The organism is Halobellus litoreus (assembly GCF_024464595.1).
Classification (GTDB): Archaea; Halobacteriota; Halobacteria; order Halobacteriales; family Haloferacaceae; genus Haloquadratum; species Haloquadratum litoreum.
In genome coordinates this window covers 617,421-675,091 of sequence record NZ_JANHAW010000001.1, presented here as the reverse complement: position 1 = coordinate 675,091, position 57,671 = coordinate 617,421, and the positions used below count along the sequence as shown (strand labels likewise).

The window sequence follows — 57,671 nt, the reverse complement described above, 5'->3', positions numbered from 1 at the left end:
CGACGTCAGGCGCGCGGCCAGCGCGCCGCTCGTCACGATCGGACCGTCGGCCTCTATTCGGCGAGCGGCCCGACAGATGCGCGAGAACGACGTCCACCGCCTCGTCGTCGTCGACGGCATCGACGTCGTCGGCGTCGTCTCGACGACTGATCTGATCGCCAACTACACCGGCATCCGCGAAGCGGAACGAAAGCACGCCGACGCGGAGTACGAGTGGCTCACGCGCGAAGACGTTCGGTGAGGGGCTCGACGCGACCGCCCGCTCGCTCGGCCTTCGGAACCGTCATCACCGTCGAGTCGCAAGTTCGAGAGAGACGATGGCACCTTCACCCCCGACACGCTCGCAGTCGAGCAGGACCCGGCGCGCGTTCCTCGGGAGCGTCGCGGCCGGCGGCCTGCTCGGGACCGCCGGCTGTCTCCAGACGCTCGGCTTCCAGCGGCAGTCCGCCTGGCGCGACCCGCCTCTGGCCCCCGACCGACCCGACGCCGTCTACGTCCCGGCGGTCACCGAGGGGATGGGGATGTACGGGCGCGCGACCGCCGGCCGGTACGGCGTCGCGCTCACCTACTCCTATCCGCACCGCTTCTGGACGCTCACGGGCGCGGAGAAATCGAAGACGGTCGTCGAGGCCGACGACGATCTCCACCTGATGGCGTCGCTGTGGGACACCGAGACCGGGATGGCGCTTCCGATCGATTCGGGGCTGGCGGTCGAGATCCGAAACGAGGACGGCCTCGTCTCCCAGGAGGTGGCCTATCCGATGCTCTCCCAGCAGATGGGGATGCACTACGGCGACAACTACCCGCTCGACGGCGCGGGTGCCTACGAGGCGCGGATACGGATCGGCGGCGTTTCACCCCGCCGCACGGGCGGTTTCGAAGGGGCGTTCGAGTCGACGGAGACGGCGACGATCGACTTCGAGTTCGATCCGAATCAGCTCTCGGAGATCTCGATCTCCGAACCCGAGAACGGCGGCGAGCGCGGCGCGATCGCCCCGATGAAGATGGACGGCGTGCCCGTCGGTCGCGCGCCCGACGCCGACTCTCTCCCCGGACGACACCTCGGACGCGGGAGCGTCGGCGACGTCGTCTTCGAGGCCTTCGCGGTCGAAGGAGGGGACCTGGACGGCCGGTTCGACGCCGACCCGTACCTGTACGTCTCCGCGCGGACGCGGCACAACGAGATCGTCCTCCCGATGATGGGTCTCGAAGCGGCGGTGACCCAGGACGGTGAGACGGTCTCGGAGGCCCGGCTGGCGTCGACGCTGGACCCCGATCTCGGCTACCACTACGGCGCCGCCGACGGCGACGCCACTGCAATCCGCGCGGGCGACGAGCTGCAGATCTCGATCACGACCCCGCCGCAGATCGCCCGCCACGACGGCTACGAGACGGCGTTTCTGGAGTCAGGCGAGGTTTCGATGACGATCGAGTAAACATCGACTTCGGCTTTCTGCGAGGATTCGACGGTCGCTACTGACGGCGCTGACGACTCGCTTCCGGCGCTCTCTACGCGTGAAGACTACGAAAACGCGTCCGAGCGGCGTTAGCTCGCCCGCGCGACGCCGGTCTCGACTGTCGGCGCGTGCAGGCTCGATTGGGTGTCGGACGAGGAGTCACCGGACGTGCCGTCGGTGCTTCCGGAGCCGTCGGTCGTACCATCGGTCGACGTCGAGGCGGACGCCGAGTCGCCGTCGGAGCCGCCGCCGATCTGTAACTGCTGCTCGTTGCGTTCGAGTTCCACGCTCACGGCCCCGTCCTCGTCGCCGTTGACGTCGCCTTCAGCGACCGAGAGGTTCGCCTGGTAGTTGACGATCGACCCGTTCTGGAACGACGCGGGCGAGGAGATCGTGTACGGGCCCGTCGAGCGCACGCTGACGTTCGTGTAGCCGTTCTCCGGGCCGTACTCGTCGTAGCCGGTCGTCGAGTACGGCAGCGTCATCTCGAAGTTACCGTTCTCGTCCGTCTCCGCGCGCTGCGTGTAGGTGAACGTCGAGTTCGTGTTCGGGATCCGGAGCTCGGTCTGCGCCGTCACGTTGGTGTTCGCGGGCGCACCGCTGCCCTCGACCGTCGCACCGGGGACGCGCTCGAAGGTCTTGACCCACGCGGGGTTACTCGGGACGGCCGCCTGCGGGCTGACGCCGAGGATCTGCGAATTGCGGCCGGTGGTCCGGAGGATCGAGTTCGACGCGGAGGTGTTGCTGACGTGCGCGAGACGGTAGTGCTCCAGCGCCTCGACGCGTTCGGACGGGTACTGCCCGATCCCGCCGATCTGGGCGGTGCCGTCCTCTTCGACGTACGCCTCGGCGGCGCTTATGTTCTCGAAGGTCCGAACGAAGGTCTGTTCGCCCTGCGGGTTCGCCGGCACCGTCACCGAGTCGCCGCCGGCGGCCTGTACCTGGCGGGGATCCCAGTCGACGACGACCGGCGAGGGCTGTTGGGCGCTCCCGTGGTAGTAGTACAGCCGCGTCATCGTGCTGTCGTAGAAGCGGTCCGTCCGAACCGTGGTGGTCCCGACGAACTGCCCCTCGTTCTCGTCGTCGAAGCGGTACAGGGGCTGGAGGAAGTCTTCGCGGGAGACGTTCTCCTCCGCGTTGTAGAACACGGTCGGCGCGCTGAACTTCGAGCCCGGGGTCGCCATCTGCCAGTCGACCATCACGTAGCGGGTCTGATCGCCCTCGGTGCTCTGCGAGGTGAGGACCGCTTCCGATTGGGTCTCGTTCGGCGCGAGCAGGAAGTTCGCGGCGCTCGTCGCGCCCTGCTGGAACGGGTTCGCGTTCGGGACGCGCTCGCCCTCGACGGTGATCCAGTGGCCGTAGTCCCACCAGGACATCACCCCGTAGGCCCCCTTCGGGTACTCGAAGTCGTCGGTCCGTTCGTAGGTGCCGTAGTACTCCATCTGATCGGCGTTACCCGCGCCGCCGAGATTACCCTCTTCGGGGGTGTTTCCTTGCATCCACGAGAGCGACTCGTCCCAGACGGTGACCGCGCCGGGATTGTGGTTCTGCGCGGACTGCCACGCGGGCGACGTCTGCGTGTTGCCGACGGTGATCGGGACGGCGAGCGCGGGCCCGAGGATCAGGAGGAGCGAGGCGACGATCGCCAGTACCTGATAGCCGTGGATGTCGTCGACGGCCTCGCGTGCGGACACGTCGAGGTTGACCCACCCGAGGACCTGCCCGAAGAGGTAGGCGTTGAACACGGCGACGACGAGCGCGAGATAGTAGTTGAAGCGGACCTGCGTGAACGCCATCGACGTGATGAACACGGCCCAGACGACGATGAACAGTTTGTCGGCGTCGTATTCTGTGAGATATGTTGCACCGACGATGAGCGCCGAGACGATCAGCAGTCCGGCGACCTGTTCGTCGATGCCAGTAACGCTCTCGACGCCTCCGAGAACGGCCGGGACGAGGAAGATGAGCGCGATGATCGCCAGCGCGCCGGCGACGTACCCGTACGCTCGGTTGGACCCTTTCTTGACGAGCGGGCGCGTATACAGCCAAACCGCGGCCGCCAGCCCCGTGAAGAACGTCAGGCCGTACTCGATCGAGATCCGACCGGCGGCCTCGACGCCGTACCGCTGGAGGGACGACGGCGCGATGAAGGGCTGAGCCTCGCCGATGGTTCGAGCTGTCGCGCCCGCAGAGAAGCCCACGATGCGGAGGAGGTTGTTCACGACGAGGTCGATGACGCCGATCGGGAGCACGGCGAGGACGCCGATCCCGACAACTGCGAGGCCGGCGACCGCGGCCGGATAGAGACTCGTGTCGAGGTCGGCCGATTCCCACGTGCGGGCGAGCCACGCGAGGACGACGGCGGCGGCGGCGACGCTCGCCGCGGCCAGCGGCTGGAGCAGCGATGGATCGTTCGTCGAGAACGACAGCAGTTCGAGGTCGAGAAGCGCCATCACGGCCACGACGAGCATACTCGTCGCGACGACGAACGCGGTCGGTTCCGGGGTCTGCTCGTTGACGACGTCGCTCGTGATCTTGACCAGCGTGAAGACGCCGACGATGCCCACGAGGACGACGCCCGGCGGCCACGTCCAGATGTAGACCCCAGTGAGGAAGCCCGCCAGGAGGCTCCACTTCAGTGGCTCCTCGATCGTGTCGATCTCACGGCGTTCGACGACCTCCTCGCGAACGACCTCCCAGACCGGCATGGTGGACGCGGCCTTTTGCAGGGCGATCACGAGGCCCGCGACAGCGAGGCCCATCGCGAGCGGTTCGACCGCGTTGTGGTCGGCCGTGCCGACGAGCGTCCGGCTGAGGAAGGAGCCGGGCAGAAGCAGCAGGACGGCCGCACCGAAGAGACCGGCGAGCCGGCCGGCGAGACGCTTGCCGATAACGTAGACCGGAATCGCCGCGAGCGCGCCGGCGACCGCTGGCGCGAGGAGGAGGGCCTTCGCGACGAGTTCGGGGCTCGGTGAGCCGAGACCGACCACCAGCGCGATCGTGGCAACGATCTGATCGTACAGCGTGCCGAACTGCCCGGCGAACGCGCCGTAGGGGAAGCCCGTCCAGGGATCGAACGGCATCGTGGACGGCCAGTTCTGCACTGTGTACATCACTTCCCGATAATGATACCACCCGTCGTTGCCGGAGAAGAATACCTCGCCGTCTCGGATGAAGTTTGAATACGATTGTATCCGTATCGCGAACATTGCAACTACCACGAGGAGGAGCGCGGGGACCTGATACCAGTCCTCTACGATGCCGAGGACCGACTTGCCTCCTCCGTCGTCAGCTTCACTACGCGAACCCATTATGGAGAGATTGTTTCGGAAAGCGCGAATAAGCCTTTTGTTAAGCGGACGAGAGCGGCGGCAGAATCGGTCGTTTTCTCCGGAACAGCGCCACCGTCGAGCGGGTTACTCGGCAGTTGCGGTCGGGTCCTCGGATTCGACCTCGAACCCGTCTTCTAATCTCTCTTCGGCCTCGTCGCGATCCTCGGGGTAGCCGACGTCGATGCGCCAGCCGTCCATCCGGATCGCGTCGATCGTCCGACCGGACTGGATGAGCAGATCGATCGCCTCCGAGAGTTCGTACTCCTCGCGATCGGAGGGCTGGACGAGGTGACAGGCGTGGAAGATCGCCGGCGTGAACGTGTAGAACCCGGTCATCACGAGGTTCGTCGGCGGCTCGTCGGGTTTCTCGATTACTTCGACGATTTCCCCGTAGTCGTTGGTGTCACAGACGCCGTATCGAGAGGCCTCCTCGTATGGCACTTCCTCGACGAGGAAGGCGGCGTCGGCGCGGTCCTCTCGCTGTCGGTTGACGACGTCTGCGAGGTTCGCATCGAAGATGTTGTCGCCGAGCATCAGGACGAAATCGTCGTCGACGTGGTCTTCGACAGTCAGAAGCGCGTGCGCCAGTCCGTTTGGCTCACGCTGGTGGGCGTATGTGATCGGGACGCCGTCGTAGGTGTCGCCGTAGTACTCGATGAGCTTCTCTTTCTTGTAGCCGACGACGACGAGCAGTTCGTCGACATCGAGTTCCAGGAGCCGATCGAAGCAGTGACTGAGAATGGGCCGGCCGTCGACCTCGACGAGGGCTTTCGGCTTGTCCTCGGTGAGCGGCCGGAGTCGCGTTCCCTGTCCCGCCGCGAGAACGACAGCTTTCATACGATCACCGAGATGGCTCTCCGAGAAATGTCTTTCCGTTCTGTACGTTTTGCGTCGGACTTGTGCGATCTGGATTTCGTACTCTCCGCGGTCCCCACCGGCCGGGGCGCGGAACCACTCCCGCTCCGACGTGTTCCCAAGCGGGGTATTCCCGGAACGGACAACCCCACGTCGACGATGTCTGCCGGCTCACGTCGAGTCCGTATCCGAACGGAAACGTGCATAAAAATCCAATTTAATCATTATTCTAATATCCTCACACGACATCGTCCACAGCCGAATCGATCGTATACACAACCCTTACGGTACCGTGTCGGAATCACTCAGCCGATGAAAGTCTCCGTCGTCATCTGTTCGTACACGCTCGACAGCTACGAACACTTCGAGGAGGCCGTCGAGAGCGTGTTGAATCAGACGTACGACGATGTCGAACTCGTGTTGGTCTCCGACGGCAACGAGGCGGTCTACGAGCGTCTACGCGAGGACTACGGAGACCGCGATGACGTGGTCGTGACGATGACAGACGAGAACGTCGGCATCTCGGCGGCGCGCAATCACGGAATCGAGCACGCATCCGGTGACGTCGTCGCGCAAATCGACGACGATGCGATCGCCGATCCCGAGTGGGTCGAAGAACTCGTTGGTGTGTACGAAGAGACCGATGCCGTCGCTGTGGGCGGGAAGATGACAGCCGCGTGGGTCGCCGGGAAGCCCTCGTTTCTCCCCGAAGAGTTTTACTGGCTGATCGGCGTCACGCATCGCGGATTCGCCGATCCCGGCGAGGAAGTCCGCAACACCTTCGGATCGAACATCTCGTTTCGGCGCGAGGTGATCGAGGAACTCGGCGGGTTTGACCCGCACGTCGGCAGGAAGGGCGACGCGGAGATCCAGGCGCACGAGTCCGAACTCGGTACGCGGTTGCGACGCGAGTTCGGTCGGGGCGTCATCTACAACCCCGACGCCAAGGTCGCACACAAGGTGTTCGACTACCGGACCGACCCGTGGTGGCTGGCGAAGCGCGCCTTCTGGCAGGGGTACTCGAAACGCGCGCTCGAAACGCTGATCCCCGACGCCGAAGGCGGTGAGGAATCTGAATTTCTCAAATTTCTGCTGCTCGAATCCGTGCCGGATCGACTTCGGGGGTTGTTGCGAAACCCCTCCGGGGCGCGCGCGAGCCAACTCGTCTGGCTCCTGCTCCTGACCGGGCTCGTCGGCTTCGGCTACCTGTACGGAATCACCAAGTGGCGGTAAGGCGGTCCGGGGGCTTTCCGCTCGGAATAACAAGCCTAACAAACCGCGGTAGCGCAGGGAGCCACAATGAGTACGCACACTGCCGAGACAGTCGGCGTCGTCGGACTGGGATACGTCGGGCTGCCGCTGGCGCTCGCGTTCGCGCGCTCCGGCTACGATGTCGTCGGCGTCGACGTCGACGACGAGCGCGTCGATGCGTTAGCTGAGGGGAAATCCTACGTGACGGACGTGAGCGACGCCGAGGTACAGGAGGCCCTCGAAGGAGGCTTCCGTCCGACAACGTCCTACGAGGCGCTTGACGACGTTACCGGTGTATCGGTCTGTGTGCCAACGCCCCTCCGGAAGACCGGCCAGCCGAACCTCTCGTTCGTCGCTGAGGCGACAGAGTCACTGGCCGGGGTGATCCCAGACGGCTGTACGGTCGTCCTCGAGAGCACCGTCTACCCCGGGGCGACCGAGGAACTCGTCGCACCGACGCTCTCGGAGAACGGCCGGAGCGTCGGCGAGGACGTCTTCGTCGCGTTCTCACCCGAACGGATCGACCCCGGCCGGGAGGACTATCCCATCACAGCGATTCCAAAGGTTCTCGGCGGGGTTACTCCGGCCTGCGGCGATCGCGCGGCCGCGTTGTACGAACCAGTCTTCGAGGATGTCGTCCGCGTCGAGTCGGCGACGGAGGCCGAACTCGTGAAACTGCTCGAGAACACCTTCCGGGCGGTCAACATCGGGCTGATAAATGAAATCGCACAGATCGCCTACGAACTCGACGTGAACGTCTGGGACGTCGTCGACGCCGCGGCGACGAAGCCGTTCGGATTTATGCCCTTCTACCCCGGCCCGGGGCTGGGCGGACACTGCATCCCCGTCGACCCCCTGTATCTCTCTTGGAAGGCGGGCCAACAGGACATTCAGACGCGCTTTATCGACCTCGCGGACCAGGTGAACCGCGAGATGCCCAAACACGTGGTCCAGCGCGTGATGGAACTGCTGAACGAGGAGGGACTCGCCGTGTCGCGGTCGTCGGTCCTGATCGTCGGCGTCGCGTACAAGCCGAACGTCTCCGACGTCCGCGAGTCGCCCGCCTACGACGTGATCGGACTCTTGGAGGACCGCGGTGCCGATATCGAGTATCACGACCCGCACGTCCCCGAGTTCGAAGTGGAGGGGCACGCGTACGAGTCTATTGAACTGAGCGAGGAGCGGTTGCAGGCGGCCGACTGTGTATTGGTGCTGACCGACCACTCGGCAATTGACTTCGAGCGAGTGGTTGAGCAGTCGTCGCTGGTGTTCGATACACGGAACGCGACTTCGAGGTTTGACTTCGGGTCAGTCGTCCAGTTGTAACTGCCACGTCGAATTCATACACACCTGCGTCGGCTGGAAACTGAACGGCGATCGCTTCAGTGCTTCCGCACGACAGCGTCGTTCAGTACCAATACGTCCAGACCCATCCCGTAGAAATCTTTGATCGCTTCAGTCGGCGTTCGAACGACCGGCTCGCCGTGATCGTTGAACGAGGTGTTCAGTACCACTGGGACGCCGGTACGTTGTTCGAACTCCTCGATGAGACGGTAGTATCGCGGGTTTTGATCCTCGTTGACCGTTTGCGGACGGGTCGTGTCGTCTCCGGGGTGGAGCACGGCCGTGATCTCGTCGGTCCTTTCGGATCGTACCTCGAAGGTCTTGATCATAAACGGGGACGGCTCACCGTTATGGAGGTATTCCTCGGCTGCCTCTTCGAGCATCGATGGGGCGAAGGGCCGCCACTCCTCGCGGTGCTTTACGTACCGGTTCACCCGGTCGCGAGAGGCTTCGGTCCGGGGATCAGCGAGGATGCTTCGATTCCCAAGTGCCCGCGGTCCCATCTCCATCCGGCCTTGGTACCAGCCGATGAGCTGGCCGTCTGCAATGTCCTCCGCGATGGTTGCTTCGAGGTTTTCGGGCACCTCATAATCGATCTTGTTCTTTTCGAGGACACGCGTTATCTCGTCCATCTCGAAAGACGATCCCCAGTAGACGTCCGACATCGCTTCGACATCGTCGGGCTGCTGACCGATCATTCCGGCACCAACTGCGAGTCCGCCGTCGTGGGCGACAGGCTGGATGAAAAGTTCCTCAACGGAGTCCAGTTCCATTACCCGCTTGTTCATCTTGCAGTTCAGAGCGACGCCGCCAGAGAGCCCGACGTTTCCGGAGCCGATCGAGGCGTATCGACGGACGATTCCGACGACGATCTCCTCGAGTAGCTTCTGTGTAATGAACGCTAGGTCCTTCTGCCACTGGTCGAAGGACCCCTTCGTCTCGTTCCGAGGTCTGTTGAACAGGCGTTCGAGGCGCTGGACACCGGCTTCGATACCACCTGTTGTTAAATCGGTCACGTCGTACTCGGACGTTACCTCGATCACATCTCGGAGCTTTGATTCGATCTCTTCGTTATTGCTTCCATAGGGGGCAAGTCCCATAATTTTCCCCTCACCGTTGAACGCTCGATACCCGAGATATTCGGTGACGATCCCATAGAAGTGACCGAGACTGTTCGGATGTGCGTAGGTTTTGATCCGTTCGAGCCCGGATTTGTCGCCCCGCCAGACGACGGTCGAGTCGTACTCGCCGCGCCCGTCAATCGTCAGTACGAGCGCTTCTGTGAAATCAGCCGGATGGAACGCACTCGCGGCGTGGCATCGGTGGTGTTCGACGGTTTCGATTGGGGGGCATTCGTCATCGAATTCTCGTTCTAGTCGGTGCCGAACGATTTCATTTAGTGCTCCTCGTTTCGCGAGTCGATACGTATTGAGGTTCTTCGCAAGCAGATATGGTCCGCTTTCGCTTTCAGGATCATCTCCTTGGGATTCGCCGAGTAAAGCAGGATTCCGGAGGATTTCGGAAACGTTGTTGTAGAGAAGTTTCGTCACAAGTTCGGGTCGATACGGAAGGCGGACTTGGTCAATGTCGGAAAGCGTGATATTCGCATACGAAAGGCATTCCCGGATAGCGCGTAGCGGAAACTCGTTGACGGCATGTTTGTTCCGGGAGAGACGCTCTTCTTCGATTCCAAAGACCAGCTTACCGTCTTTGAAGAGTACAGCACTGGGATCGTGCTCCCCAAACCCGCGAGTGGTCGGCTTGAAGGAGAGGAGGTACTCAGACATACGTCTCCGTTCAGCCATATTTGATAAATACATTTTGATAGCTTCTGAGTGGTAACGAAAGAGAATTCAGCCCGGCGAAAATAGGACAAATATGCTTATCCACGCAGTGATCAATTCTGGTGCGATAATCATTTCCTCATTCAATCCACTTTACACTTATATGAGACGATGACTGGGTGGATAACACAACACCGAACGGAGACGATCTATGAGTGATAAAGAAATAACAGTACTCTGGCTTCGGCCGTCTACCGGCGAGAATGTGAGTGTTCGGCGTGAACGTATCGCCGAACATCTCGAAAAGAAAAACGTTCAGGTTACAATATGCGATACGAGTGGATTGGACGCTTTTGGGGCGATTTCCGAAGTGTTATCGACTGAGTATGATGTTATTATTGGGAATGTGCGTATTGGTCTCTATCTCGGATATGCCCTCTCCATCGCCCTACGAAAACCTCTAATAGGTGATGTGAGCGACTCTATCGAGGATTTGAATCATCTCCCAGCCCCAGTCTACGGGAGTATTCGAGCGTTTGAGTGGTGGGTCTTGGCACGATCTCAGACGTGTTTCTTCGTCGAGGCGGACTCGTACGAAACCGCCAAAGATCGAGGACTCCATCCGATTCTTGCGAGGAACGCTGTGGATTACGACCGATTCCGCTACCCGTCCTCGAAATCGAAAGACCAGGCACACAAAGCCCTCAAGGAAGGAGGTGTCGCTCTCGACAACCCGATCGCGATCTATATTGGGAGTATGGTTCCCCATTATTATCTTTCCGAGATCGGTGATGCTGCTGAGCGAACCCCGGGGTGGGAATTCGTCTTTATCGGTAAAGACCGAGGTGCAGGAATCCAAGAAATTGTCTCTGAGCGCGAAAACGCACACTTTCTTGGGTCCTTCGAGTATGACCTCATCCCTGGGTTTCTGTATCACGGTTCCGCTGGGTTATGCTTAGCAGACAGGGAACAACCGCTCAAAATTATGGAGTACGGTGCTGCAGGGCTTCCGACGCTTGGATACAATGGCAAACTTCGAAAGAACTTCTCCGATGATGAACTCGTTTTCGTGGATGCAGATCCAGCGGAAATTTCCGATGTGCTTCGGAGGCTTTCATCAGACAATAAACTAGCCAGTATGTACGGTGAGAATCTTCAACAAAAAGCGAAAGAACACAGTTGGAAAGCAGTGGCTGAGCAGTACTACGAACAGATCGTCAAAGCAACAGAACATTAATTACGGCTGTGGTCATCTTGTCTCCGTGTCAGATTTTACAATCGTCGAAAATACGGCGGTGGGAAGCGGTACTGAAATAGGCCACTTTACAGTTATTCACGACTCTGTGATCGGTGAGAACTGCAGGATATGGCGGTTTGACAACCTCTATGGCGTCAGTATAGGGGATGACTGTATGATTGGATCATTAGTCGAGATACAGGAAGACGTGCAAATTGGAGATCGTTGTCGGGTCCAATCACATTCCTTCGTATGCTCATTTGTGACATTAGCAGATGACGTGTTTGTGAGTCACGGGGCAAAATTCGTTAACGACCTCTACCCCCCGAGTGGGAACAAGGATGAGTGGGAAGAAACGAGAGTTCAAAACGGTGCAGCTATCGGAACTAACGCGACTATTCTCCCCGTAGAGATCGGAGAGAACGCCCTTGTCGGAGCAGGCGCAGTAGTGACCGAAGATGTGCCAGAGAATGCTATTGTCGCGGGCAATCCAGCCGAGATTGTCGGCTACGTCGACGAAGAGTAGTTAATCCAGTGAAACCACTCGATCGTCTGCTGAAGACGCTTCACAATATTCGAGAAGTTCTACCGTCTCTGCACCCACTTCCCCGGGTGCTCGAAGCTGATCTTCAGTCCGGCACGCTTCGATAAACTCAGAAACTTCCACTTTTAACGGCTCTCTGTTATTTGTTTCATAGACTTGATGACCTTCACTCGTCGCTCGCAGATTTCCGCCTTCTCGTCTTATTCGGCTATCGTACAGTTCGACGACGGTATCCTCGAGATAATCGATATACGCCGTCTTTTCGGAGCCGACGACAGTGAGGTCCCGTCGCTTGCCGTGGACAGGAATCTGCCAGGACTCGTTGATTACGCTCGTCGCGTTGCCGTATTCCAAAACGATTGTCGCTGTTTCGTCGACGTCATCGCGAACGAAACTATCGAGATTGCAGTACAGCGATTGGGGAGTCTCCTCTAAGAGATAGTTTGAGATATCGACATCGTGGACCCCAAGCGAGTACAGCGCGCCTGCAGTCGCACGCGGGACGCGGAACGAGAAGCGGTTCGTGTTGAGATATTTTATCCTACCGAGTTCGCCCCGTTCGATCCGTCGTTTCAGGTCACTCAACGCGGGGTGATATCTGAAGATGTGTCCGACTCCTAGTACCTGACCGGTCTTGTCCGCTGTTTCGACCATATCCCAGGCATCGTTGCTGTCGAGTGTCAAGGGCTTCTCCACGAGGCAGTTGACGCCGTGTTCGAGAAGATAAGTCGAGATCTCGTGGTGGGTCGGAGACGGAGTCGCGACCGTGGTCGCGTCGACGCCGAGCGAAGGGAGATCGGTGTAATCCGTCGTGTACTCGACATCGTACGAAGCGGCGAGTTCCTCTACGCGGTCTCGGTCCACGTCACAGAGAACGACGTCGTTTATTTTGTCTTCCTCGGCGAGTTCGGCCGCGACGCGAGCGTGATTCGATCCCCAGTATCCTGTTCCGATGACACCGTACTTCATTCGTAGTACTCCGCGATCAGGTCACACACGTACTCGACCTCTTCTTCGGACAGACGCGGGTGCATCGGAAGCGAAACGATACTATCACAGAGTTCCTCAGCACGTTCCACTGTCGTCTCCCCCACGCGATCGACCACTGCGGGGTGCTCGTGCGCTGGCGTTGGATAATGAATCCCAGTGTCTACGTCGTTGTCGGCGAGGTACTCCCGAAAACCGTCTCGGTCAGGGACCTGCACGACGTAGAGGTGATAGACGTGGCTGTTTTCGTCATCGACTTCCGGAGTCCTCACTGTATCGATATTTCCGAGCCGCTCGTCGTAGTGTCGTGCCGCACGACGCCGTCCCTCGTTCCACTCTTCGATGTGCTGTAACTGTTCTTTCCCTACTGCTGCGAGCATCTCACTCATACGATGGTTCAGGCCGAGATGCCGGTGTACACCGTCGTCGTCGCGCCCGTGATTACGTAACGCCCGAGCGCGCTCGGCGAGCTCGGCGTCGTCAGTCACGAGCATCCCGCCGTCCCCCGCGACGGTCATATTCTTCGAGGGGTAGAAGCTGAACGCCCCGACATCGGCGATACTTCCCGCAGACCGTCCGTTCCGTTCCGCGAAGTGAGCCTGACACGCGTCCGCGACGATACCCAGGTCGTACTCGTCGGCGATTTCGGTCACGCGATCCATCTCGACCATCTGCCCGTAGAGATGGACCGGAATCACCGCTGTCGGATTCTCGGCGGTGTCTACCTTCGCTTCGAGATCGTCTGTATCCATCGTGTACGTATCCCGGAGAACATCGACGAAGATGGGATTCGCGCCCAGTTCCAGCACCGGGCTAACCGACGCGAAGTAGGTGTGTCCGGGGACGAAGACGTCGTCGCCCTCGCCGATCCCGAGTGACTGTAGACCGAGCAGAATCGCAGACGTCCCGCTGTTGACACCGACGGCATAGTCGGTTCCGCACTGTTCGGCGAACGACGTCTCAAACGATTCGACTACCGGGCCTTTGACGTATCGTCCGCTTTCCAAGACGGCTTCGACCTCTTGGATCATCTCGTCGTCCATATAGATGTCCGTGAACGGGACCTCCTCTACCATATGCTCGGCTTCTGATCCTCTGTGTAAGTAGATTGCGATGGAACGACAGGCAGCTTATCTCCCTCAGCGGGAGGAGAACACAGTAATACCCAAGTATCCTATTTGGAATCACTTAGACTCTCTAATCAAATCAAGTGAGATCCCTATACAACTCCAAGAGCTGTTCCGCTTCGACTTCCCAACAGTACTCATTTCTCACTTTTTGTGCCCCCCGTTTACCCATCTTGTTTTGAAGTTCCGGGTTAGTGAGGATTTCTTCAGCGGCGTCGGCCTGATCGTCTCGATCATTGGCCACTGTTCGCCCACAATCATCTGGCAGATACTTTTGGGTCCCAGTTGTCCTTGTAGCCAAAACGGGAATCTCTGCGAGCATATATTCAAACATTTTCGTTGGGATGATGTATTCTGCACGCCCACTGTAAAGCAAGCAGAGACCGAGATCAGCAGCTCTGAGATACCGGAATATCTCATCCGGATCAACGTACCCAAACGTTTTCACGTGGTCTTTGATTCTCTTTTCTGTCGTGATTCGCTCGATTTCTTCGCGGGCTTTTATGTCTATTCTTCCGAGAAGCCACAAGTCGACATCGATGTTCCTCCGCCGAAGTTCTGCAGTTAGATATAGCATATCCTCTAGTCCTCTCTCTGTAGAGAGTCCGCCGACGTACACCATCGAATACTCGTGATCGTGGTCGATTGTGGCGGTTTCATCACCCACCATCGAGACCCGTGGGAAGTTTCTCACGAGTGCTACGTTCTCGTGGCCTCGCGCTCGAAAGTCGTCTGCGATCCAGTCAGTCGCAGCTATAACGCCATCTAGTCGTTTTGCTATTGTGGACTGAATAGGGGGATAAACTCTGCTGATTACTGGATTAAATGGTACAGAGTCGTAATATTTGAATGCACGTCCGTAATCCTCGTGGCAATCATATATCACTTTTTTGTCCTCTAGTGAGAGCAGTAGCCCCGCCGGGAGGAGTCCCGGATCGTGGAGATGATAGATATCTGCGTCCGTCCGTTTTGCTTCAGCATATATTTTCAAAATGTGCTTAACATCGGCGCTGTTGACGTCGCTTTCGTCGACAGCTTTAATGGTTACACCAGACCGCTCCTGATCTGAACTATGAGGAGTAATGAGAGTAACATCATAGCCCCCATCTATGAGACTCCGTGCTTGTTTGTGGAATATTCTGGTGTCGAATGTAGAGTGTGAAGACGTTAGAATCGCTACTTGAGTCATACTCGTTTATTGATTGACGGTCCCTTGAATTGATAACCCCCGAGTAACTGACTAAGACTGGATCCTGTCATTGGATTCGTTCATAGAGAGAAACTAACTGTTCTCCTTCGTGCTGGAAATTATATTTGTCTTCTACTGCTTGTCGTCCATTTTCCCCCAATTCTCGGCACCGTTCAGGATCCCGATACAATTCGACGAGTGCATTGGCAAGCTCAGAAACACTCTCTGAGTCAACAACCACGCCACTCTCGGTCTCTTCAACAACTGTTCTCATTGATTTAAGATCACTAACGATAACAGGAACCCCCATATACATACTCTGGAAGAGTTTATTCGGAAGCGTACACTCCGAATCAATATTATCACCGATCCACGGACAGAGCGAGACATCACTTTCATTTAAATAAGAAAATACTTGATCAAATTCGACCCATCCGGTGAACTCCACATTATCACTGATTCCGAGGTCAGCACAGCGGTTTTTCAGTTGTGAGACGTACGTGTCACTCCCATCACCGACCATCAATAACGCCGCATCAGTTACAATCTCCAAAAGCTCCGAGAACGCCTCAACAACCGTCATTAGGCCACGCTGAGGACTGAATCCGCCGACATAACTCACGACGAATTCATCTCTGGTACGTTCATCGATTACAATATCGTTAAGCCGATCGAGATCCGGGACATTGCGGACTACAGAGGTATCGATATCGCTTATACGATTGTGCTCACGATAGTATGATTGTTGTTCGGGGGACTCGTGCAGAAGTGCATCGACATTTTCAACACAGCGGCGTTCGTATCGGTGCAGTCGCCAAACCGGCTTAAATAGTCGATAGGGCCGAATTCGTTGCAACCACGTATCCGACTGCCTCCAGGCTGCTACTGAATCTGGATAAATCTCGTGGAAATCAACCACCACTGGGACATCTATATTTCGTGCAGTGAGGAGACCCGTCCGCGTCATCGGCAGGTCATGGATGTGAAGCACGTCAAACTCTGAAATGTATTTACGCACTAATTGACACCAGTGTGGTGCAACGAAACTCGCGTGATACGTGAGCTCACCGATCTCGGCGAGGGGGCTTTGAGGAGTCGGAACCCGAATTACGTTGATCCCGTCAATCGTCTCTGTGCTAGTTCTATTTGGCTCGTCAGTACAAAAAAGGGTTAGTTTATGCCCGTGGTTGACGAGAAATTTTGCCTCCCGACGGACACGGATATCCGGCGGAAACGTTGATCGAAGAATCATCCCAATATGCATTTGTGTTCTTGGTCAATTGGATAGTTAATACGCTCTTCGGAGTGTCTTCAGGATTTGACTTATCCGGTGGTTCAAAAATAGATTTTGTCAACTTGTGAGTACAGAAAGATTGGGTTAATTTCCTTTCTCTGTGATTGTTTACCTACTTACGCCCGCTATTGAGACCACAGTCTACTATCAGATAGCAACTTTGAATTAGACCCATATAGTAAGACAACTAAGGCTACTTTTGAAAAGAGATATTTATGATGGATTATGAAGAGATTCACGGTGAATTTCTACAGTTAGAAGACGAATTAGACTTATTTTCAGTAAATATAAACGATGTATATATATGGGAGCGGATAAGAATTATAGTATATAAAGAATTTCTGAGAGAGAAAGGAATAATTGAAGATACACGATCACAAACTTTTTTCCTGTCTGAATATAAAACATCATATAAATATGCTAGGTTTTTATATGAGTTTGTATCTGATTTGCTTATTAAAAATCCATATCTAACCACATCTTCTTATGAACTCTGCTTTTTTGGTCACTCAAGACGAAAGAAAAGAGAAGACAACTACTGGTGGGACATCTATTCGGATCCGATCATTGAAGATCTTGAAAGAGATTATATTTATTTCGAGAAGCCGTATCAAGGGGTACATAGAACACCTACTCGAACGAATAATATTAAATATCTAGATCTGATTAGGGATATCGGAATAATTAGTTCTAAAATTAGCTCTGGAGTATCTTTATCTCCTATAGAGTGCGATAAAATACAACAAATAACAGATAAATTCAGTTCGAAATTAGAGATACAAATAGATCTTAGCAATATTATAAAAGGATATTTAGATCGGAGGCAGGTTTCGAGGCCGATGTATATTCGATTACTTAAGCAGATCAATCCCAAAATTTCTATTGTTGTTGCTGCGTCCTATAATACCGTCTTTGTTGAAGCTTGCAAGGAGTTAGATATCCCAGTAGTTGAACTTCAACACGGTGGTTCCCACCACAGGAACCCCAAATATGTCTTCCCAGAAGATGTCAGTCTGGATGTGCAGCCTGACTATCATTTCCTCTTCGGCAAGTTTTGGAAAGACACCGTTGATTATCACTTAGATGATGAGGACGTGTATACTGTGGGTTTTCCCTATCTAGAGGAGGAATACGAAAAATATTCTAATCTCGATAAAAAGAAGCAAGTAATCTTCATCTCTCAGCCACCGGTCGGAAGCAAACTTTCGAAACTTGCATCTAAAATCGGAGAGAGAAATCCGGAGTATAATATCGTCTATAAACTCCATCCCAAGGAAAACAATATTTGGAAGAGAGAATATCCTTGGCTAATAGAAGCACCGGTGACAGTGATCGACGACGATTCTACGCCCCTCTACAAACATTTAGCTGAGTCAGCAATACAGGTAGGATGTAATTCAACAGTTATCTACGAAGGATTAATTTTTGACTTAGAGACGTATTTACTTGATTCAGATGGAACGGCTAGTATGCGAATGAAAGAATTAATTGATAATAGCTCTGTGTCAACCATTTCGTCTATTGATGAATTAAGTCAAAAAGTATCACAACACACTATGAATGCTAAAGGTACTATTGATACAGATTACTTTTTCAACCCGAATGCCGTCCAAAATATTGAAGCGGCACTTGAGGATGTAATCAAACAAGAAAATAATATAAACTAATATGTATATCGAGAATGAGTCAGAGTGGCTGAGTAGACTTTTTGATGATCTCTGGCCAGTGACGAGAAGTATAACTGGCCCGGGCCTACGAAAGAGCCTCAAGATCTTTCGAGAGGAAATACCGCTCGAAATTGAAGGGGTACCATCGGGTACAGACGTTTTCGATTGGGAAATACCCCCTGAATGGCACATCTATGAGGGACGTCTTACCGGCCCAGACCGAAATATCTACGCTGATTTTGATGAAACGAACCTTGCTGTAGTAAATTATTCTAAAGCAGTTAATGGGTCTTTTTCACTTGACGAATTAAAACCGCACCTGTATACTGACCCGAGTGTACCTGATGCAACACCCTATGTCACCAGTTACTATGAACGAACGTGGGGATTTTGTCTTCCACACCAAGTCTACGAAGAGTTACCTGAAGGTGAATACTATGCCCACATTGATAGCGAATTCGTGGATGGAGAATTAAATTTTGGACATACCGTTTTGCCGGGTGAATCAGACGAAGAAGTACTACTCAGTTCCTATCTCTGTCACCCATCACTTGCGAATAACGAACTAAGTGGGCCATTAGTTCTTGCAGCACTATACCATCGTCTCTCCGAGTGGGAGAATAGACAGTTCACGTATCGTTTCGTTCTTTGTCCCGAAACGATTGGTAGCATCGCTTATTTGTCTGAATACGGCGATCATCTAAAAGACGCACTCGTCGGCGGTCTTGTTCTGACCTGTCTTGGTGGACCTAGTGAGAGCCTTAGTTACAAGACTAGTCGTCGAGAAAATGCTCTTATTGACAAAACAGTTCAAAATTTAAAAGAACAAAGTGACAAAGGATTCAAAATTCGTCAATTTACACCAACAGGTGGATCCGACGAAAGGCAGTACTGCTCGCCCGGATTTAACCTCCCTGTGGGGCAGATAGCAAGAACGGTTTACGGTCAATATGACGGTTACCACAATTCAAACGATGATAAAGAATTTATGGGAATTGATTCTCTTATTCAGAGTGTTGATCTAATTGAAAATCTACTACAATCTTTTGAATACGCTGGCTATTATGAGAATCAAAAGCCATACGGAGAGCCTATGCTTGGGAAACGTGATCTCTATCCAAATATAAATAGTCCCCAACAATGGGAAAGGGCGAATTCAGTGGTGAATGAACAAGAATTCTTAAATCGGATTCTGACTGTTCTCAACTATAGCGACGGAGAACACGCTATGGTAGAGATCGCGGATGATTACGGCTGTCCTATGGATGAGATGATACCCGTCGTTGAGACCCTTTTAGACCACAACCTACTACAAAGGGTATTGACGAGCTATGACAAATAGCCCAAGTGTTTGAGCCTATCTTCCGTTCGCTCATCATACATAATCTGATCCCCGTCTGGGTAATTAATTGGTGAATCTAGGATATTTTGTCCCTGCTCAATCAATTCATCAGCGATCGTAGAATCTCCTCTAATAACATCACAACTTCCATCTACGAATTGAACTTTGGCATCCCCCTTAAATAAGACCAAGTCACGTTGGATTTCATTTGGTTCTGCTCCTTGTGAAGGCCTATTAACGTATACCCGCTTGGTCTTTTCATAGATCTCGTTTGGCTTATGCACGACTTCAGAAACGGCTACTTGATCTGATTCCGTTTTGAGAAGTGATGGTCCATTGAACTCTCCCCCATCTCCAAGCAAAACTTCAGCAGTGGTTCTAGGAAGTTGTCGGAGACTTACTGTATGACTGATTCTTCGATTTTCTTCTTCAGGGGAAAATAGAACGACCGGAATATGCAGCCTTTCATCGGAGTACGCAGAATTGGTATCGTACCATCCGTGGTCTGCACATACAGCAACGAAGATGTCATTGTCTATTAGATCCTTCACTAAAGAGGTGAATTTGCGGTCAAGATCCCAGATAGCTGCTTTGTATAGATTGTACATCTTGGCCGGGTCATAGGATTTCTCACCACGTAATTTATCTCGACGAGGGACAACTCCCAACGGAATTTCGGACCGATCTGTATCTGAGAAGAACTTATTGAGGGCTTCATCGCTTACATCAAAGGGGCCATGAAGATCCATAAAGTTCGCTACAACAAATGAATCGTCTTTATGCGAGGAGAGCTGATCTAAAATCATCTCACCCATAGTATCGGCATACTGGAAATCTCTCTCATCTCCCCACTCTTTGGGCTTGATGTTTTTTTCTCCGAATCTATATTTTAGCCCATTCACAACTGATTTAAAAGGCTTCCCGTCGTCGCGGAGGAAATCAACAAACCGTTTCAGTCTCGGATCACTGTTGTATTTTTTTGAGTAATCCTTTGGATCACTCGCATTTTGGAAATGCATATAAGTCCGACCAATATCATTCACGTAATCGAATCCCCTTTCTAAGCCTTGGAATAAAAAGTGATTTACAGAAATAAGGCTCGTTCTGTGTGTTTCGCTTAAAAAGTCAGCTATAGTTGGAATATCAGAATTAAAAAACGGATATGCTTCGTACATCCCAGTCGTAGAGGGTAGCTCTCCAGTAAAGAATGAAGCATGTGAAGAGGGACTAAATGGACCTGGTGCGTATGCCTCAGAAAAAATCACACCCTCGTCTTCTGCAAGTGTTTGAAATCTTGGCATAGAATCCGGCCCATCACTTGCAAAAGGAGTCGAATTGTATGAGAGAGAATCAAGTATCAGCCAGACACCGTTTGAAGGCCGCATAGAGTTGTTTTTTCCCATAGTCTGTGGACCTTTGGGGACGATAAAAAGTCTACTGCTATCTTTGAAACGACCAGATATCAATATAGAAGAGCAAGAGAAAGATTTAGCACTGTAGAGAGGAATCCATTTGAATCATATGAAAACGGTAGCTTGCATACAAGCGCGTATGGGCTCATCACGTTTGCCTGGAAAGGTAATGTTGCCACTTGATGGTAACCACGTGATAGAACACGTTATCCGAAGAGTTGCTTCATCAGATAGTATCGATGAAATTGTCGTTGCCACCTCAGATAAGAAGCGCGACGATATCATTAACCTCTACGCAGATCGTTCAGGCGCGACTGTCTTTCGCGGAAGTGAAGAAAATGTCCTCGAAAGGATGTTTGACGCTGCCAATGAGAGTAGCGCAGATATTGTAGTTCGAGTTACAGCCGATTGTCCACTTGTTTCTCCAAGATTTATCGATACAGCGGTCGACAAATTGTCCGACGGCTATGAGTATGTCTCAGCACGATCTGAGCAAACATTTCCCCACGGATTGAGAGTAGGTGCATTTACTTTCGATTCATTTCGAACTGTTAAAGAGGAATCCACCGAATCTCGACATCGAGAACATGTAACCCCGTACTACTACGAGAACCCAGACAAATTCAATCTGTACGATATTCTATCCGATGAGGTGTTCGATTATGAAAACCTGCAGAATAGAACGGATTTACGTCTTACACTTGATGAATCGAATGATTACGAACTTCTCCGCCGAATATACGACGAAGTAGATTATGATCGAATCATAGATTTACTTGATGCAGTACGCTATATTGACAAAAATGATCTAAGTGAAATAAACCAGCACGTAGAGCAAAAGAAAATATGAACTACCTCGCTATTCGTGCAGATGGTGATTCTGAAATCGGATATGGGCATCTTGTTCGATCGAGTGTATTAGCACAGAAGTTTCTACAAAACGGTTATCAAGTCACATATCTGACTCAGACACCATCTGCAGTCAGCAATATTTGTCCAGATGAAGTTGAAACATTCCGATTAAAATCCGAAGGTATTGAAGAGACTCTACTATGGATCAAGAAACACGAGCCAACGATAGTTCTCACAGATTCATACGAGGTTGATACCAAATCTCAGAAACAGATCTCCAAGTCTCCATCGACACTAGTAACAATAACCGACGATACCCGGTTCAAGCTTTGTTGCGATGTGAACGTAAATGGTAACGTCTATGCACCAGAGCTTAATTATGACTGGATCGGCGAAAAGCCGCAAATGCTCTTGGGACCGGACTATCTACTAATGCGTGAAGAATTCCAGCATCTCGCTACTAAAACTCCTCCTTGGCGTGATCCCCCTGAGCGTGCGCTTATCACCTTTGGTGGTAGTGATGTGAACGACGTAACGCCTGATGCGATTCGCGCGTTTGATGGCTTTGATATCGAGATTGATGTGATAATCGGACCCGGATTTGAAAACCAAGATCAGATAAAAGACGCAGCGGAGTCAACAAACGCCGAATTGAATCTTCTACAGAATCCGGATGACCTCTCACAACGTATGTTCAAAGCCGATTTCGCGGTGAGTGCGACGGGGAGCACCGTCTATGAGCTTCTCGCGACAGGAACTCCGATAATTGGAATCCCTCAATCGGATAACCAGCGTCCTGTGGCGAATTCGCTGTCGGACAGTATACTGCAGTGTGAAAGAGATGAACTGCGAGAGTCTGTATTGAGGCTCGTCACCGACAGCGATCTGAGACGAACTATGAAAGAGAGCGGCGAAGAATTAGTAGATGCCAGGGGAATCCAGAGAATATACTCGATGCTGACGGGTTAGCGTTTGTATTTCAGCTATTCGTTAGACTCTCTAATCTGTTTGAAGTGCTCTGTTGAGTAGAGAGACGGCATCGGGATTAGAGTGCTGAGCAAGCGCGTTCGATGTTGTAAGATGGCGAATTTGAGAACGCATTCTCTGAACTCGCGGTACCAGGTCTGCGCTCGCACGGTCGCGCCGTGCGAGCCCTTGGAGGATATTGATTGAGATCTCCATATGGAACCCGTCGAAGTTAGTGATCTGGCTCCCACTCGGTAAGCACTGAATCTTCACGAATGTATATTTGATCGGTGTATCTGAGAATTCCAATTCCCTCTTTGAATGTCTGCGAGCGATTAACTTCTTCGCCAAGTGCAGCTCGAACAAGGAGATCAAACTCGTTGACACCTGCTTCAACCGTGAGGCAAGACGAACCTGAAAACCGTGGGTTGATTTCGAGAATATACGGTGTGCCATCTTCAGCCAGTATCTGTTGGACATTCAGTGGCCCCGATGGATCGAGAGATTCATAGACATCTTCACATAAATTCTTGATTGGGGGGCTGTTGCGAGTGACTCCCCAAATGGTATTACCTCTCTTGATTGGCACCTCTTTTGTGACAATAGATAACAATTCATTCTCTTGGGTGACTGTCACGTTCGAAGTGTATTCAGTTCCCTCGATATATTGTTGAATCAGCATATCATCCATCGGATACTGGCTCTCTTCCACGAAATCTTCTACATCCGTCATAGAGTGTGCCAAATATGTACCACGACTCCCGTGTGCGACTCTCGGTTTCACGAATCGCGGGAAATCTGAGGGCGATAAATGTGCGGCATCGGAAGCAAGACACGTCTCGGGGACCGGCAATCCTTTTTTGGAGAGCAGTTTGCATGCTTCAAACTTATCTTGGAGGCTGGAGACGAGTTGTATGCGCGGTGTAAGAATAGGTACAGTGTCGCATAAGGCTTCTCGAAGCCGTGAGAGTTCGCTTAGTTCAGGGTCAATAAGCGGAATAACGACATCCACATCGTACTGCTGGACAATAGCCGACATCGCATTGGGCCAGTCGTCGTGTGTCGCTGGCGGGACTGTGGCCGCATCGTCGGCAATATACAGACCAGCACTGTATGAATCCATATCAACCGCGACAACGTTATGACCTGCTTGCTCTAGAGATTGGATGGCACCAACACCGATATCGCTCCCGGCTGCTGTCGTGAGTACCCGAGCCATATCAAATGATAGTAACTGTAGAGTTTAATTATTTGTATTGAGAGCCGAGCAACCAATATGCCTGAAAACTAACCGAGTTACAAACGTACTGAACACAATTTATGAAAGTTCTCATAATCAGTGATGTTCATGCCAACCGTCCAGCATTAAATGCAGTTCTTGCTAATGTCCCATCTTATGATCTCATTATACATAGTGGGGATATTCTCGGGTATGGTCCGTATCCAAACGATGTAGTCGAACGATTCAAAGAACTGAATGTTATTTCAATAACTGGAAACCACGACCGAGCTGTACTCTCCAGTAACTTCGATTTTCCAGAGATTCCGACAGAGATTGTCTATTGGACGCGAGATCAACTCACGGACTCGAATAGGAAATATCTTGAACAGTTACCGCTGGAAAAATCAATTGAGATCGATCAAACATCGGTACAACTCGTTCATGGGTCGCCACAGGATCCTGATGAGTACGTGTATCCCGACGACATTTCGTCAGACCTTGTTGTTGATGAAGATATATTGGTGTATGGTCATACACATTATCCTATTATTGTTTCAATTGACGGATGTCTTGTGCTGAATCCGGGTAGTGTCGGACAGCCTCGTGATGGGGACCTGAGAGGGTCATACATACTTTATGATACAGAGTCCGGTGCCGTTGAATTGAATCGATTCGACTATCCAAGAAAAGTTGTCACTGAGAAAATATTGCAATCACAGATTCCCTCGGATGCAACAACATATTTTGATGGTAGCTAGCTGTCGGTGACATATTTCCTGAGAACCAATCGAAATATGAACTCCGTTCGGAGGCACTCATAGGTCGTCCCCTGTAATAGTATCATAAACCGACGGTGCTATTTTACTTTATAATGTCTTGAATTGCGGCACTCTCAGCCTCACGCGATGGCCCGATATTCTCTCCAGTTCGTTCTGTCTCAAGATGAGCGTCAATGGTTTTGCTAACTGCTTTTGTGCGATTTGTTGAGGTCCACCCCAAACTCTTCAGTTTTTGTAACGATACCATCGTTGGCGCGGGCACATACAATGGAAAGTCCGACGCACTAAGCTTATGTACGGACAGTTCTCGCTCGCTTGCCGCCACAAGTTCAATATCCGTATTTAAATTGTCCGAGATTATCGCTAGCCCTTGTGCCAGCGAAAAAGTGTTTTCGTCAGCCACATTATATGCTTCGCCAGGCTCTCCTTGTTCAGCAACGATTCGTAGTGCGCGAGCGACATCTTTTACGTACGCTAAGTGTTGAAGTGATTCACCGCCTCCGGGTACAAGAACCCGGTCATAATTATTAACCCGGTTCACCCAATAAGCGAAGCGCTCTGTGTGATCATACGGCCCATATACTACCATCGGCCGTACCGACATTGCGTGAACATTGTTTTTAGCAGCGTTGAACACAATCCGATCACCCTCGGCCTTTTTTTCACCATAGCTCGCATTTGAAATCTCAGCAGTATCTTCGGGATACGAATGTAGTTTCGTGACTCCTTCGCGGAGCGGGACATCATGAGTCGAAGTTCTTGCTACTGGCGGAACCTGGTTATAAGCGTATCCAGACGAAACATAGACGTAGGAGTCAACGTTCGAGAAAATAGAGGTAGCAGTGCGAACGTGTTCCGGCTTGTAGGCTACCATATCAAAAACAATATCGGGGCTAACAGTTCTCTTGGCGCGTTTAAGCGCGTTTGTATTTGTCCTATCTCCTTCTAAGTGCTCGATCTGCTTATCACCACTAAACAACTCCCTGTTCCCACGTGTGAATATCGAAATATCGTATTTATTTCTGGCTAGTTCGTCTACGAGATGCCGGCCGATGAACCGGGTACCCCCAATTATGAGAACGGTATTACTGTCATCATCGTTATCAAGCGGCATTAGATATTATTTGCAATTGGCTGGAATAAAGGTTACCAAGCCAAGTTGCATACACTGCTCTGTTGAATAGAGAGACGGCATCGGGATTAGAGTGCTGAGCAAGCGCGTTCGATGTTACAAGATGGCGAATTTGAGAACGCATTCTCTGAACTCGCGGTACCAGGTCTGCGCTCGCACGGTCGCGCCGTGCGAGCGCTTGACCACTGAAAAGTATGTCTCTGTCATCTACCGTTTGTTGTACAGAGAGTCGTCTAACCGCGCGTTGTGGGCGTAATCGCACCACGTGTACAGACAGTGACGTACCAGTGGTCTCACGTCATTATCTCTGAGCCAGTCACGGAACGCATTCTTATCGTAACCTTTGTCAGCAGAAAGGCTCCGCAGGTCACCCGCGTTCCGTCGAGCGACCTGCGGCCCAACAACAGTATCGTGCCGCCATTTCGCAGAAGGCTGTATGTCAAGGACGGTCTTGGTAAGCGAGTCTACCAAGACCGTCGCTTTCAACGTCTGTATCTCGTGTCCTGACCAACGGCGGTAGTGGAAGGATGGCTGTGTCCGTTCGAAGTATGTCCCGTCGATCGCGGCGTGACCTGAGGTAGGCAGTTGCTGCGCCGAAACGCGCAGCAACTGCCGCCACACCCACATCTCAAACCGGTCAAAGGACTTGCACAATGTGGACGGTTTTGGCAAGTCGTCGGGATCAAGACCCAACTCGTCACAAACCGCTTCCATCAAGCCAACCCGATCAACGAGTTCGCGCTAGCTGTAGTCGTCCTCAATACGGGTGCAGTGGAGAACAACGTGCTTCCAGCGGGCGAGCCCGCCAGCGGCGGGTTCGCCCGCTCTCTTCCCCAACGCTTGTTTAACTAGGTGCCGACACTCTTGGACGAAGTCGAGGAGTGAGATCTCCATAGGACAGAGTCGGATCCCTCGGATTCATCCTTCTAAACCAGTGATATCGACTGAATTGATCGCTCTTCAACAGAGCAGTTTGAAGCCACACTTTTCAAACAGTCGTTGGGAGCTTTCGTTATCAGTATGGATCTCAGCATAGAACTCATCGCTATCTAGTTTTCCACAAAGCTCTTGAACGGCTCTCGTAGCTATCCCTTCTCCGCATAAACTTTTTTCTCCAATATAGACTCCGACGTGATCCTCCTCGTCGATGTTTACGCTGCCCACATGTCTCCCGTTGTATTCGATGATGTGATCTTGTCTATCGGGGGATCGATTCACGAACCACTCAACGTGATTTTTCCACTCCAACGGACCATCTTGTTCACGGAAGTGCCTGTATATCTCAGGATCAGAACGCCACGCGAGCATTAATTCGAGATCACCTAAGCGGACCGGACGTAATGTGATATCAATAGATATCTTTTAGAGAGACTCCATCTCCTTGATTTATCGATCTCTTTGCTCTTGTACCAATTAGATCTTCATAGAATTTCGGCTTCGCCCCTCGACTTCTTTGCCCTGATCGAAGAACAGCGATGTCTTCTTCAGAGATGGTCTGGCCCTCCTTGATACCTCGTACTGCGTGGATCCGCCGACGTGCAATCTCGTGTAGCTCTTCCTCGGCATCAAGTACCTCGACTATACCGCTCCCAAGTGCTTTCTCGGTTTTGCGGATCGTACTCACCATCTCGTCCAGCTCGTCGGGTTCAAGCGCAAATTCGTGATCGGGGCCTTCCATCGATTTGTCGAGGGTGAAGTGCTTCTCGACGACGCTCGCACCGAGAGCGACCGCAGCGCTTGGAGCTACCGTAGGATCGAGAGTATGATCAGATAGCCCTGTTGGAACACCGAACTCGTCTTGTAATGTCTTGACAGCACGGACATTAGCGGACTCAATCGGCGTCGGATACGACGCAACGCAGTGTAACAAAACCACATCCTCTGCATCCGCCTCGCGGAGTACTTCGACGGCCTCACGTACCTCGTCAAGTTCGTGCGCACCTGTTGACATAATTATTGGCTTGTCCTTCTCCGCAACGTGTCTCAGGAACGGATGATGGGACAGCGTGTACGATGCGATCTTGTACGCGGGCACGAAGTCGTCAAGTTCGTCAGCAGACCGTTCATCGAACGGAGTAGATAGAAAGACGATCCCCGAGTCCTCGCAGTACTGGTGTAACTCCGGGATCCAATCGTACGGCATCTCCATCGACTCCATCGTCTCGTAGAGCGATTGCCCGTTATCGAAGTACGTCTCTTTCTCACCCGTCTCTTCGACGTACAAATTTTCGGCGCGGAACGTCTGGAACTTCACTGCGTCCGCTCCGGCGTCCGACGCGGCGTCGATGAGTTCCTTCGCGGTTTCGAGGCTTCCGTTGTGATTCGAGCCGGCCTCGGCTATCACAAACGTTTCTTCCGAGAGATCTTTTCCTGCGATCTTCATATCGCGAACTCTCACGTCAATCCTAATCCCTCTTGTGTTCGTGGAGGCGTTTTACCGCCTGTATCACGTCTTCGACGTCGTCTTCTGACATCGCGGGAAACAGCGGAAGCGAGACGATCCCTTCGTAGATCTCCTCCACGATCGGGAAATCACCTTCATCGTACCCGAATTCCTCTTGGAAATACGGATGATGGTTCAGCGGAACGTAGTGCACCTGAACCCCGATGTTCTCGGCGTGCATCGAGTTCACGAACTCCTTCCGAGAACATCCGAATTTTTCTTCGTCAATTTCAATCGCGTAAAGGTGCCACACCGGATCAACAGTATCTTTCACAAAGGGAGTGATTAGTCCCTCGACGTCTGCGAACGTATCTTGATACCGATCGAAAATCTCGCTGCGTCGCCGTTTGAATTCGCCGATGCGGTCGAGTTGTACGCGACCGATTGACGCCAAGATATCGGAGAAGTTGTAATTGTATCCGACGCCTTCGGTGACCTGATACCACGGCTCGTTGTCGTATCCTTCCGGCGAGTAGTCCATACGGAAGGAACGGAGACTTCTCACTTTCTCGGCGAGGTCGTCGTCGTTTGTTACCACCATTCCACCTTCCCCCGTCGTTACGGTCTTGACCGGATGGAAACTGAATATCGCGGCATCTTTCTGGCCGCCCACCTTCTCTTTGTTCCACTCGGAGCCGATCGCGTGGCACGCATCCCAGATAACACGCAGGTCGTGTTCGTCTGCGATCGCCAGTATCTCGCTAATGTCACAGGGCTGACCCGCGTAGTGTACGGGAATGATCCCCGCTGTATCTTCTGTGACCTTCTCGCGAACGTTATCTGGATCGAGGTTTCGGGTATCCCGCTTCACGTCGGCGAAGACCGGCTTTGCCCCCGCATAACACGCCGCGTTTGCCGTCGACACGAAGGTGAGCGGCGTCGTTATCACCTCATCTCCGTCTTCGAAAAGCGCCTCGCCCAATAGATGGAGTGCCGCCGTTCCGGAGGTCACCGCGATGGCGTGGTCTGCACCGACGTACGCGGCGACTTCCTCCTCGAACGCTTCAACGGTCGGGCCGCGGGTGATGTAGTCCCCATCAAGCGCTTCGACGACCGCTTCCTTTTCTCGTTCCGTAATGTCCTGTCCCCCGTATCCGAGAACCTCGTCCCGAATTGGATGCCCGCCGTCGATACTTGGCGTCCCCGACATACTATGATTCTCGTTCTTTTTTGGCCTGTTCGTATGTCCTACGGATCCCCTCTTCGAGACTCGTATCAGCCTCCCACCCAAGTATATCTCGGGCACGGGAAACATCAGGAATCCGTTTCGTCGGCTGGTCGTACTCGTCGTCGTATACGTCCTCCGGATTAACATACTCGGGGGACATATCAACGTCTGCGATTTCGATTATCATCTCGGCCAAGTCGCTGATTTTCGTCTCTGTCGTTCCGCCGAGATTGTACGCCCTCGGTGTTCCGGGATCCCTTTCAGAAGCTGCGATGAGACCTTCCACAAAATCACCCATGTAGGTGAAGCACCGTTTTTGTGTTCCGTCTCCGTATACGGTTGGCGGCTCTCCGTTGAGAACCATCTCGATGAACTTCGGAATGACGAATTTGGGGCGCTGATACGGCCCATATACGTTGAACGGCCGCACGACGGTCGTCGTTATTGACCGATCAGTCTCACCCAGCATATGAATCATATGCTCACAGACCGCTTTCATCGCACTATAACTCCAACGACTCGTCTCTGGTGGACCAAGGACCCGATCGTCTCCCTCTGACCATGGTACCTCCGGATTTTTACCGTATACCTCACTCGTACTCGGATATATGAAATGAGTGTCTGTATTTTGTATCTTTTCGAGAAGGTATCGCGTCCCAGTGATATTGACGTTCGTCACGTAGAGCGGGTCATTAACGTCGATGTATCGATCAACCCCAACGATAGCAGCTAGGTGAAATACTCTCTCGTACGCGTTAGGATATGGAAATAGGACACTATCCACGAAGTTTTTGTGAATAATACTGCCGCGGATGTAATCCACATTGTCTCCAATATGATGAGAGTATGAATCGGGCACCTGTTGGTCGATATCGACCGCTGTGATTTCGTGTCCGTCTTCGGCGAGCCGCTCGACTAGATGCTGACCGATAAACCCTGCCGCCCCAGTTACTAGAATTCGATCTGACATTGGTAATCTCCCATTAATTCTCTCTGTTGATTATCGTATCGGAACGTTCAGTGTAGAACTATTCGATTCGCGTTCTCACCTGATTAGCGCAGAGCAGCCGCTGAGCGTCTGCTAAAGAATTTTGACACGCAGAATCTAACGATTCTCGGTTACCCCTTCGACTGAATCGCGTACAACTCCGCGTACTCCCCGTCGTCACCGAGCAACTCCCCGTGCGTCCCCGACTCGACGATCTGACCACTATCAACCGTATAGATCCGATCGGCGTTCTGCACCGTCGAGAGCCGATGCGCGATCGCGATCATCCCGTAGTCGCGCTCCATCGATTCGATGGCGGCCTGCACTTCCTTTTCTAAACTCGAATCCAGATCGCTCGTCGCTTCGTCCAGTACCAGCACGTCCGCGTCCTTCAGGAGCGCCCGCGCGAGCGCGACCCGTTGGCGCTGCCCGCCGGACAGTCGAACCCCGTCGTCGCCCAACTCCGACTCGTAGCCGTTCGGCAGTTCCTCAAGGAACTCGTCGACCTTCGCGATCTCACAGACCCGTTCGACGTCGGTGCGGGTCGCCCCGCGGTTGCCGATCGTCACGTTGTTCTCTAGGGTGTCGTTGAAAATGAACGGCTGCTGGCGGACCACGGCGACGCGCTCGCGCCACTCGTCGATGTCGTACTCCTCGATCGGAACGCCGTTAGCCCGGATCTCGCCGCGATCGGCGTCGTACATCCGCGCCAAGAGCGAGACGATCGTCGACTTCCCCGCTCCGGATTGCCCGACGAACGCGACGAACTCGGCCTTCCCGACGTCGAAGGAGACGCCGTCGAGGACTTTCTCCTCGTCGGTGTAGGAGAAGTGCACGTCGTCGAATTCGACGGCCTCGATCTCGTCTATCGAGCGGTCGCCGTCGTACTCGCGTCGCGAGTCGATCTCGTCGAGGAACCCCTGCGTGCGGACGAGATGCGAGAGGTTGCCTTCGAGTTTGTAGACCTTGCTGTTGAGCATACTCACGCGCGGCGCGAGCTGGAACATCGCGATCAGGAAGATCCCCAGTTCGCCGAGCGACAGTCCCGTGAAGACGAAGCCGATGTAGATGAGTGTAAACAGCGTGAGGGCGGCCGATAATTCGTACATATTTTTGATCGCCGCCTCGTTTCGAGAGAGCCCGATCGAGGCGTCGGCGTACTGCTCGATCGAGTCGCGGAACTCTGAGAACACCTCCTCGGCGAGCCCGAAGAGCTTCACGTCCCGGATTCCCTGCGTCCCGGCTTGCACGGACTGCTGGACGCGTTCGTTTGACTCGGCGACCCGCGTTCCGACCGTCACCGCGGGTTCGATCACGGCGCGGAGCAGGACCGTGATCCCGCCCAACACCACGATCGCGAAGACCGTCATCGTCGGCGTGATGTAGAACATCACCCCGAGGTAGACGAGCACCAGAAACACGACCTCCATCGTTCGCACGCCCTGCTCGATCGCTCGCCCCGAGTACCGCGTCTCGGTGATGATCGCGTTGAGGACGTTGTCGGAGCCCTCCTCGTCGAAGTATCCGACCTCGGCGTCTAAGGCTCCTCTGAACGCCCGTGTCCGGAGTTGCTTCTCGTAGTTTTTCGCCAGGATGGCCTTCAGCCACGCGACGACGAACGACGAGGTGTACCGGACGGTCATCACGCTCGCCAGCCCGAGGATGAGATAGCCGAGGTCGAACGGAATGCCCAAGAACTGATAGGCGGAAATAAACACCTGCATAACGGGCCCGCCGCCCGAGACCGCCCCGTCGGACTGAGCGACCTCCAGAATCGGATAAATGAATCCGAGGCCGGCTCCCTCAAGCAGGGCGACGAAGCCGCCAAGTAGGATCAGTCCGAACGTGAACGTCGGACGGTATTTCGCGACGCGAAGCAGAGCTTCGCCCTTCTGGCGTGTGCTGAGGTCTCCATTCTCGGCCATTCGAACCGTCAGCGAATTTCTGTCCGAGTGCAAAAAACGTAGTGTTCTGCGACAGCGTCGACTGATTGCGACCGGTTATGTCGTTAGATTCGCACTGTTGGCGTTACTGATCAACAATTGCGCCGCTGTTTGAACTCCGGTATCGTTCGAGAATGCTGCGGTATTGGGCCCCATCATATCCCCCAAGCGCTCGATTCCGCTACTCCACCGTCACGCTCTTCGCCAGGTTCCGCGGTTTGTCGATCGATCGGCCCTTGAGATTCGCCACGTGGTAACTGAACAGTTGGAAGTACACGTTCGCCACGAGGGGTTCTAACTCTCCTAACTCCGGCACCTCGAAAACTTCGTCGACGAACTTACCGGCGTCGTCCATCCCCTCGGAGACACACCCGATAACGGGGGCTCCGCGGGACTCGACCTCTTTCACGTTGTTGAGCGTCTCTTCGGCGTTCGTGCCCTCCGTCAGCACGGCCAGCACGGGAGTTTCCGGTGTCACCAACGCCAGCGGGCCGTGCTTCAACTCTCCAGACGGGAACCCTTCGGCGTGATCGTACGAGATCTCCTTCAACTTCAGCGCCCCCTCGAGCGCGACAGGCGCACCCAGCCGTCGCCCGATGAAGAAGAACGCGTCGCCGTCGACGTACTCTTCTGCCGCCACACGCACCTGTTCTTCTCGGTCCAGTACCTGCTGTACCGCCCCCGGCAGCCCGCGGAGATCCGACAGCAACTCCCGCGCTTCACTCGACGAAACCGTCCCACGCTGCCGACCCACGTACACAGTCAACAACGCCAGCGTCGCCACCTGCGAGCAGAACGTCTTCGTCGCGGCGACGCCGATCTCGGGGCCGGCGCGAATGAACACGGTATCTTCGACCTCTCGCGTCACCGTACTCCCCAGCGTATTCGTTACGGCGAGCGTCTTGGCCCCCGCGCGCTTCGCCCGCTGCAGCGCCGACAGCGTGTCCGCGGTCTCCCCGCTCTGGGTCACGGCGACGACGAGCGTCCGCCAGGGATCCCGACCGCCGTCGAACTCGTACTCCGAGGCGATCTCGGCGGAGGCCCGAACGTCGGCGTACTCTTCGAACAGTTTCGCGGCGTAGAGCCCGGCGTGATACGACGTCCCGCAGGCGACGAACTGAACTTCTTCCAGGGAGTTCAGATACTCGGTGGGAAGGTCGAGCTCCAGGTCGGCCTCGCCGTTCATCTCGTCGATACGCCCGGAGATCGTCTGCCGGAGCGCCGTGGGCTGCTCGTGGATCTCCTTGAGCATATAGTGCTCGTAGCCGCCCTTTTCGGCGGCTTCGGCGTCCCAGTCGACCTCGACGACGTCTCGTGAAACCCTCTCGCCGTCGGCGTACACCGTCGCCTCCCCGTCGGTGACGTGGATCACGTCCCCCGCTTCGGGGTAGCTCACTCGTCGCGTGTGTTCGACGAACGCGGGAACGTCGCTCGCGAGAAACGTCCCATCGTCGGTGTGGCCCATCACGAGCGGATTGCCTTGTCGGGTCGCGACGATCCCCTCGTGACCCGCGGCGACGACACATAGGGCGAAGTTTCCGGACAACCGCTCGACGACGGCAGATACCGCATCGACCAGGTCGCGTCCCGTGGCCAGTTCTTCCTCGATTAGGTGCGGGACGACCTCGGTGTCGGTTTCGCTCGTGAACGTATGACCCCGCTCTTCGAGCTCCGTTTTCAGCTCGTCGTAGTTCTCGATGATCCCGTTGTGGACGACGGCGACATCGCCCGACTCGTCCGTGTGCGGGTGGGCGTTCGCGTCCGTGGGCTCGCCGTGAGTCGACCACCGTGTGTGGCCGATTCCGGTCGTCGTGGTCGATTTCTGCGGCAGAATCTCCTTGAGCGCCGACAGTTCGCCCTTCCGCTTGTACACGTCGACCGAACCGCCACCGAGAGCGATTCCAGCGGAGTCGTATCCCCGGTACTCGAGGTTCGACAGACCGTCCCGGAGAATCGGAAGCGCGTCTTCGACGCCGACGTAGCCGATGATCCCGCACATCTTATCCTCTCCTCACGATCGCGTCGTTCTCGATCCAACCGCTCACGGTGGCTCCCGATTCCGCGCGCGCCTTGTTTCCGAGCACTGTCCCCGGTGCAACTGTCACGCCGCCGCTCAGGGCCGCGTTGTCTCCGACGACGCCACCCAAGCGTACGTCCCCGTGGACAGTCGCGTCGACCACGACGTCTGTCTCGCCCCCCTCGACGGTTACGTTCGCTCCGACGCTCGCGTTCTCGCCGACGACGCAGTCGCGGACGACCGCGCCGTCACCGATAGTCGCGTCGGGCAGCACGACCGAATTGGAGAGGACGGCGTTCGAGCCGACCTCGACGTTGTCTCCGAGCGACGTCCCCGGCAGCACGGTCGCACCCGGACGGACACGTACGTCCGAGCCGAGCGCAGTTCCTTCGACGACGGTCGCGTGGTCGTGGATCGCCGCTCTCTCCGCGGGTTTCGACCCCATTCGATCCAGCATTCGGCTGTTGACCGAGAGGATGTCCCAGTGGTAGGAGACGTCGAGCCAGAGGCCGTCGAACCGGATCGCCCGCAGGGCGTCGCGGTAGTCCCGGAGGACAGACGTGATCTCCAACTCGCCGTCGCTCTCGGTCGCACGGAGGTCGTCGAACACCGACTCGCCAAGTCCGTAGACGCCGGCGTTGATGTAGTCCGTCTTGACGGTGTAGGCGGGTGGCTTCTCCTCGATCGACTGCACCGTCTGGCCGTCGAGCTCGACGACGCCGTAGTTCTCCGGGTTACGGTGCCGGGTCACCGCCATCACCGGCCGGCCGGTCTCCCGCCGCTCGTCGATCACCGCGGAAATCGCGCTGGGCTCGACGATACGGTCGCCGTTCAGTGCGAGGAAGTTTCCGTTGACGTGAGGCTCCGCCTGCAACAGTGCGTGTCCGGTCCCGAGCTGCGTCTCCTGCACGGCGTACTCGATGTCGACGTCCCAGTCATCGCCGTCGCCGAAGTGACTCTGGATTCGCTCGCGCTTGTAGCCGACGACGAACACGAATTCGTCAATTCCGGCCGCTTTCCCGGCCTCTAACACGTGTTCCAGAAGCGGCCGGTTTCCGATCGGGAGCATCGGTTTCGGCCGCGTTCGCGTCAGGGGCCGAAGCCGCGTTCCCTCTCCCGCGGCGAGGATTACTGCTTGCATACGGAGACCGTCGAGACGAGTCGTGTTCAATATTTTGTGTTCATCGTTTGTTGACTTCCTCGTGTGTCTGCGTCGGCAGGGTGGTGATCACCCAGTGTCCAAAAGTTCGATAAGGACGGCTTATCCGTCTCGACGACCGTAGCACCGCTGTGAACCGTCGACGGCGGCTACGGACCACGACCCACCAATGAGAATCGGACAGACGTCTTTCGCCGTCTTCGCCTCGAAGCTCGTCGGCTCAGCGCTCGGTTTCATCGCCACGCTGTACTTCGCCCGAGTGCTCGGTGCCGAGATACTGGGCCAGTACGCGCTCGTCCTCGCGGTCGTCGCGTGGCTCTCGCTGGCGGGCACCCTCGGCGTCACCTCGGCAACGACGAAGCGGATGAGCGAGGGCGAGGAGCCGTCGGCGTACGCGACTGCTGGCGCGGCCGTGGTCGCGACACTCGCTCTCGTGCTCGGCGGACTCGTCTCACTCTTCGGTGACGCTGTGAACGCGTACGTGGGCGAACCGATCGCGCCACTAATCGTCGTCCTCGTCTTTGTCGGACTATTCAGTTCAGTCACCGACGCAGCGCTGCGCGGCGAGCGGAAGGTCCACCTCGCGGGACTGCTCACGCCGATGGGAATCGCCGCCCGAAGCGTCGTTCAGATCGGGCTCGTCGTCCTCGGACTCGAACTTGTCGGAATGCTCGTCGGATACGCAATCGGGAGCCTGCTCGTCGCCGTCGGCGGTCTCGTGCTCCTGTCCGTCGGCCTCGTCCGACCGAACCGTGAGCACTTCGAGGCGCTCTTCGAGTACGCGAAGTTCTCGTGGCTCGGCGGCCTCCAGTCGCGGTCGTTCAACGACGTCGACATCCTGCTTCTGGGCGTCTTCTTGCAATCGTCGCTCGTCGGCGTCTACTCCGCGGCCTGGAGCATCGCGAAGTTCCTCACGCTGTTCGATTCGGCGGTGAGTTCGACGCTGTTCCCGGAGCTGAGCCGCGCCGACGCCGAGGGTCGTCGGGGCTCCGTCGCGGACCTCGTCGAGGATTCGCTCACCTTCGGCGGCCTCATCCTGATTCCGGGACTCTTCGGCGGGATTCTGCTCGGGGAGCGGCTGCTCCGTATCTACGGACCGGAGTTCGTCAGGGGAGCGTCCGTCCTCTGGATTCTGATCGCCGCCACGCTGGTGTACGGATACCAGAAACAGCTGTTGAACGCGCTGAACGCGATCGACCGCCCGAAAGCGACGTTCAGGATCAACGCCGTCTTCATCGCGGCGAACGTGGTCCTGAACGTCTTTTTGATATCGACGATCGGCCTCGTCGGTGCCGCCGTCGCGACGCTACTCTCCGCGGGGTTCGGTGTGACGCTGGCGCTGTACACGCTGCGGGCGGAGATCGAATTCGCGATTCCGATCGGCGAGATCGGCCGGCAGTTCGCGGCCGCCGCCGGGATGGCCGCCGTCGTCGTCGCCGTCGAAGCCCTCCTCCGGACGGCAATTGATCTGAATCACAACTTCGCGACTGTCGTCCTGCTCGTCGGCGTCGGTGCCGCGGCGTACTTTATGACTCTGTTCGGGATTTCCGGTACCTTCCGGTCGACGGTTCGAGAGAACAGCCCGATGTAACCTCACGGGCACCGCGCCGTGGGCGTTTACTCCCCACCGACGTCCCGCATCACGGTCTCGCCCGGACGAATCCCCGCTTCGGTCTCGACTTTCACGCCCGCGTTCAGGCTGACGTTGATGCCCGTCTTCACCCCGTCACCCAACACGACACCGAGTTTCCGCCGGCCCGTGTCCACGCGATCGCCTTTCACGGTCATCCGCACCGACGCGTCGTCGTGTCGCAGGTTCGCCACCTTCGTTCCGGCACCCAGGTTCACGTCCCGGCCCAGCACCGAATCGCCGACGTAGGAGAGGTGCGGCACGGCCGCCTCGGAGAACAGAATCGAGTTCTTCACCTCGACCGCGTGGCCGACGTGGGCGTCGGGGCCGACGACCGTCGCTCCCCGGATGTACGCGTTCGGTCCGACTTCCGCGCCCGATAGAATCACGACCGGTCCCTCGATATGCACGTCGTCCCGGACGGTCGCGCCCTCTTCGACCACGACCGCGCCCTCCAACTGCGTGCCCGCCGCGACCGAGCCCCGGACGTCGCGCTCGACTTCCTCCAGCAGCAACTCGTTCGCCCGCAGCAACTCCCAGGGGCGGCCGACGTCGAGCCACCGGCCCTCGTACTCGACCACGGAGACGTCGTGCCCGTCGGAGAGCAACAGGTCGAGCGTGTCGGTGATCTCGTACTCGCCGCGCTCGCTCTGCTCCGTGCGATCGATGTACTCGAACACCGCCGGCTCGAAGGCGTAGCAGCCGACGTTCGCGAGGTTCGTCGGCGGCTCGTCGGGCTTCTCAACGATCGACGCCATCGAGCCGTCGTCGTCGACGGAGACGACCCCGTACGATCGGGGGTCCTCGACGCGCGTCGTCGCGATGGCGTTCCCGTCCGCCGCCGCGAGCGACGCCGGCAACGCCGGGTCCACCAGCACGTCCCCGTTGAGGACGACGAAGCGGTCGTCGACGACTTCCCGGGCCTGCTCGATCGCGTGCGCGGTCCCCGCGGGGTCGGCCTGCTCGACGTAGCTGATCGGCGTTCCCCGGTAGGCGTCGCCGAGGCGCTCGATCACGTCCGTGCCGCGATAGCCGATCACGACGACGAACTCGTCGACGACGTCGATGCAGGCGTCGAGGACGTGTTCGACGAGCGGGCGGCCGGCGGCAGGCAGCAGCGGTTTGGGTCGGCGATCCGTGAGCGGTCGCATCCGCGTTCCCTGGCCGGCCGCGAGCACGACTCCGTACATACCCACCCCGACGTGGCAACGCGTCATAGAAACTGCGGTCGCGCCACTGCCGTCGTCGCCGCGTTCCGGTACCACTTTTATGCGCCCCCGTCGCACTCCCTGCAATGGCTTCGCTCGACGACGTCACCGTCCTCGTGCCCACCTACGACGAGGCCGAGACCATCGGCCAGGTCGTCGACGACTTCCGCGAGGCGGGGTTCGACGACGTCCTCGTCGTCGACGGCGGTTCCGCCGACGGCACCGACGACGTCGCCGCCGAGCACGGCGCGCGCGTCGTCTACCAGACCGGGTCGGGGAAGGGGCAGGCCGTCCGCGAGGGCGTGCGCGAATATGTCGACCGCGAGTACGTCCTGATGCTCGACGGCGACGCGACGTACCGCGCCGACGACGCCGAGGCGATGCTCGAACCGCTCTTCGAGGGGGAGGCCGAGCACGTCATCGGCGATCGCTTCGCGGATATGCGCGAGGGCGCGATGACGCGCTTCAACCGGGTCGGCAACCGGCTGATCAACCGCGGCTTCGCGTACGTCCACGGCGAGGAATTCGGGGACATCCTCTCGGGCTACCGCGCGTTCACGCGCGAGTCGTTCGGTCGGATGACCCTCTCCTCCGACGGGTTCGGCATCGAGACGGAGATGGCCGTCGAGTGCGCGAAGCGGGGGATCCGGACGGCGGTCGTCCCGATCACGTACCTCCCGCGGCCCTCCGGGTCCGACACCAACCTCCGGCCGATCCGCGACGGCGGGATCATCTTCCTGGAACTGTACCGCCGCGCGAAGACCAACAACCCGCTCTTTTACTTCGGCAGCCTGGGCGTTCTGTCGACGATCACCGGCCTCGTCATCGCCGTCTACGTCGCGGTCGAGTGGATCACCGTGAGCGTCTCCCACGAGGTGCTCGCAGTCGTCTCCGGGTTCGGGATCATCGTCGGCGTCCAACTGCTGATGTTCGGCGTCCTCGCGGACCTGATCCTGACGCTTCATCGCGACACGCTGCGGAAGATCGACGAGGAGACCGAATCCGGGTAAGACGGGCCGGCGCTTCACCGACGCACCCCCGGGACGGATCTGCAGGCCCGGGACGCACCGCTGCGTTCGACCCGCTGGCGACGGTCCGCCCGCCGACGCTATCTTCAAGTGAGGTTGATTATAATAGATTGATATGAATCTCTTCGACCCTGGAGAGATCGGGGAACTCCCGGTTCCGAACCGGGGGGTGTTCCGTCCCGTGCGCACTCGGTTCGTCGACGACGGTCTCGCGACCGACGAACTCGCCGCTCACCTCGAAGCCCGCGCCGCCGGTGGTGCCGGGCTCGTCGTCGGCCCCGCACAGATGCTGGTCCACCCGTCCGCGAGCGGCGCGGCGTTCATCGACGCGTACGACGCGGACGCGATTCCTGGCCTGTCCGCTGTCGTCGATGCCGTTCACGAATCCGGCTCGCGTATCATCGGGCAGCTCACGCACACAGGCGCGGAATCGCGCGGCGACTGGGAGATGCAGGCCCAGTTGGCACCGTCGGCGTCGCCGTCGGACGCGGCCTACGAGATGCCGAAGACGATGACGACCGCGGACGTCGAATCTGTCTTGGACGGCTTCGCGACCGCCGCGGAGAACCTCGGGGCGGCCGGCTTCGACGGGGTCGAACTGGCCGCGGGGCCGTTCTCCGTCCTCAGGCAGTTCCTCTCGCCGCGGTACAACGCTCGGACCGACGAGTACGGCGGCGAGTGGGACGGTCGCGCGCGGTTCGTCAACGAGGCGCTCGCCGCGGTCGCGGACCGCACCGACGGCCCCGTCGGTCTCCATCTCTCGCTGGCCGAACTGGAGTACGGCGGGTACGAGTTCGGCGATGTCCCCGACATCCTCGGTGCAGTCGAAGGGTTCGACTACCTCTCTTGTACCGTCGGGACGCGCGCCACGTACAATCAGACGCACGCCGGCGTGTCGGTCTCTCCGCCCGAGATGCTCGAACCTATCGCGACGGCGGTCGACCGCGTCGACGTTCCCGTCGTCGGGCGGCTCCCGTACACGACCGTGGACGACGCCCCCGATCTGTTCGACGCGGGCGTCGAGTTCGTGAGCTTCACCCGGCAGCTGCTGGCGGACGCGGAGACCCTCTCGAAGGCCGCCGCGGGCGAACGCTACGACCGCTGTATCCAGTGCAACCAGAAGTGCTTGGAGGGCGTCTACGGCCACGCGCACGGCGGGCACGTCGAGTGCGTGGTCAACCCGCGGACCGGTCGCGAGACTGAGCTCCCGGCCCTCTCCGAACTCTCCCCCGCGGCGCTCCCGCAGCGAATCCTCGTCGTCGGCGGCGGACCGGCGGGAACCCGGTTCGCCGCCGTCGCGGCCGAGCGCGGCCACGACGTGACGCTCCGAGAGGCTCGAAGCGGCCTCGGCGGGCAACTCACGGACGCCGCGCAGGGGCCACTCGAACCCTTCGAGTGGGCCGCCGCCGATCTACGGGCCGCCGTCGAAGCCGCCGGTGTCCAGGTGGAACTCGACGCGCCGGTCTCGGCCGCGGACGTGGAGCCGTCGTGGGACGCGGTCGTCGTTGCGACCGGTGCGGACGCCCCGGTGATCCCCGACGACGAGTACGAGGGCTCGGTGGTGAACGCCTTCGACCTCCTCGCGGCGAGCGGTGGGGCGGGGCTCGAAGGCAGGGGTGAGCGCTCCGAGGGCGACGCCGTCGAGATCGGCGACGACGTCCTCCTGTTCGACGACAACCGCTGGGTCATCACGGTGCAGGCCGGGCTGATTCTCCTGGACCGCGCGGAGTCCGTCGAGATGGTCTCGACGGACCACTATCCGGCGTTCCGAACCGAGCAGCCGAACCTTCCGGGGTTCGTCGCGGCGTTACAGGGGCGGGGAGCGACGTTCACCGGTAACCGCGCGCTCGACGAAGTAGCCGCGGACGGGACTGTCACGCTCCGCAACACGCTGACCGGCGAGACGGAGACGAGAAGCCCCGACACCGTCGTCGTCGTCGGCCGTCGACGGGCGTCGGAGGAGCTGTATCTCGAACTGGACCGCCGCCGCGACGACGTGTACCGGATCGGCGACGCCGTGTCGCCGCGAAAGCTCGACCGCGCGTACTACGACGGGGAGTCGCTCGCCCGACGGCTCTGACGGACTGCGTCGTGCGTCGACTGCCCGCTCAGACGGATCTCCGTGCGTCGACCGCTCGACGACTCCCCTTCTCCGTTCCGTCGACCGGCTCCGGTCGCCCCGCCGCTCGAGCCGTTGGTCGCTCACTTCGCGAGCATCCCCGCGTCGACCGAGAGGACGGCGCCGGTGACGTAGCGGGCGGCGTCGCTGGAGAGCCACAGATACGCCTCGCTCACGTCTCGCGGATCGATTAGCTGCTCGTCGATGACGTTCATCGAGCCGCTGGCGTCCGACACCGAGTCGAGCGCCGATTGGCCGACGGTCTCCAGCATCCCGTCGATCATCGGCGTGTTCACGCCGGTCGGAGCGACGCAGTTGACCGTCACGTCGTGTTCGGCGAGTTCGAGCGTGAGGGCCTTCGTCAGCCCCACGACGCCGTGCTTCGCGGCGGCGTAGTGCCCCGAGCCCTTCGCGCCGACCACCCCCGCGGTCGAGGCGGTGTTCACGATCCGCCCGCTCCCCTCGCGGTCGGCGAAATGCCTCCCGACGTGTTTGGCGCAGAGCCACATCCCCTTCAGATCCGTGTCGACGAGTTGCGTCCACTGGAGCGCCTCCATCTCCACGAGGTCCGTGACGTTCCAGATTCCGGCGTTGTTCGCGAGGAAGTCGATGCGGCCGAACTCGTCGAGGGCTTCCTCGACGGCCGCCTCGACTTGGGCCTCGTCGCGGACGTCCATCTGGATCGCGAGCGACGCTTGACCAGCTTCCTCCACCAGCCGGGCCGTTTCGTCGAGATCTGCCGCAGTGGCCAGCGGGTACTGCGTGGTCCGCACGTCCCGGGCGATGTCGGTGACGACGACGTCGGCCCCGTGTTCGGCGTACGCGACCGCGTGGGACCGCCCCTGTCCCCGGCCGGCACCGGTGACGAACGCGACGCTCCCCTCGAAGTCGTAGGTGACCACAGCGTCCGTTAGGTCCCGCCGGTACTAATCACCTGCCGAGGCGCGTCCTTTCAACCCAAATTTATTTTTCTTCTCACAACAAATTAGGACAGTGATATGATCGTCGTCCACGCGAGCTTTCCGATCGATCCGGCGCAGCGCGACGAAGCGATCGAACTCGCCGAAATGCTCGTCGACGCGTCGAACGAGGAGCCCGGCGTCGTCGAGTACCGGGCCACGGTCGACCTGGAAGACGAGAACGTCCTCCGGTTCATCGAACGCTACGAGGACGATGCGGCCTTCGCGTCCCACACCGAGACAGCCCACTTCCAGCGGTTGGAGGAGCGGCTCCCGGACCTCCTCCACGGCGAGCCCGAAGTGATGCGGTTCGCGGTCACGGACGCTGCCGAAGTCGAACTGTAGGGTGCAGGAGGGTACGATGGCAACGCTCGGCTCGCTCGTCGTCTTCGCGCTCGTGGGGCTCTTCGCCGTGAACGCGATCCCGCACTTCGTCCGCGGGATCACCGGCCAGCGCCATATGACGCCGTTCGGATCGCAGTCGAGCGCCGTCGTCAACGTCCTCTGGGGCGGTGCCAACGCCGCCGTCGCGGGCGTACTGGCCTGGGCGTTTCGAGACGCTATCGACGCGAGCACGCTCGCCGTCGCGTTCGTCGCGGGGATGGGGCTGGCCGTCGGCCTGGCGTCGTTCTGGAGTCGGAGCGATCCGACGTTGCCCTGGGAGTGAAAAGAACCGCGGTCGCTACTTTATCGTCGCGCCGGCGTCGACCGGGAGCGCGATCCCGGTGACGTAGCGGGCGGCGTCGCTGGAGAGCCACATATACGCCTCGCTGATGTCGTCGGGTTCGAGCATCTCGCCCGGGTCGAGCACGTTCAACGGGCCGCTGAGCGCCCCGATCTCCTCGAAGACCTCCTCGCCGTAGGCCTCGACCAACCCCACGTTCCCGGGCGTGTCGACCGCCGTCGGGCAGACGGCGTTGACGTTGACGTCGTACTCGGCGAGTTCCAGCGCCAGCGTCTTGGTCAGCCCGAGCACGCCGTGCTTTCCGGCCACGTAGTGCCCGAAGCTGGGAATCCCGACCAGACCGGCCGTCGAGGAGGTGGAGACGATTTTCCCGCCGTCGCCGCGGTCGATGAAGTGCTTGCCGACGTGTTTCGAGGGCAACCAGACGCCCTTCAGCAACGTGTCGATCACGTCGTCCCACATCGTCTCGTCCATCTCCACCGCGTCCGACGGCGGCCAGAAGCCGGCGTTGTTCGCGAGGAAGTCGATGCGGCCGAACTCGTCGAGGGCTTCCTCGACGGCGGCTTCGACCTGGGCCTCCTCGCGGACGTCCATCTCGATCGCGAGCGACTCTTGGCCCGCGTCCTCGACGAGTCCCGCGGTTTCGTCGAGTTCGTCCGCGGTTCCGAGGTCGTAGGGAACGGTGTCGACGTTGTGGCCGATATCGGTGACGACGACGTCCGCGCCGTGTTTCGCGTAGTGCTGTGCGTGCGTGCGCCCCTGTCCGTGCGCGGCCCCGGTGACGAAGGCCACCTTGCCGCTGAAGTCGTATTCTGGCATCGTTGTTCGGTCGTGCGTGGATTGGTTACTTCGCGAGCATTCCGGCGTCGACCGGGAGTCCGATCCCGGTGACGTAGCGTGCGGCGTCGCTGGAGAGCCACATGTACGCCTCGCTGATGTCTCTCGATTCGATCATTCCGCCGTCGCCGAAGATGTTCCACGGTCCGGTCATATCCGTGGCCGCTTCGAGGGCCTCCGAGCCGTAGGCTTCCGTCACGCCCGTGATCATCGGGGTGTCGACCCCCGTCGGGCAGACGGCGTTGACGTTGACGTCGTACTCGGCGAGTTCCAGCGCCAGCGTCTTCGTGAGACCGAGCACGCCGTGCTTCGCGGCGATGTAGTGGCCCGATCCGGGCCCGGCGACCTTGCCGTAGATCGAGGAGGTGGAGACGATTTTCCCGCCGTCGCCGCGGTCGATGAAGTGCTTGCCGACGTGCTTCGAGGCGAGCCACACGCCCTTCAGGTTCGTATCGAGCATCTCGTCCCACATCGCCTCGTCCATCTCGACGAGGTCACAGAAGTGTGCGATCCCGGCGTTGTTCGCGAGGATGTCGATGCGGCCGAACTCGTCGAGCGCCTCGTCGACCGCGGCTTCGACCTGGGTCTCGTCGCGCACGTCCATCTGGATGGCCAGCGCGTCCTGTCCCTCGTCTTCGATCAGACCGACCGTCTCGTCGAGTTCCGCCGTCGTGCCGAGGTCGTACGGGACCGTTTCCATATTCTCGCCGATGTCGGTGACGACGACGTCCGCGCCGTGTTTCGCGTAGTGCTGTGCGTGCGATCGTCCCTGCCCGTGCGCGGCGCCGGTGACGAACGCCACCTTGCCGCTGAAGTCGTATTCTACCATCGTCCTGTCTCGTTATTTCGCGGTGAATCCCGCGTCCACTTTGAGTGTCGTTCCGGTGACGTAGCGAGCGGCGTCGCTGGAGAGCCACATATACGCCTCGCTGATGTCCGATGCGTCGATCATCTCACCGTCTATCACGTTCCACGGGCCGGTCATCGCGCCCATCTCCTCCATCGTCTCCTCGCCGTAGGCTTCCAGCATCCCCGTCACGAGCGGGGTGTCGACGCCCGTGGGTGCGACGCTGTTGACGTTGACGTCGTACTCCGCAAGTTCGAGTGCGAGGGTCTTCGTGAGTCCGATCACGCCGTGTTTGGCGGCGACGTAGTGGCCGCCACCCGGAATGCCGGTGAAGCCGGCGGTCGAGGCGGTGTTGACGATCTTGCCGCCGTCGCCGCGGTCGATGAAGTGCTTGCCGACGTGCTTCGCGCAGAGCCAGACGCCTTTGAGATTGGTATCGACGAGCTCGTCCCACTGCTGCTCGCCCATCTCGGTCAGGTCGGCCATGTTCCAGATCCCGGCGTTGTTCGCGAGGATGTCGATGCGGCCGAACTCGTCGATCGCTTCCTCGACGGCGGCCTCGACCTGGGCCTCGTCGCGAACGTCCACGTCGATCGCGAGCGCGTTCTGCCCCTCCGCCTCGACCTGTTCGGCGGTCCCTTCGAGTTCCTCGCGAGTCCCGAGACTGTACGGGTTCGAGTCGATGTCTCCGCAGATGTCGGTGACGACGACGTCAGCGCCGTGCTTCGCGTAGTGTACCGCGTGCGATTCGCCCTGGCCGTGTGCGGCGCCGGTGACGAACGCCACCTTGCCGCCGAAGTCGTATGTTACCATTGGTGTCTCCGTTGGCGGTTCATTTCGCGAGGAACCCGGCGTCGACCGGGAGATAGATTCCCGTGACGTAGCGTGCGGCGTCGCTGGAGAGCCACATGTACGCCTCGCTGATGTCCGATGCGTCGATCATTCCGCCGTCGCCGAAGACGTTCCACGGCCCGGTCAGTTCGGCCATCTCGCCCAGCGTCTCCTCGCCGTAGGCCTCGGTGAAGCCCGAGATCATCGGGGTGTCGATCCCCGTCGGCCCGATACAGTTGACGTTGACGTCGTACTCGGCGAGTTCCAGCGCCAGCGTCTTGGTGAGGCCCAGCACGCCGTGCTTCGCGGAGACGTAATGGCCCTGTCCGGGGAGTCCGATCGCCCCGGCCGTCGAGGAGGTGGAGACGATCTTGCCGCCGTCGCCGCGATCGATGAAGTGCTTACCGACGTGTTTCGCACAGAGCCAGACGCCCTTGAGGTTCGTGTCGATCATCTCGTCCCACATCGCCTCGTCCATCTCCGTCGCGTCCGACAGCGAACCGATCCCGGCGTTGTTCGCGAGGAAGTCGATGCGGCCGAACTCGTCGAGGGCTTCCCCGACGGCGGCTTCGACCTCGGCTTCCTCGCGCACGTCCATCTCGATCGCGAGGGCCTCCTGACCCTCTGATTCGACGAGTCCCGCGGTCTCGTTGAGTTCGTCCGCGGTTCCGAGGTCGTAGGGAACGGTGTCGACGTTGTGGCCGATATCGGTGACGACGACGTCGGCGCCGTGTCTGGCGTAGTGCTGTGCGTGCGACCGCCCCTGGCCGTGTGCGGCCCCGGTGACGAACGCCACCTTGCCGCTGAAGTCGTATTCTACCATTTTCCTGTGTCTCGTTCCGGTTTTCCTGTCGTTACTTCGCGGTCGCCCCGGCGTCGACGGGTAATGCGATCCCGGTGACGTAGCGTGCGGCGTCGCTGGAGAGCCACATATACGCCTCGCTGATGTCTTCGGAGTCGATCATCTCGCCCGGTTCGAAGACGTTCATCGGACCGATCAACTCGCCCATCTCTTCGAGCATCTCCGGGCCGTACGATTCGATGTAGTTCTGCATTCCCGGGCTATCGAGCGCCGTCGGACAGACGGCGTTGACGTTGACGTCGTACTCGGCGAGTTCCAGCGCCAGCGTCTTCGTCAGTCCGATCACGCCGTGCTTGCCGGCGACGTAGTGACCGGCGCCGGGCGCGCCGACCAGGCCGGCCGTCGAGGAGGTCGAGACGATCTTGCCGCCGTCGCCGCGGTCGATGAAATGTTGCCCGACGTGCTTCGAACACAACCACACCCCTTTCAGGATCGTGTCGACGACGACGTCCCACATCGCCTCGTCCATCTCCGTCATATCCGCGGCCGGCCAAATCCCGGCGTTGTTCGCGAGGAAGTCGATGCGGCCGAACTCGTCGAGCGCCTCCTCGACGGCGGCTTCGACCTGGTCTTCCTCGCGGACGTCCAGCTGTATGGCGAGCGCTTCCTGCCCCTCGTCCTCGACGATGTCGGCCGTTTCCTCCAGTTCCTCGGTCGTCCCCATATCGTAGGGAACGGAATCGAGGTTGTGGCCGACGTCAGTGACGACGACGTCGGCGCCGTGTTTCGCGTAGTGCTGTGCGTGCGACCGTCCCTGGCCGTGTGCGGCCCCGGTGACGAACGCGACCTTGCCGCTGAAGTCGTATTCTGGCATCGTTCTGTGTTGTTCGTTTCATTTCGCCGTGAACCCGGCATCGACCGGGAGGGTGATCCCGGTGACGTAACGGGCGGCGTCGCTGGAGAGCCACATGTAGGCGTCCGTGATCGACTGTGCGTCCTGCATCCCCTCCTCGTCGAACACGTTCCACGGGCCGGAGAGCGCCTGCGACTCGGCGAGCATCTCCTCGCCGTAGGCCTCCATTATCCCGGTGACCATCGGGGTGTCGACCCCGCCCGGGGCGACCGCGTTGACGTTGACGTCGTACTCGGCGAGTTCGAGCGCCAGCGTCTTCGTCAACCCGCGGACGCCCCACTTCGCGGAGACGTAGTGGGCGTTGCCGAGCGGGATCCCAGTCATTCCCGACACTGAGGCGGTGTTGACGATCTTGCCGCCGTCGCCGCGGTCGATGAAGTGCTTGCCGACGTGTTTCGCGCAGAGCCAGATCCCCTTCAGGTTGGTCCCCAGGAGTTCGTCCCACATCCGCTCGTCGAGTTCGACCGCGTCGGCGAACGACTCGATCCCGGCGTTGTTCGCGAGGATGTCGATCTTCCCGAACTCGTCGACTGCCGCCTCGACGGCCGCCGCGACCTCGGCCTCCTCGGAGACGTCGGCTTTGACCGTCAGCGCTTCCTGACCGTGTTCACGAACCGCCTCGGCGGTCGCCTCGAGTTCGTCGTCGGTCCCGAGGTCGTACGGGACCGTCTCCTTGTTCTCTCCGAGGTCGAGCGCCACGACGTCTGCGCCGTGCCGTGCGTACTCGACCGCGTGCGATTCGCCCTGGCCGTGTGCGGCCCCGGTGACGAACGCCACCTTGCCGTCGAAGTCGTATTCTGGCATCGTCTCACTTTGCGGTCATTCCTGCGTCGACCGGAAGCGCTATGCCGGTGACGTAGCGAGCGGCGTCGCTGGAGAGCCACATATACGCCTCGCTGATGTCTTCGGAGTCGATCATCTCGACGCCCTCGAAGACGCTCCACGGGCCGCTGAACGCACCCATCTCTTCCATCATCTCCTCGCCGTAGGCCTCGGAGAACCCCGCGATCATCTGGGTGTGGACGCCGGTCGGGCAGACGGCGTTGACGTTGACGTCGTACTCGGCGAGTTCGAGCGCCAGCGTCTTCGTCAGTCCGATCACGCCGTGTTTCGTCGCCACGTAGTGGCCCGCCGAGGGAGTCCCGACGAGTCCGGCGGCCGACGACGTGGAGACGATTTTCCCGCCGTCGCCGCGGTCGATGAAGTGCTTGCCGACGTGTTTCGCACAGAGCCAGACGCCCTTGAGGTTCGTGTCGATCATCTCGTCCCACTGCTGCTCGGGCATCTCCGTCATATCGGCGGCGTTGAAGATCCCGGCGTTGTTCGCAAGGATGTCGATGCGACCGAACTCGTCGAGCGCCTCCTCGACGGCCGCCTCGACCTCGGCTTCCTCGCGTACGTCCATCTCGACGGTGAGGGCTTCCTGTCCCTCCGCCTCGACGAGGCTGGCCGTCTCCGCGAGATCGTCGCTTGTGCTGAGGTCGTACGGGTTCGTCTCGACGTTGTGGGCGATGTCGGTGACGACGACGTCGGCACCGTGTCTGGCGTAGTGCTGTGCGTGCGACCGTCCCTGGCCCCGTCCGCCGCCGGTGACGAACGCGACCTGGCCCTCGAAATCGTATGCTGGCATAGGTTTCACCGGGGACTGATCGTCTGGCGACGTATCTATCCCCAAAGTAGATTATGATTTTCAGATGTTATAAGAATGTGGGATAGCTAACCATTACCGCGGCGATGAAACCCACGCCCCGGCGGTCGAATACGACCGAGCGGCCGGACGGACGAGAATGTGTAACTGCAACTAGAACTGCGGGCGATCACTCCCAGTCTTCCAGACCGAGTTCGCGCCGAACGTCGTGGAACGCGGTCATCACGTCCGTTTCCTCCTCTTCGAAGGGGAGCCGCTGCAGGCGGTGCTGTAGCGCCAGCCGCGCCACGCGACGGACCGTCGAAGGCGACACCGTGGAGTCGCCTTCGAGGGCGGCCAGGGTTCGCGCCGCCCGCCGAAGCGTGATGTCGCCTCGATGGCCGTCGACGTCGAGTTCGATGTTCACTCCCGCGATCAGCCTCGCGACGTCGTCGCCGAGCGTCACGTCCGCCAACCGCTCGCCGGCCGCGACGATGTCCGCGCGGAGTGCCGTCTGTTGGTCCTCGTAGCCCTCGCGGAAGGCTTCGGGATCGGCGTCGAACGCGGCGCGTCGGCGACTGATCTCCACGCGGTCGTCCACCTCGCTCACCCCCTCGACGTCGACGACGAGGCCGAACCGATCCAGCAGCTGCGGGCGCAGGTCGCCCTCCTCGGGGTTCATCGTGCCGACCAGGATGAACTCGGCGGGGTGACGGAACGACACGCCCTCGCGTTCGACGATGTTCTCGCCCATCGCCGCGGCGTCTAAGAGGACGTCGACGATGTGGTCGTCGAGGAGGTTCACCTCGTCGACGTAGAGGACGTTCCGGTTCGCCTCCGCGAGGATCCCCGGCTCGAAGTCGCGCTCGCCCTCCTGGACCGCGCGTTCGAGGTCGATGCTGCCGACGACGCGGTCCTCGGAGGCGTTCAGCGGGAGGTCCACGACGCGCATCCGGCGCTCCTCGGTGGGCAACTCCTCGCCGCGCTCGGTCCGATCGCGACACTCTGCACACATCCGGTCGTGGTCGTGGGGCGGACACCCGTAGGGGCAGTCGGCGACCACCTCCCGGGACGGAAGGACGTCGGCGAGCGCTCGGACGGCGGTCGACTTCGCCGTCCCGCGCTCCCCGCGAATCAGCACGCCGCCGATGTCCGGGTTGATGGCGTTGAGGAGGAGCGCGCGCTTCATTTCCCCCTGATCGACGATGGCCGTGAAGGGGAACGTCCGGTTCGTCGACTGTGCCTCGATCTCCGCGGTCTCGGGTCCGTTCGTCTCTCTGTTTGTCATCAGTTACGGCCTCCAGTGACTCGCTGCGCGCTCCGGTTCGGCACGGCTCTTCGGGTCCGGCCCCGTGCGCCGAACGGGAATCGCCTCGCGTCCGACGACCGGACGCCCCGGGACCGGGTCACGCCGTCTGTCCCTCCTCGTCGCGGTCGGTCGGAAGCGTCGCCTCGCGGGGGAGTTCGACCAGCGGGAGGTAGTCGGCCCCCATCGTCTCGGCGAACGTCTGGTTCCGTTCGAACCGCTTGCGCTTCATCCGCCGGGCCTTCCGGTCGGTCCAGATCTCGTCTGGCGTGGTATCGAGTTCGTAGCCGGTGTCCACGAAGACCGACGGGATGTCGTGTTCGTCGAACAGCGCTGCCGCGCGGAACGCGTCCGCTTTCGCGTCCCCGTCCTCGCGGTACGCGATGTTCGACTGTCCGTCCGACAGCAGGACGACCAGCGGGTAGAGGTCCTGATCGCGCCGCCGCTCCCGTTGTACCAGCTGATAGGCCTCGACCAGCCCGTGGGCCAGCGGCGTGTTTCCACCGACAGTCAGCCCCGAAACGGCGGCTCTGGCCATCCGGTGGTTCCGCGTCGGTTCGACGAGCGTGAAGGCGTCCTCGCCGCGGAAGACGACGACCGCCACCCGGTCGCGGGCCCGGTAGGCGTCCTCGACGAGCGAGAGCAGCCCCCGTTTGGTCTCCATCATCTGCCGGCCGCTCATCACGCTTCCGCTGGCGTCGACGACGAACACCACGAGCGACCTGGCGGTGCGTTCGCGGAGCTTCTGTCTGAGGTCCCGTGGTTCGATCTCGATCCCGGAGGGACGCGCGTTCGCGTCCCCCTCGTCGGCCGTGCCCGCTTCGTCGGCCGCTCGACCCGCGGCCCGTCGTTTCTGATGCGGTGCCGCCGCGCGGACGGTCGCGTCGATGGCGACGTCGTCGACGTCCTCTTGCTGCCGCGATCGAACGTACCGACCGCTCCTGACGTCGACCCGAGAGGGCGTCCGACGAGCGAGGTCGTCCCGCATCGTGCGGTCTTTGGGCGGATCGATCGCCGTCGGATCCACGCCGTAGGAGTCCTCCCCTTCGACGATGGGGATCCCGCCGCCTTCGGTGTCGACGTCCTCGTCGCCGTCCGCTTCGCTGTCCTCGTCGTCGTCGCCCTCCGCGTCCTCCTCGTCGCTCCCGGTGGCGAGCGCGCCATCGCCGAACGTCATCTCGCCGACGCCCTCCACGCGGTGGGGGAACGCGAAATACTGCGCCTCCGCCACGTGGGCGGAGTCGACGGCCGCCGCGCCGTCGAGAGCGGCGATTCCGCGAGCGACGCGCTCGACGGCGATGTCGGCTCGCATCCCGTGCGCGCGCTGTCGAAGCGCCTCGTAGGAGGCGTCGTGGAGCAATTCCTCGTCGATCTCGACGGCTTCGACCCGCTCGCGGGCCTCCCGGATCCGCGCCCGCAGTTCGCGTTGTTCGTCGCGAAATTCGCGGCGAAAGCCGTCCGGATCGGCGTCGAACCGTTCGCGACGGTCGGCGATTTCGATCCGTTCGTCGGGATCGTCGACCGCCGTGAGATCGACCACGATGTCGAATCGATCCAGCAGTTGCGGCCTGAGTCCTCCCTCCTCGGGGTTCATCGTGCCGACCAGCACGAAGTCCGCCGGGTGGCGGAGGGAGACGCCCTCGCGTTCGACGACGTTCTCGCCCATCGCCGCGGCGTCTAAGAGGACGTCGACGATGTGGTCGTCGAGGAGGTTCACCTCGTCGACGTAGAGGACGTTCCGGTTCGCCTCCGCGAGGATCCCCGGCTCGAAGCGGGCGGTCCCCTCGCTGACGGCCGACTGGAGGTCGATGCTGCCGACGACGCGGTCTTCGGAGGCGTTCAGCGGAAGGTCCACGACGCGCATTTCGCGTCGTTCGGTGGGCAACTCCTCGCCCCGCTCGACGCGTTCGCGACACGTCTCGCACATCCGTTCGACGTCGTCCGGCGGACACCCGTAGGGGCAGTCGGTCACGACCTCGCGCTCGGGGAGAACCTCCGCGAGCGCGCGAACGGCGGTCGATTTCCCCGTGCCGCGTTCCCCGCGGAGCAGGACACCGCTGACGGTCGGGTTCACGACGTTGACCAGGAGCGCGCGCTTCATCGCGGCCTGGTCGACGATCGCTGCAAAGGGGTACCCCGAATTCATCCCAATAATACAGTCAAGATGTGAGAGCATAAACAAGTACCGCCGGCAGCCGTGTCACGGGAGACACATATTTATCTTCGCTCCCGATAGAATATGATAGATCCCGACGATCGTTAGACTATGTCAGAAATGCTGTTCACCCCCCGTCGAATCGGATCGGTGACCGTTCCCAATCGGACGGTCTTTCTCGCCCACGAGACCGGGTTCGCGGAGGACGGTCTGCCGACGGAGCGCGACGCGGCGTACTACGAGGCCCGGGCCCGCGGGGGCGTCGGCCTCATCATCGGACCGTCGAGTATGCTGGTCCATCCGAGCGCTTCCAATCCGATGTACGCCTCCGGGTACGATCCCGACGTCGTTCCACGCCTGAAAATGATATCCGCCGCCTGTCATAAACACGGAACGAAGGTGTTCGCGCAACTGCAGCATACCGGCGGCGAGGACTCGGGCGAACACGCGATGCGCGAGACGTGGGCACCCTCGGCGGTCCCCTCCGAGTACGGGTACGAGATGCCCAAGCGGATGGAACAGGCGGACATCGAGGAGGTCATCCTCGGCTTCGCGAAGACCGCAGAACACGTTCAGGAGGGCGGACTCGACGGGATCGAACTCAAGGCCGGTCACGACGGGATCCTCCGGCAGTTCATCTCGCCGAAGTACAACACTCGCTCGGACAGGTACGGCGGGTCGATCGACAACCGGGTCCGGTTGGTGAACGAAGTCGTCGAGGCGATCCGCGACCGCGTGGGCGAGGACTTCCCGGTCGGCATCCGCCTGACACTCGACGAGATGGAAGACGGCGGCTACGACTACGACTACGCCGTCGAGGTGATCCGCCGCCTCCACCCCAGCCTGGACTTCCTGGACTCCGACATCGCCACGATCTCGAAGCTCCACATCACGGACGCCCCGATGCACGCGCCCCTGGGATACACCGCCGAATACTACGGCGCGGCGCGGGAACTCTTGGACGTACCGGTGATCGCGGCCGGCCGTATCAACGACCTCACGAAGGCCAACGACGTGCTGGAGGCGGGCGACGCGGACTTCGTCGGGATGTGCCGGCAACTCATCTGCGACGCCGACACCGTCCGCAAGGTCCGTCGCGGCGAGGACGAAGAGGTGACCCACTGCATCGCGTGCAACCAGAACTGCCTCGGCGGGATCCACACGAACGGTCACGTCGGCTGCATTCAGACGCCCCGGTCGGGCCGCGAGACGGCCATCCCCCACATCGAGGACCTCGATTCGGCCCCGGACCCGAGAGAGGTGTTAGTCGTCGGGGGCGGTCCCGCCGGACTCTCCTTCGCGGTCACGGCGGCCGACTTCGGGCACGACGTGACGATCCGCGAGAAGGAGTCCGAACTCGGCGGGCAGTCGAACATCGCGACCCAGGTCGACTCCCGCCGGGAGTTCGGCGACGCCGTCCGGAACCTCCGCAACCAACTCGACAACCGCGACGTGACCGTCGAGACGGACACCGAAGTCGAAGCCGGAGACCTCGCCGGCGAGTCGTGGGACGACATCGTGATCGCGATCGGGGCTACCGAGCGAGCGCCAGACCTCGCGGGTCCCGACGTCCACCGCTCCTGGGACGTGCTCCGCGGGGAGGCGGTCGGCGACAGGGTGATCGTCTTCGACAACAACAAACACGCCGCGGGCGTCGGCGTCGCGGAGTACCTCCTCGACAAACAGGACTGCGAGGTGACCTTCGTCACGACCTCGTATCACCCCGGCGATCAACTCGAAGGCACGAACGTCCCGCCGTTCCTGGAGACGCTGTACGAGAACGACGTCGACATCGAGACCCACACCACGATCATCGGTTTCGAGGACGGCGCCGCGCAGTTGCTCAACGTCTACTCCGAAGAGATGACGACGAGACCCGCGGACTCGCTCGTGGTCGCGGAGCGCCGGCGCGCCCGTAACGGGCTCGCCGAAGCGATCCGCGAGCGGGGCGTCGACGGGGCGGTCCACCGGATCGGCGACTGCGTCGCTCCGAGGCTGATAGACAAGGCGATCTACGACGGCGAGATGCTCGCACGGGAGCTTTCGGCATGACGGGGTCGATCGTCGTTGTCCCGGGCTCCGAGGAGACGGTGCTGTTCGAGGAGGCCCACCGCGTCGCGGCCGAACTGTCCGGGGCGGACGGGACCTCCCCGCGAGTCGTCGGCGTCGCGTTCGACGGGCTCACCGCACCGGCGGCTCTGTCGCCGGGAGCCCCGGACGAGGTCGTCCACGTCCTCCGCGAGGACGGGGAGGCGTTCCGCGCCGGCGCGGCGGGCGTCCGAGCACGCGCGACCGCGCTCGCGGCGGCCGTCTCCGAGCCGCGGGTCGTGCTCCTTCCGGACACGCCCGACGGGACGGATCTCGCCGCGGCGACGTCGCGGGCCCTCCGCGGCGGGTGCGTCACCGACTGCCTCCTCCGGGTCCGCGACGGCGAACTCACCGCCGGGCGGCCGGCCTACGGCGGCCGGGCGTACGCCGAACTCGGCTTCGAGGGCGGCCCGCCGGTGGTGACGCTGAACACGGAGGCACTGGGGACCCCGGAGACCGCGCCGAGCGGTTCCCCGTCGGTCCGCTCCGTGGAAGTCGGTATCGAAGACGACGACCGGGTGCGGCACGTCGAGACGGTCGACGTCCCCGAGTCGGACCTCGCGAAGGCGCGCCGGATCGTCGCCGGCGGCTTCGGCCTCGGCGGCCCGGACGGCTTCCAGGTCGTCGACGACCTGGCCGACGCGCTGGGGGCGGCCGTCGGGGCGTCGCGGCCGCCGTCGGACGAGGGATGGGTCCCCTACGACCGCCAGATCGGCGTCACGGGCAAGGAGATCGACGTGGAACTGTACGTTCCGATGGCCATCTCCGGCGATTCGTATCATATGCGCTCGGTGAACGCCGACACCCTCGTGGCGATCAACGCCGACCCCGACGCGCGGATCTTCAACTTCGCGGACATCGGTATCGTCGGCGACGCGTTCGAACACGGACCGGCCCTGGCCGAGGCAATCCGCGCCGCCAAAGACGAGCGGACGGACGGGCAGAGTGCCGAAGGTGAGCAGAATACCGAAGACGAGCAGACTGCTGAAGGCGAGCAGACTGCTGAAGATGAACACGACGACGAAAACGGGCAGGACGAGGAGCGGTCGACGGCCGAAGCGACCGCCGACGGGGAGTCCGACGCCGACGGACCGGAGGTGACAGAATGACGGCCGTCGACTTCGACGTGGTCGTCGTCGGTGCCGGTCGGGCCGGGACGGCCGCCGCCTACAAACTCGCGACCGAGGGCTTCGACGTCGCACTCGTCGATCGGGCCAAGCAACCGGGAATGAAGAACGTCACCGGCGGCGTGCTCTACGGGAGCATTCTGGCGGACCTCGTCCCGGAGTTCCCGGAGGAGGCACCCCTGGAGCGACACGTCATCGAACACAACATCAAACTGCTCCACGGCGACGCCGAGGTCTCGATCGGCTACCGCGACCTCGAACTCCGCGAGGAACCGAACTACACGCTGATGCTCGGGAAGTTCGATCGCTGGTTCGTCGACCGCGCCGTCGACGAGGGGGCGGTGTTCCTGCCGGAGACGACGGTGCGAGACGTGAGCCAGGAGGCCGACCGCGCGGTCGTCCACACGGACCGCGAGAACGGGGACCTGGCCTGTCACGCGGTCGTCGGTGCCGATGGGGTGAACACGACCGTCGGGCGGAAGACCGGAATCCAGCGGACGATGCGCAACGAGGACATGGCGCTGTCGGTGAAGAAGGTCCTCGACGTCGGCCGGGAGACGATCAACGAGCGGTTCACCCTCGACAGCGACGAGGGCGCGGCCTACATCTACACGGGCTACCCCGAGGGCGCGCCCACCATCGGCTACTTCATCTACACGTTCGAGGAGTACATCTCCGTGGGTGCGGTCGGGGGCCTAGAGACCTTACGGTGGCTCGGCGAGGAAGGCTACGGCGGTTCGGGAACGCCGCTTTACGGCCTCTTAGAGGAGTTTATGGAACTCGACACGGTCCGGCCGTACGTGCAGGGCGACGCCCTCGAGGAGTACCAGGGCATCCTGGTGCCCGAACACGACTACGATTCGCTCCCGGACAGATACGACGGCCGGGTGGCGCTCGTCGGCGACGCGGCCGGGCTCGTCCTGAACAAGGGCTACACGTTCCGGGGGCTGGATTACGGCATCAAGAGCGGCCTCCTCGCCGCCGAGTCGGCGATCGAACGGTCGCGAGACGGAAACTGGGACGCCTTCGGCGAGCACTACGACCGGAAGTTGGAGGACTCCTACGTCCTGCAAGATATGAAACAGCACCGCAACCTGCCGAAGTTCCTGAAGAACGAGCGGATGTACGGGGCCTATCCCGGCATCGCCACGGAGACGTTGCGCGGGATGTACTCGGCGGCGAGCGACGCGGAGGGGCTCACCTGGAAGCAGGCCTACCGCGCGTTCCGCCGGAGCGATGCCGGCGTCGTCGACCTATTGAAGGACGGCTACAGGGGGTTCCGATCGCTGTGAGTCCCGAAGTGACCCAAAGAGCAAAGCCGTCAGATGCCGATCACTCAATACAGATGCGTTCACAAATGACACGACAGACGAAATCCCTCGGGAGAGAGCGATGAGCGTTCAGGACAGTCTGGAGACGGTCAACTGGGACGTCAGCGAGGAGGCCCACATCACCGTCGACAACGAACGCTGCGAGAGTTGCGAGGACAAGCCCTGTCTCCACCTCTGTCCGGCGGAGTGCTTCGACTACCAGGAAGACCAGCAGGGCGGCATCTACTTCGCGTACGAGCCCTGCGTCGAGTGCGGCGCGTGTATGGTCTTCTGCGCGAACGACCCCGAGAAGGGCGCGGTCTCCTGGTCGAAGTCGGAGGGCGGCAAGGGCGTCGAGTTCGACTTCGGGTGACGATGCGCCTCGACAACCGAACGGCCGTCGTGACCGGTGGTGCGAGCGGGATCGGCGCGGCAACGTGCCGCACGCTGGCCGAGCGCGGGGCCGACGTCGTCGTCGCCGATCTCGACAGCGAGGCGGCCGCGGCGACCGCCGCGGAGATCGAATCCGAGACCGGCGCGGACGCCGGTCGAGCCGCCGCCGTCGAGGCGGACGTGAGCGACGAGGACGCCGTCGAGGCGATGATCGAACACGCCGAACGCGAGTTCGACCGCGTGGACGTGCTGGTCAACAACGCCGCCGTCGCCTCCCGGGAGGCCGACGGTCCGATCACGGAGGTGACCGACGAG

49 protein-coding genes and 1 pseudogene (2 of these 50 cut by a window edge) are annotated in these 57,671 nt (G+C 59.2%); 21 read left to right on the top strand and 29 right to left on the bottom strand.

The features are described from left to right. Nucleotides 1-241 carry the 3' portion of a CBS domain-containing protein gene (locus NO360_RS03350; protein WP_256306008.1) on the top strand. Its footprint begins 197 nt before the window's first position, so only the last 241 of its 438 coding nucleotides appear in the window; its start codon lies beyond the left edge, outside the window; its stop codon occupies nucleotides 239-241. A 76-nt stretch (nucleotides 242-317) separates the two neighbouring features. Further along, complete coding sequence (locus NO360_RS03345) at nucleotides 318-1,436, top strand: DUF7350 domain-containing protein (protein ID WP_256306007.1); 1,119 nt, start codon at nucleotides 318-320, stop codon at nucleotides 1,434-1,436. 110 nt (nucleotides 1,437-1,546) lie between these two features. On the opposite strand, the gene NO360_RS03340 is transcribed toward NO360_RS03345, so the two are convergent. Continuing rightward, entirely contained in the window at nucleotides 1,547-4,768 is a 3,222-nt protein-coding gene (locus tag NO360_RS03340) for an oligosaccharyl transferase, archaeosortase A system-associated (protein WP_256306006.1), read from the bottom strand. A gap of 105 nt (nucleotides 4,769-4,873) precedes the next feature. Further along, nucleotides 4,874-5,626 (bottom strand): UTP--glucose-1-phosphate uridylyltransferase AglF, encoded by a 753-nt coding sequence (gene aglF, locus NO360_RS03335; RefSeq protein ID WP_256306004.1) that lies wholly within the window; start codon nucleotides 5,624-5,626, stop codon nucleotides 4,874-4,876. A 330-nt stretch (nucleotides 5,627-5,956) separates the two neighbouring features. Here aglF and aglG point away from each other — a divergent pair, with 330 nt between their 5' ends. Both aglG and NO360_RS03325 read left to right on the top strand, forming a co-directional pair. Then, nucleotides 5,957-6,877 (top strand): glucosyl-dolichyl phosphate glucuronosyltransferase, encoded by a 921-nt coding sequence (aglG, locus tag NO360_RS03330; protein WP_256306003.1) that lies wholly within the window; start codon nucleotides 5,957-5,959, stop codon nucleotides 6,875-6,877. Nucleotides 6,878-6,943: 66 nt separating this feature from the next. Then, nucleotides 6,944-8,221, top strand: coding sequence for a nucleotide sugar dehydrogenase (locus tag NO360_RS03325; RefSeq protein WP_256306002.1), 1,278 nt, complete (start codon nucleotides 6,944-6,946; stop codon nucleotides 8,219-8,221). 56 nt (nucleotides 8,222-8,277) lie between these two features. Here the strand turns inward: NO360_RS03325 and NO360_RS03320 are convergent, their stop codons facing one another. After that, nucleotides 8,278-10,026, bottom strand: coding sequence for a carbamoyltransferase family protein (locus NO360_RS03320; protein WP_256306000.1), 1,749 nt, complete (start codon nucleotides 10,024-10,026; stop codon nucleotides 8,278-8,280). A gap of 208 nt (nucleotides 10,027-10,234) precedes the next feature. On the opposite strand from NO360_RS03320, the gene NO360_RS03315 reads away from it, so the two are divergent. Together NO360_RS03315 and NO360_RS18845 are read left to right on the top strand one after the other, a co-directional pair. Next, complete coding sequence (locus NO360_RS03315) at nucleotides 10,235-11,260, top strand: glycosyltransferase family protein (protein ID WP_256305998.1); 1,026 nt, start codon at nucleotides 10,235-10,237, stop codon at nucleotides 11,258-11,260. A 25-nt stretch (nucleotides 11,261-11,285) separates the two neighbouring features. Next, the gene (locus NO360_RS18845) at nucleotides 11,286-11,786 is read left to right on the top strand and encodes an acyltransferase (protein WP_345780174.1); all 501 of its coding nucleotides are present in this window, start codon (nucleotides 11,286-11,288) and stop codon (nucleotides 11,784-11,786) included. Here the strand turns inward: NO360_RS18845 and NO360_RS03300 are convergent, their stop codons facing one another. From NO360_RS03300 to NO360_RS03285, 4 genes are all read right to left on the bottom strand, one after another. Further along, nucleotides 11,787-12,773, bottom strand: coding sequence for a Gfo/Idh/MocA family protein (locus NO360_RS03300; protein WP_256305996.1), 987 nt, complete (start codon nucleotides 12,771-12,773; stop codon nucleotides 11,787-11,789). It abuts the gene before it with no gap. Beyond that, nucleotides 12,770-13,867, bottom strand: coding sequence for a DegT/DnrJ/EryC1/StrS family aminotransferase (locus NO360_RS03295; protein ID WP_256305995.1), 1,098 nt, complete (start codon nucleotides 13,865-13,867; stop codon nucleotides 12,770-12,772). The genes NO360_RS03300 and NO360_RS03295 overlap by 4 nt, the downstream gene beginning before the upstream one ends. A gap of 130 nt (nucleotides 13,868-13,997) precedes the next feature. Beyond that, nucleotides 13,998-15,107: a glycosyltransferase family 4 protein gene (locus tag NO360_RS03290; protein ID WP_256305994.1), complete on the bottom strand. Its 1,110-nt coding sequence runs from the start codon at nucleotides 15,105-15,107 to the stop codon at nucleotides 13,998-14,000. A 67-nt stretch (nucleotides 15,108-15,174) separates the two neighbouring features. Further along, nucleotides 15,175-16,371 (bottom strand): glycosyltransferase family 4 protein, encoded by a 1,197-nt coding sequence (locus NO360_RS03285; protein WP_256305992.1) that lies wholly within the window; start codon nucleotides 16,369-16,371, stop codon nucleotides 15,175-15,177. 245 nt (nucleotides 16,372-16,616) lie between these two features. On the opposite strand from NO360_RS03285, the gene NO360_RS03280 reads away from it, so the two are divergent. After that, nucleotides 16,617-18,068, top strand: a complete 1,452-nt coding sequence (locus NO360_RS03280) for a hypothetical protein (RefSeq protein WP_256305991.1) — start codon at nucleotides 16,617-16,619, stop codon at nucleotides 18,066-18,068. A 1-nt stretch (nucleotide 18,069) separates the two neighbouring features. Then, on the top strand, nucleotides 18,070-19,410 hold the full coding sequence (locus tag NO360_RS03275) for a DUF4910 domain-containing protein (RefSeq protein ID WP_256305990.1): 1,341 nt from the start codon (nucleotides 18,070-18,072) through the stop codon (nucleotides 19,408-19,410). Here NO360_RS03275 and NO360_RS03270 read toward each other — a convergent pair. Continuing rightward, nucleotides 19,398-20,813, bottom strand: coding sequence for a sulfatase-like hydrolase/transferase (locus tag NO360_RS03270; protein ID WP_256305988.1), 1,416 nt, complete (start codon nucleotides 20,811-20,813; stop codon nucleotides 19,398-19,400). The genes NO360_RS03275 and NO360_RS03270 overlap by 13 nt on opposite strands. A 118-nt stretch (nucleotides 20,814-20,931) precedes the next feature. Between NO360_RS03270 and NO360_RS03265 the strand changes: the two genes are divergently transcribed. Together NO360_RS03265 and pseG are read left to right on the top strand one after the other, a co-directional pair. Then, nucleotides 20,932-21,672 carry a cytidylyltransferase domain-containing protein gene (locus tag NO360_RS03265; protein ID WP_256305986.1) on the top strand — a complete coding sequence of 247 codons (741 nt, stop codon included), beginning with the start codon at nucleotides 20,932-20,934 and terminating at the stop codon, nucleotides 21,670-21,672. Then, nucleotides 21,669-22,643, top strand: coding sequence for a UDP-2,4-diacetamido-2,4,6-trideoxy-beta-L-altropyranose hydrolase (gene pseG / locus NO360_RS03260; protein WP_256305984.1), 975 nt, complete (start codon nucleotides 21,669-21,671; stop codon nucleotides 22,641-22,643). The genes NO360_RS03265 and pseG overlap by 4 nt, the downstream gene beginning before the upstream one ends. 229 nt (nucleotides 22,644-22,872) lie before the next feature. Here pseG and NO360_RS03255 read toward each other — a convergent pair whose 3' ends face one another. Then, a complete protein-coding gene (locus NO360_RS03255; RefSeq protein WP_256305982.1) occupies nucleotides 22,873-23,859 on the bottom strand; it encodes an ATP-grasp domain-containing protein in 987 nt (328 codons plus the stop codon). A 101-nt stretch (nucleotides 23,860-23,960) separates the two neighbouring features. Between NO360_RS03255 and NO360_RS03250 the strand changes: the two genes are divergently transcribed. Next, on the top strand, nucleotides 23,961-24,620 hold the full coding sequence (locus NO360_RS03250; protein WP_256305980.1) for a metallophosphoesterase family protein: 660 nt from the start codon (nucleotides 23,961-23,963) through the stop codon (nucleotides 24,618-24,620). A gap of 103 nt (nucleotides 24,621-24,723) precedes the next feature. Here NO360_RS03250 and NO360_RS03245 read toward each other — a convergent pair whose 3' ends face one another. The 9 genes and pseudogenes from NO360_RS03245 to NO360_RS03205 form a co-directional block, all read right to left on the bottom strand. Then, on the bottom strand, nucleotides 24,724-25,755 hold the full coding sequence (locus tag NO360_RS03245; protein ID WP_256305978.1) for an NAD-dependent epimerase/dehydratase family protein: 1,032 nt from the start codon (nucleotides 25,753-25,755) through the stop codon (nucleotides 24,724-24,726). Between the two features lie 86 nt (nucleotides 25,756-25,841). Next, nucleotides 25,842-26,667 (bottom strand): annotated as a pseudogene (locus tag NO360_RS03240) (IS5 family transposase). A 66-nt stretch (nucleotides 26,668-26,733) separates the two neighbouring features. Continuing rightward, nucleotides 26,734-27,120, bottom strand: a complete 387-nt coding sequence (locus NO360_RS03235) for a GNAT family N-acetyltransferase (RefSeq protein ID WP_256307082.1) — start codon at nucleotides 27,118-27,120, stop codon at nucleotides 26,734-26,736. Between the two features lies 1 nt (nucleotide 27,121). Continuing rightward, a complete protein-coding gene (locus NO360_RS03230; RefSeq protein ID WP_256305977.1) occupies nucleotides 27,122-28,156 on the bottom strand; it encodes an N-acetylneuraminate synthase family protein in 1,035 nt (344 codons plus the stop codon). 22 nt (nucleotides 28,157-28,178) lie between these two features. Continuing rightward, nucleotides 28,179-29,366 (bottom strand): DegT/DnrJ/EryC1/StrS family aminotransferase, encoded by a 1,188-nt coding sequence (locus tag NO360_RS03225; protein ID WP_256305976.1) that lies wholly within the window; start codon nucleotides 29,364-29,366, stop codon nucleotides 28,179-28,181. Nucleotide 29,367: 1 nt separating this feature from the next. Continuing rightward, the gene (locus NO360_RS03220; RefSeq protein ID WP_256305975.1) at nucleotides 29,368-30,354 is read right to left on the bottom strand and encodes an NAD-dependent epimerase/dehydratase family protein; all 987 of its coding nucleotides are present in this window, start codon (nucleotides 30,352-30,354) and stop codon (nucleotides 29,368-29,370) included. 149 nt (nucleotides 30,355-30,503) lie between these two features. Next, a complete protein-coding gene (locus tag NO360_RS03215; RefSeq protein WP_256305973.1) occupies nucleotides 30,504-32,297 on the bottom strand; it encodes an ABC transporter ATP-binding protein in 1,794 nt (597 codons plus the stop codon). 199 nt (nucleotides 32,298-32,496) lie between these two features. Beyond that, complete coding sequence (gene glmS, locus NO360_RS03210) at nucleotides 32,497-34,314, bottom strand: glutamine--fructose-6-phosphate transaminase (isomerizing) (protein ID WP_256305971.1); 1,818 nt, start codon at nucleotides 34,312-34,314, stop codon at nucleotides 32,497-32,499. A gap of 1 nt (nucleotide 34,315) precedes the next feature. Then, nucleotides 34,316-35,473, bottom strand: coding sequence for a sugar phosphate nucleotidyltransferase (locus NO360_RS03205; protein WP_256305970.1), 1,158 nt, complete (start codon nucleotides 35,471-35,473; stop codon nucleotides 34,316-34,318). A gap of 187 nt (nucleotides 35,474-35,660) precedes the next feature. Between NO360_RS03205 and NO360_RS03200 the strand changes: the two genes are divergently transcribed. Then, nucleotides 35,661-37,082, top strand: coding sequence for a flippase (locus tag NO360_RS03200; protein WP_256305968.1), 1,422 nt, complete (start codon nucleotides 35,661-35,663; stop codon nucleotides 37,080-37,082). Between the two features lie 26 nt (nucleotides 37,083-37,108). Here NO360_RS03200 and glmU read toward each other — a convergent pair whose 3' ends face one another. Beyond that, complete coding sequence (gene glmU / locus NO360_RS03195) at nucleotides 37,109-38,311, bottom strand: bifunctional sugar-1-phosphate nucleotidylyltransferase/acetyltransferase (RefSeq protein ID WP_256305967.1); 1,203 nt, start codon at nucleotides 38,309-38,311, stop codon at nucleotides 37,109-37,111. Between the two features lie 104 nt (nucleotides 38,312-38,415). Between glmU and aglJ the strand changes: the two genes are divergently transcribed. Then, nucleotides 38,416-39,339, top strand: coding sequence for an S-layer glycoprotein N-glycosyltransferase AglJ (gene aglJ, locus NO360_RS03190; RefSeq protein ID WP_256305966.1), 924 nt, complete (start codon nucleotides 38,416-38,418; stop codon nucleotides 39,337-39,339). A 133-nt stretch (nucleotides 39,340-39,472) separates the two neighbouring features. Next, nucleotides 39,473-41,437, top strand: coding sequence for an oxidoreductase (locus NO360_RS03185; protein WP_256305965.1), 1,965 nt, complete (start codon nucleotides 39,473-39,475; stop codon nucleotides 41,435-41,437). Nucleotides 41,438-41,559: 122 nt separating this feature from the next. Here NO360_RS03185 and NO360_RS03180 read toward each other — a convergent pair whose 3' ends face one another. After that, complete coding sequence (locus NO360_RS03180; RefSeq protein WP_256305964.1) at nucleotides 41,560-42,378, bottom strand: mycofactocin-coupled SDR family oxidoreductase; 819 nt, start codon at nucleotides 42,376-42,378, stop codon at nucleotides 41,560-41,562. Between the two features lie 96 nt (nucleotides 42,379-42,474). On the opposite strand from NO360_RS03180, the gene NO360_RS03175 reads away from it, so the two are divergent. Continuing rightward, nucleotides 42,475-42,780: a putative quinol monooxygenase gene (locus NO360_RS03175; RefSeq protein WP_256305963.1), complete on the top strand. Its 306-nt coding sequence runs from the start codon at nucleotides 42,475-42,477 to the stop codon at nucleotides 42,778-42,780. Between the two features lie 16 nt (nucleotides 42,781-42,796). Continuing rightward, nucleotides 42,797-43,102 carry a hypothetical protein gene (locus NO360_RS03170; RefSeq protein WP_256305962.1) on the top strand — a complete coding sequence of 102 codons (306 nt, stop codon included), beginning with the start codon at nucleotides 42,797-42,799 and terminating at the stop codon, nucleotides 43,100-43,102. A gap of 15 nt (nucleotides 43,103-43,117) precedes the next feature. Here the strand turns inward: NO360_RS03170 and NO360_RS03165 are convergent, their stop codons facing one another. From NO360_RS03165 to NO360_RS03125, 9 genes are all read right to left on the bottom strand, one after another. After that, entirely contained in the window at nucleotides 43,118-43,939 is an 822-nt protein-coding gene (locus NO360_RS03165) for a mycofactocin-coupled SDR family oxidoreductase (RefSeq protein WP_256305961.1), read from the bottom strand. Nucleotides 43,940-43,964: 25 nt separating this feature from the next. Then, the gene (locus NO360_RS03160) at nucleotides 43,965-44,786 is read right to left on the bottom strand and encodes a mycofactocin-coupled SDR family oxidoreductase (RefSeq protein WP_256305960.1); all 822 of its coding nucleotides are present in this window, start codon (nucleotides 44,784-44,786) and stop codon (nucleotides 43,965-43,967) included. Nucleotides 44,787-44,798: 12 nt separating this feature from the next. Continuing rightward, nucleotides 44,799-45,617, bottom strand: a complete 819-nt coding sequence (locus tag NO360_RS03155) for a mycofactocin-coupled SDR family oxidoreductase (protein ID WP_256305958.1) — start codon at nucleotides 45,615-45,617, stop codon at nucleotides 44,799-44,801. Between the two features lie 19 nt (nucleotides 45,618-45,636). Further along, the gene (locus tag NO360_RS03150) at nucleotides 45,637-46,458 is read right to left on the bottom strand and encodes a mycofactocin-coupled SDR family oxidoreductase (RefSeq protein WP_256305957.1); all 822 of its coding nucleotides are present in this window, start codon (nucleotides 46,456-46,458) and stop codon (nucleotides 45,637-45,639) included. Nucleotides 46,459-46,489: 31 nt separating this feature from the next. After that, nucleotides 46,490-47,311 carry a mycofactocin-coupled SDR family oxidoreductase gene (locus NO360_RS03145; protein WP_256305956.1) on the bottom strand — a complete coding sequence of 274 codons (822 nt, stop codon included), beginning with the start codon at nucleotides 47,309-47,311 and terminating at the stop codon, nucleotides 46,490-46,492. Nucleotides 47,312-47,329: 18 nt separating this feature from the next. Continuing rightward, on the bottom strand, nucleotides 47,330-48,154 hold the full coding sequence (locus tag NO360_RS03140) for an SDR family NAD(P)-dependent oxidoreductase (protein ID WP_256305955.1): 825 nt from the start codon (nucleotides 48,152-48,154) through the stop codon (nucleotides 47,330-47,332). Nucleotides 48,155-48,158: 4 nt separating this feature from the next. Then, nucleotides 48,159-48,980 (bottom strand): mycofactocin-coupled SDR family oxidoreductase, encoded by an 822-nt coding sequence (locus tag NO360_RS03135; protein WP_256305954.1) that lies wholly within the window; start codon nucleotides 48,978-48,980, stop codon nucleotides 48,159-48,161. Nucleotides 48,981-49,167: 187 nt separating this feature from the next. Next, the gene (locus NO360_RS03130; protein ID WP_256305952.1) at nucleotides 49,168-50,265 is read right to left on the bottom strand and encodes a magnesium chelatase ATPase subunit I; all 1,098 of its coding nucleotides are present in this window, start codon (nucleotides 50,263-50,265) and stop codon (nucleotides 49,168-49,170) included. A 118-nt stretch (nucleotides 50,266-50,383) separates the two neighbouring features. Beyond that, on the bottom strand, nucleotides 50,384-52,429 hold the full coding sequence (locus tag NO360_RS03125) for a VWA domain-containing protein (RefSeq protein WP_256305950.1): 2,046 nt from the start codon (nucleotides 52,427-52,429) through the stop codon (nucleotides 50,384-50,386). 120 nt (nucleotides 52,430-52,549) lie between these two features. On the opposite strand from NO360_RS03125, the gene NO360_RS03120 reads away from it, so the two are divergent. From NO360_RS03120 to NO360_RS03100, 5 genes are all read left to right on the top strand, one after another. Next, the gene (locus tag NO360_RS03120; protein ID WP_256305949.1) at nucleotides 52,550-54,490 is read left to right on the top strand and encodes an oxidoreductase; all 1,941 of its coding nucleotides are present in this window, start codon (nucleotides 52,550-52,552) and stop codon (nucleotides 54,488-54,490) included. Further along, complete coding sequence (locus tag NO360_RS03115) at nucleotides 54,487-55,635, top strand: electron transfer flavoprotein subunit alpha/FixB family protein (protein WP_256305947.1); 1,149 nt, start codon at nucleotides 54,487-54,489, stop codon at nucleotides 55,633-55,635. Before NO360_RS03120 ends, NO360_RS03115 begins: the two co-directional genes overlap by 4 nt. Beyond that, nucleotides 55,632-56,945 (top strand): FAD-dependent oxidoreductase, encoded by a 1,314-nt coding sequence (locus tag NO360_RS03110; RefSeq protein WP_256305946.1) that lies wholly within the window; start codon nucleotides 55,632-55,634, stop codon nucleotides 56,943-56,945. Before NO360_RS03115 ends, NO360_RS03110 begins: the two co-directional genes overlap by 4 nt. 100 nt (nucleotides 56,946-57,045) lie before the next feature. After that, the gene (locus tag NO360_RS03105) at nucleotides 57,046-57,336 is read left to right on the top strand and encodes a ferredoxin family protein (RefSeq protein ID WP_256305945.1); all 291 of its coding nucleotides are present in this window, start codon (nucleotides 57,046-57,048) and stop codon (nucleotides 57,334-57,336) included. A 2-nt stretch (nucleotides 57,337-57,338) separates the two neighbouring features. After that, on the top strand, nucleotides 57,339-57,671 hold the 5' portion of the coding sequence (locus NO360_RS03100) for an SDR family NAD(P)-dependent oxidoreductase (RefSeq protein WP_256305944.1). 468 nt of this gene lie beyond the right edge of the window; only the first 333 of its 801 coding nucleotides appear in the window; the start codon lies at nucleotides 57,339-57,341; the stop codon falls past the right edge of the window.

Coding starts and splice junctions, on each gene's coding strand:
- NO360_RS03345 (WP_256306007.1), top strand. CDS start 318: ATGGCACCTTCACCCCCGACACGCTCGCAGTCGAGCAGGACCCGGCGC.
- NO360_RS03340 (WP_256306006.1), bottom strand. CDS start 4,768: ATGGGTTCGCGTAGTGAAGCTGACGACGGAGGAGGCAAGTCGGTCCTC.
- aglF (WP_256306004.1), bottom strand. CDS start 5,626: ATGAAAGCTGTCGTTCTCGCGGCGGGACAGGGAACGCGACTCCGGCCG.
- aglG (WP_256306003.1), top strand. CDS start 5,957: ATGAAAGTCTCCGTCGTCATCTGTTCGTACACGCTCGACAGCTACGAA.
- NO360_RS03325 (WP_256306002.1), top strand. CDS start 6,944: ATGAGTACGCACACTGCCGAGACAGTCGGCGTCGTCGGACTGGGATAC.
- NO360_RS03320 (WP_256306000.1), bottom strand. CDS start 10,026: ATGTCTGAGTACCTCCTCTCCTTCAAGCCGACCACTCGCGGGTTTGGG.
- NO360_RS03315 (WP_256305998.1), top strand. CDS start 10,235: ATGAGTGATAAAGAAATAACAGTACTCTGGCTTCGGCCGTCTACCGGC.
- NO360_RS03300 (WP_256305996.1), bottom strand. CDS start 12,773: ATGAAGTACGGTGTCATCGGAACAGGATACTGGGGATCGAATCACGCT.
- NO360_RS03295 (WP_256305995.1), bottom strand. CDS start 13,867: ATGGTAGAGGAGGTCCCGTTCACGGACATCTATATGGACGACGAGATG.
- NO360_RS03290 (WP_256305994.1), bottom strand. CDS start 15,107: ATGACTCAAGTAGCGATTCTAACGTCTTCACACTCTACATTCGACACC.
- NO360_RS03285 (WP_256305992.1), bottom strand. CDS start 16,371: ATGCATATTGGGATGATTCTTCGATCAACGTTTCCGCCGGATATCCGT.
- NO360_RS03280 (WP_256305991.1), top strand. CDS start 16,617: ATGATGGATTATGAAGAGATTCACGGTGAATTTCTACAGTTAGAAGAC.
- NO360_RS03275 (WP_256305990.1), top strand. CDS start 18,070: ATGTATATCGAGAATGAGTCAGAGTGGCTGAGTAGACTTTTTGATGAT.
- NO360_RS03270 (WP_256305988.1), bottom strand. CDS start 20,813: ATGGGAAAAAACAACTCTATGCGGCCTTCAAACGGTGTCTGGCTGATA.
- NO360_RS03265 (WP_256305986.1), top strand. CDS start 20,932: ATGAAAACGGTAGCTTGCATACAAGCGCGTATGGGCTCATCACGTTTG.
- pseG (WP_256305984.1), top strand. CDS start 21,669: ATGAACTACCTCGCTATTCGTGCAGATGGTGATTCTGAAATCGGATAT.
- NO360_RS03255 (WP_256305982.1), bottom strand. CDS start 23,859: ATGGCTCGGGTACTCACGACAGCAGCCGGGAGCGATATCGGTGTTGGT.
- NO360_RS03250 (WP_256305980.1), top strand. CDS start 23,961: ATGAAAGTTCTCATAATCAGTGATGTTCATGCCAACCGTCCAGCATTA.
- NO360_RS03245 (WP_256305978.1), bottom strand. CDS start 25,755: ATGCCGCTTGATAACGATGATGACAGTAATACCGTTCTCATAATTGGG.
- NO360_RS03230 (WP_256305977.1), bottom strand. CDS start 28,156: ATGAAGATCGCAGGAAAAGATCTCTCGGAAGAAACGTTTGTGATAGCC.
- NO360_RS03225 (WP_256305976.1), bottom strand. CDS start 29,366: ATGTCGGGGACGCCAAGTATCGACGGCGGGCATCCAATTCGGGACGAG.
- NO360_RS03220 (WP_256305975.1), bottom strand. CDS start 30,354: ATGTCAGATCGAATTCTAGTAACTGGGGCGGCAGGGTTTATCGGTCAG.
- NO360_RS03215 (WP_256305973.1), bottom strand. CDS start 32,297: ATGGCCGAGAATGGAGACCTCAGCACACGCCAGAAGGGCGAAGCTCTG.
- glmS (WP_256305971.1), bottom strand. CDS start 34,314: ATGTGCGGGATCATCGGCTACGTCGGCGTCGAAGACGCGCTTCCGATT.
- NO360_RS03205 (WP_256305970.1), bottom strand. CDS start 35,473: ATGCAAGCAGTAATCCTCGCCGCGGGAGAGGGAACGCGGCTTCGGCCC.
- NO360_RS03200 (WP_256305968.1), top strand. CDS start 35,661: ATGAGAATCGGACAGACGTCTTTCGCCGTCTTCGCCTCGAAGCTCGTC.
- glmU (WP_256305967.1), bottom strand. CDS start 38,311: ATGTACGGAGTCGTGCTCGCGGCCGGCCAGGGAACGCGGATGCGACCG.
- aglJ (WP_256305966.1), top strand. CDS start 38,416: ATGGCTTCGCTCGACGACGTCACCGTCCTCGTGCCCACCTACGACGAG.
- NO360_RS03185 (WP_256305965.1), top strand. CDS start 39,473: ATGAATCTCTTCGACCCTGGAGAGATCGGGGAACTCCCGGTTCCGAAC.
- NO360_RS03175 (WP_256305963.1), top strand. CDS start 42,475: ATGATCGTCGTCCACGCGAGCTTTCCGATCGATCCGGCGCAGCGCGAC.
- NO360_RS03170 (WP_256305962.1), top strand. CDS start 42,797: ATGGCAACGCTCGGCTCGCTCGTCGTCTTCGCGCTCGTGGGGCTCTTC.
- NO360_RS03165 (WP_256305961.1), bottom strand. CDS start 43,939: ATGCCAGAATACGACTTCAGCGGCAAGGTGGCCTTCGTCACCGGGGCC.
- NO360_RS03160 (WP_256305960.1), bottom strand. CDS start 44,786: ATGGTAGAATACGACTTCAGCGGCAAGGTGGCGTTCGTCACCGGCGCC.
- NO360_RS03155 (WP_256305958.1), bottom strand. CDS start 45,617: ATGGTAACATACGACTTCGGCGGCAAGGTGGCGTTCGTCACCGGCGCC.
- NO360_RS03150 (WP_256305957.1), bottom strand. CDS start 46,458: ATGGTAGAATACGACTTCAGCGGCAAGGTGGCGTTCGTCACCGGGGCC.
- NO360_RS03145 (WP_256305956.1), bottom strand. CDS start 47,311: ATGCCAGAATACGACTTCAGCGGCAAGGTCGCGTTCGTCACCGGGGCC.
- NO360_RS03140 (WP_256305955.1), bottom strand. CDS start 48,154: ATGCCAGAATACGACTTCGACGGCAAGGTGGCGTTCGTCACCGGGGCC.
- NO360_RS03135 (WP_256305954.1), bottom strand. CDS start 48,980: ATGCCAGCATACGATTTCGAGGGCCAGGTCGCGTTCGTCACCGGCGGC.
- NO360_RS03130 (WP_256305952.1), bottom strand. CDS start 50,265: ATGACAAACAGAGAGACGAACGGACCCGAGACCGCGGAGATCGAGGCA.
- NO360_RS03125 (WP_256305950.1), bottom strand. CDS start 52,429: ATGAATTCGGGGTACCCCTTTGCAGCGATCGTCGACCAGGCCGCGATG.
- NO360_RS03120 (WP_256305949.1), top strand. CDS start 52,550: ATGTCAGAAATGCTGTTCACCCCCCGTCGAATCGGATCGGTGACCGTT.
- NO360_RS03115 (WP_256305947.1), top strand. CDS start 54,487: ATGACGGGGTCGATCGTCGTTGTCCCGGGCTCCGAGGAGACGGTGCTG.
- NO360_RS03110 (WP_256305946.1), top strand. CDS start 55,632: ATGACGGCCGTCGACTTCGACGTGGTCGTCGTCGGTGCCGGTCGGGCC.
- NO360_RS03105 (WP_256305945.1), top strand. CDS start 57,046: ATGAGCGTTCAGGACAGTCTGGAGACGGTCAACTGGGACGTCAGCGAG.